Raw genomic sequence first — 55,877 nt, forward strand, 5'->3', positions numbered from 1 at the left:
GCTCTGCTCGTCGCGGCAGGACTGGGCGTGGTGTGCTGGGCGCTTGGCGAGGCGGACGGCCGAAGAGCCGGACGTGCTCGCCGACCAGCCAGTCCTTCAGCGACGCCCACTCCGGGTGGTGGTTGAGCACCAGGAGCCGGTGCATCCACCAGTTCGGGTCGTCGTGGCGCGGGAACGCCGCGAGCCACGCGGCCCGCTCGTCCTCCGGCAGGCCCCACAGGTGCGCGAGCTGGCCCTGGGCGTCGGTGTCGAGCGACGCGGTGATCTTGCCGCCCTCGGTGTGCCATTCGGCGCGCAGTTCGCGCAGCACGGCGAGAGCGCGTTCGTCGCCTTCGTCAGCGGTGACGACGACTGTGTGGAGGCCCTGCGCCGCGGCTTCGGCGAGCAGGGCTCTGGTGGACGTTTCGTCGTGCGGCAGTGCGCTGTGAGCGACCCCGACTTCATGCGGCACGAGCTCCATGACACCGAATCTGATCACATCGACAACTAGTTCGGAGAATTTTATTGCTTCAGTGTTGACTGAAGAGTCACCTTCCCGCGGTTGCCGGGGCCGGTTGCGCGATCGTTGTTGTACGACGGGCCGAGATCGACACCACACAACGTTTTCGCACTACAAATGGCGTCGAGAGGAACGGTGAGGGTGTTGTTCAGCAAAGGGGCCTCGGGTCGACGCCGGGGAAGTAGTGCTCCCAGTGCCGATTGGACAGGTGCGCCGTCGTAGTGGCGCACACGCGGGCCGCGGTCGCCTCGACGTCGATGTCCCAGACGCGGACGGTGCGGTCCGCGCCGGTCGTCACCAGGGTGCGGTTGTCCGGTGCGAAGGCCAGGCCCCACACCCGTTCCGCATGCCCGTGCAGCGATGCTCGCAACTGGGGGTTGCGAGCATCGCGCACGTCCCACACGCGGACCATGTCGTCGGTCGTGCCGGCCGCGATGAGGGTGCCGTCGGGGGAGAAGGCGAGGCGTTGCAGCGGCCCGCCGTCGTTCGGCAGCGAGCCGAGCTTGCGGGGCTGGGCGGGGTCGCTGATGTCGTAGAACGCGCCGCTGCTGCTCATGTTCGCGAACGCCATTACGGTGCCGTGGATGACGACGGTCATGACCTCCTCGCGCCCGGCCTGGCCGCCACGGCGGATGGGGTCGGGGTTGTCGTCGGTGCGCAACGGCGGGTAGGCGCGGGGAGCGGACGGGGTGCTGACGTCCCACAGCTGCAGCTCGCGGGTTCCGTTGGCGATGACGAGCGTGCGGTCGTCCTGCGAGAACTCGACCTGCCAGACCGTGTCGGCCTTGGGCACCGCGAAGCTGCCGGTCTTGACCGGGCCGGCGGGGTCGGTGACGTCCCAGAGGCCCACCACGCCGTCGTCCTGGGCCACGGCGAGCATCTTGCCGTCGTGGCTGAAGCTCGCGGCGACGAGCGGGGTGCCGGTGATCGCCTTGCTGAGCACGCGCGGGTGGGCGGGGTCGCTGACGTCCCAGAGGGCGCTGGTCTTGTAGGTGGAGCCGAACACGATCTTGCCGCCGGGATGGATGTCGACGGTGGCCCCCTCGTCGCCCTGCTCAGCCCTGGGCAGGGCTCCGATCTGCTCGGCGTGCCGGTCCTCCGGGCGCCACAGCTTGATGCTGCCGTCGGAGGAGACGGTCGCGAAGAACCGGCCGTTCTGGTCGTAGTCGAGCTTCCACACGGTCAGCTGGTGGCGCGGGTAGTTGAGGTTGGTCAGGTCGAGCACGCGGATCTCGGCGTCGGTCGTGGCGGTGACCATGTGCCGTGAGTCGGCGCTGAAGGCGACCGACCAGAGCGTGTCGGTGTGGCCCGTCAGCGCGCCGGCCAGCCGGACGTCGCGCGGGTCGGTGACGTCCCAGACGCGGGTGGTCTTGTCGCCGCCGCCGGTGGCCATGAACCTGCCGTCGGGGGAGAAGGCCAGGGAGTGGTCGTGGAAGGTGTGCTCGGCGGCGCGGCCGAGCGGTACCGGGTTGCGAGGGTCCTTGGCGTCCCACAGCCGCGCTTCGTCGGTGTCGGTGTTGGCGGCGAGGACGTCGTTGGGGGAGAAGGCGACGGCGTAGGTGGTGAACTTGGTGGCGGACACGGGGATCGTGGCCAGGTGCTCGCCGGTCGCGAGGTTCCAGAGCTTGACAGTGCCGTCCCAGCCCGCGGACGCGATGGTCGTACCGGTGCGGTTGACCGCGACGGCGTGGACGAGCTCGTCGTGGGCCTGGATGGTGCGCGCGAGGGCCGGGGGACCGGTGACGTCCCAGACGCGGACCGTCTTGTCCTCGCCGCTGCTGACGAGCGTGCGGCCGTCCGGGGTGAACTGCACGGCCTGAACCTGGCCGACGTGGCCGGTGACGCGGGCCTTCTCGAAGGGTTTGCGCGGGTCGGTGACGTCGAACAGGCGGATGAGGCCGTCCCAGCCCGCGGTGGCGATGGTTTTGCTGTCCGGGCTGAACGCCATGCCGTGGGTGGCGTCGTCGCCGGCGTGCACGCGGCTGAGCTCGGTGGGGTGGAAGGGGTCGCCGAAGTCCCAGATGATCAGCTTCTTGTCGTCCGCGGCGGACGCCATGAGCTTGTTGTCGGGGCTGAACAACGCGAACGAGGCGGCTTCGTCGTGGCCGGGGACGACGGTGACCTGGGGTGCGGCGAAGGTGCTGAGCAGGCTGTCGCGGGCGGCGGGCAGTCCGGTGAGGCGGTAGGCGGCGAGGCGGAGCTGGCTCGCGAGGCCGGGGTCGCGGTCCTGCAGCCCGTTGGCCTCGGCGATGGCTTTCTGGGCGAGGGCGTTGGTGCGTTGCTCGGTCGTCTGTTGCTGCGCGCGCACGGCGAACACAGTGGCGGTGGTGGCCACGAGCAGCAGCGCGGCGAGAAGGGCGACGACGCGGCGCAGCGTGGTGGTGCGGCGTTTCTCGGTGGCGAGGTCCTGCTGGGCGGCGGCCTTGCTCGCGTCGAGGAACGCCTGCTCGGCGGCGTTGAGGGCGCTGGGTTCCCTGGCGGCCCAGCCGGTGGCCTGGGCGAGCGGGACGCCCCGGTGCAGCGAGCCGGGGTCGCGGTCGTGCGCTTCCCAGTCGGCGGCCGCCGCGGTGAGCCTGCGGTGCACGCGCATGTCCTCGCGTGCCTCGGCGAGCCAGTCCTTCAGGCGAGGCCAGCTGCGGATGACGGCTTCGTGGCTGATCTCGACGCTGTCGTCGTCGACGGTGAGGATGCGCGCGTTGGCGAGGTGTTCGACGACCTCGTCCGCCGCGAGCTCTTCTCTCTTGACGCGCCGCTTGGTGTCCTCGGTGCCGTCGCCGGGGTTGACCAGGCGCAGGAACACTTGGCGTGCTTGGACTTGCTGCTGTTCGTCGAGTCCGATGTAGGCGTTCTCGGCGGTGTTGGCGATGGCACGGGCGATGCCGCCGCTCTCGTGGTAGCTGGAGAGCGTGAGGGTGTTGCCGCGTTTTCGTTGCCACGTCTCGAGAAGCGCGTGGCTGACGTGGGGCAGCACGCCGGGTTCGCCGGTGGCGTCCGCGATGAGCCTCGCCACGAGGCCGGTTTCGAGCGCGCAGCCGACCTCGACGGCGGGCTGGGTGATGGCGCGGCGCAGCTCGTCGGTGGTCATGGGGCCGACCAGGACCTGGGCGTCCTCGACGGCGCTGACGAGATCGGGGTAGCGGGCGCAGTGGCCGTAGAAGTCGGCGCGCATGCCGATGACGGTCTTGTGCGTGCGGCTGGTGAGTCCGGCGATGAACTCGTCGCGGTGGGGGAGGGCGAAGATCTCCTCGAACTGGTCGACGACGAGCAGTTCCTCGGTCCGGGGGAGTGTGTCGTGGGTGCCCGGAGTGATCAACTCGCCTTGGTGCTGGGCGAGGAGACCGGCCCGCAGCAGCGAGGACTTGCCTGATCCGGACGCGCCGAGGACCAGCACGGTGTCGTGGTGCTCCAGCTTGGTGATGAGCTTGCCCAGGAGGCGTTCCCGGCCGAAGAAGCGGTCGGCGTCCTGCTCGGTGAAGGCCTTGAGCCCGACGTAGGGGGAGTCGGGCTTGGGTTCCTCGCCGTCCTGTTCGCCGATCTCCCGCCAGCGCTGTTCCCAGACGTCCTCGTCGCCTCCGCAGGCGCGGACGAACGCCAGCGTCACGGCGAGGGAGGGGAGTCGCTGGCCGCGGGCGGCGTCGGCGAGGGTGCTGGCGGAGTAGTGGCTGAGCCTGCCGAGCTCGCGGTAGCCGGGGGAGCCGGCCTTCTCGCGGAGCTGGCGGAGGTCGTGGGCGAACTGCTGGACAGGCCCGGCGAACGGGTCGAGAGGTCGTTCCGGGCGAGGCATGACGCGGATTCTTCCATCCGTGTTCGGCTCGTCATGCTCTATTACTTCAGTGTTGACTGAAATGAACCATTACTCTCAGCTCGCCTTCACTTCGCAAAGACAACACCTCAAGCTCCACGACGAGAAGGGCCAGCGCTCGGCCGGCGTCATGCCTGTTCGGGGTGAGGAGGCGCTACGCCGGCTCAGGTGGCTCTGGCGTGTGCGGAACGCGGGCGCGCTGCCGTCGGTGGGCGTGCGGACGCCGGAGCAGTTCGTGGACTGCCTTGGGTGAGGTGGATCTGCCGCCGGAATCGGTCGCGCGCCTTGCGGCGGCGGCCCCGTTCGTGCGGGGCTTTCCGGCGGACTTCAGCGTTCGGGCCGGGCGTTGTCGTCAGGTGATCAGGCCTGGCAACAGCGCGGGCTGGCGCTTGCGGCGCAGCCAGACTTTGCGGGAGCCGTCGCCGTAGAGCAGCGTGCGGGACAGTTCCCAGCCCGCGAACTCGGCGTGGATGGCCAGCTGCGTGGTCGCGGTGCGGCGGGAGATGCCGGGCGGCAGACGCAGCGGCCGGTACTCCCAGTCCCCGTCGATCACCCCTTCGTTCATGGCGAGATCACCTGTATCCCTCCGTTGTCGCCGGACGTGACCGTGACGCGTCCGGATTCCTGGTCGACGCTGACGGTGTTGGGCTGACGCACGGTGGGGAACCGGTACTTCTCGGCCGGTTCGCCGCCGGCGACGTTGAGGCCGACGACCTCGTTGCGCTCGGTGAGGGTGATCCACGCGATGTCGCGCTTGGCGTCGTAGGCGATGCTGTAGGGGCTGCCGGGGACGGGGTAGCGCTGGCGCATGATCAGGGGGTTGATGCTGAACGCGATGAACTCGCCGCCGCGGGTGTCGACGACGAGCAGCCGGCCGTAGCGGTCAGCGACGGCGTTGGTAGCGCCATCGCCCGCCCTCAGGCCTGCTCCTCGCGTTTCGGCGCCCTTGTCGTCCTTGGTCATCTCGAACACCGCGCTGCGCAGCCGGTCGAGCTCGACGTCCGTGCCGTTGACCTGGAACTTCAGCGTGGTGCCGCCGTCTTTGAACTCGCCGCCGGGCGTGATGGTGCCGGGTGGCGTGGCGTTCTGGGCGGGGGAGTGGGCCGGGGTGGCGGCTTCGAGCGTCTCCGCCACTTGCAGCGGATCCTGGGACTTGTCGCTCTGCCCGCACGCGGTCAGCGTTGCGGTGGTCAAGAGCAGTGCGGCGAGCCGGCGCAAGATCGGGTCCTCCTGAGGTACGTCGTGGTCTTCCAGCATCCACGACGTTCGGGCGGAGGTCACGCAAGGGGTGGGGTGAAACCCCGTTTGGCCGTGTCGTGCAGTTATCTCTATTGCTTCAGTGCAGCCTAAAACCAACACCCACCGGTCAAGGCATCGGACGTTCGGGGTACGACAGCTCAATCGCACTGACGTCATCGAGGGCAGCCCGGATCGCGGGAGGCAACGTCAGCTGCTCGGCTTCCAGCGAGGCGATCAGCTGGTTCGTGTCGCGGGCGCCCACGACGGGGGCCACGACGCCGGACCGGTCCCGCACCCAGGCCAGTGCGACGCAGAGCGCCGAGGTCCCGAGCCCGTCGGCGGCGGTGGCGACGGCTTGTACGATCCGCGCGGCTCGCTCGTTGCGGTGCTGCTCGACATAGCCCGCGAAGTGCGCGGATGCGCCGCGTGAGTCCGGCGGGGTGCCGTTGCGGTATTTCCCGGTGAGCACGCCGCGTCCGAGAGGCGCCCACGGGAGCAGTCCGAGCCCGTGGTGCAGCGCCGCCGGTGCGACCTCGCGCTCGATCCCGCGTTCGAGCAGGGAGTACTCGACCTGGGTGGAGATGAGGGGGAACGTCGATGGCGTCATGACTGCGGTCGCGAGCTGCCATCCGCTGTAGTTCGACACGCCGACGTAGCGGACCTTTCCCGAGGTCACGGCGTGGTCCAGTGCGGACAGCGACTCCTCGATGGGGACGCCTGCGTCCCAGGCGTGGAGCTGCCAGAGGTCGATGTGGTCGACGCCGATGCGCCGCAGTGATCCGTCCAGTGCGTTCAGCAACGCTCCGCGGGAGGCTCCTCCGCCGAACGGTCCCTCGGTACGACGTGCGACGGCTTTGGTGGCGATGACCAGCTCATCGCGCGGGACGACCTCGCCCAGCAGGCCGCCGAGGATGCGTTCGGACTCGCCTTCGACGTAGACGTCGGCGGTGTCGACGAGGGTGCCGCCGGCGTCGGCGAAGGCCATGAGCTGGGTGGCTGCCTCGTCCGCGTCGGTGTCGCGGCCCCACGTCATCGTGCCCAGTGCCGTTCTGGACACGCGGAGGCCGCTGCGGCCGAGGTATCGCTGTTCCACGTGCGCGATGCTAAGGGGTGATCATCGGCTGAGCCTGGCAATCGGTGTTACTGACCGGTAGGGTCTCGCCCGTGAAGCTCGGATTGAACCTCGGATACTGGGGCGCCGGCAACGACGCCGCGAACCTGGAGCTGGCCAAAGAGGCCGACCGGCTCGGCTTTTCGGTGGTGTGGGCCGCGGAGGCCTACGGCTCCGACGCGCCTACGGTGCTCTCGTGGGTGGCCGCGCAGACCGAACGCATCGACGTCGGCAGCGCGATCTTCCAGATTCCGGCGCGCACGCCAGCGATGGCGGCGATGACCGCGGCGACGCTGGACACGCTGTCGGGTGGCCGGTTCCGGATGGGTCTCGGCGTGTCGGGTCCGCAGGTGTCGGAGGGCTGGCACGGTGTGCGGTTCGACAAGCCGCTGGCGCGCACGCGTGAGTACGTGGAGATCGTGCGCAAGGCTCTCTCTCGGGAGAAGCTGCGGTACGAGGGTGAGCACTACACGCTCCCGCTGCCGGACGGTCCTGGTAAGGCGCTGCAGCTGACGGTGCACCCGGTGCGCGACCAGATCCCGATCTACCTGGCTTCGGTCGGCCCGAAGAACCTGGAGCTCACGGGTGAGATCGCGGACGGCTGGCTGGCGATCTTCTTCTCGCCCGAGTTCTCCGGCGAGTCCCTGGCCAGCGTGAAGGCGGGCCGGGAGAAGGCCGGCAAGACGATGGACGGCTTCGACGTGGTGCCGACCGTGCCGTTGATCGTCGGTGACGACTGGAAGACGTGCGCGGACCCGGTTCGTGCGTACACCGCGCTGTATGTCGGCGGTATGGGTTCGCGTAAGCAGAACTTCTACAACAACCTGATGGTGCGCATGGGTTTCCCGGCTCAGGCCGAGGAGATCCAGGAGAAGTACCTGGCCCGCGACTACGCCGGTGCGATGGCGGCGATTCCGCTGGAGTTCCTGGACGCGACGTCGTTGCTGGGCCCGAAGGAGCGCATAGCAGACAAGATGAAGGCTCTCGCGGGCGCGGGGGTCACCACGCTGTCCATTTCGCCGATGCTGCAAGATCTGGAGCAGGGGATCGCGGGCCTTCGCACCGCGGCCGAGGCTTTGGATCTGGCGGGAGTGGGTAGTTGAGCTGGTTGCAGGCTCTGGTCCTCGGACTGGTCCAAGGACTGACGGAATTCCTGCCGATTTCCAGCAGTGCGCACCTGCGCATCACGTCGACGCTGTTCTTCGGCAACGACGCGGGCGCTTCGTTCACCGCGGTCATCCAGCTGGGTACCGAGGTGGCGGTGCTGATCTACTTCGCCAAGGACATCGGGCGGTTCATCGGCGCCTGGTTCCGCGGCTTGTTCAGCGCGGCCGCGCGCCAGGAGAAGGACTACCGGCTCGCCTGGTACGTGATCATCGGTTCGGTGCCGATCTCGGTTCTGGGCTATCTGCTGAAGGACGAGATCCGCACGTCGGCGCGGAACCTGTGGATCACCGCGACGATGCTGGTGGTGTTCGGTCTGCTGCTGGGTCTCGCGGACCACTTGGCGAAGCACGAGCGTGACGAGCTGCGGATGAAGGACGCGATCGGGATGGGGCTGGCGCAGGCGCTGGCGCTCATCCCGGGCGTGTCCCGTTCCGGTGGCACGTTGACGGCGGGTCTGTTCCTGGGTCTGACGCGGGAGGCGGCGGCGCGGTACTCGTTCCTGCTGGCGATTCCGGCGGTGTTCGGGGCGGGGTTGTTCTCGATTCCGGACGTGCTGGAGCGCTCGGGTGAGGGTGTGCAGGCGTCGGTGCCGCAGATGATCGTGGCGACGATCATCGCGTTCGTGGTGGGTTACGCGACGATCGCGTGGTTGTTGAAGTACGTGTCGAAGCATTCCTACTCGGCGTTCGTGTGGTACCGGTTGATGCTGGGCCTCGTGCTGATGGGGCTGCTGTCGATGGGGTTGCTGCAGCCGATCTAAGGTGGTTGCCGTGGCCACGGTGATTCTGCTTCGACATGCTCGTTCCACCGCCAACGGTTCCGGTGTGCTCGCCGGGCGATCGCTGGGCGTGGGGTTGGACGAACGCGGGCAGGCGCAGGCCACGGCGCTCGTCGGCCGGTTGAAGGACATTCCGGTCGCGGCGGTCGTGTCGTCTCCTCTGCAGCGCTGCGAGGAGACGCTGGCTCCTCTTTTGGCTGATCGTGCTCTGGAAGCCGTGGCGGAGCCGGACGTGTCCGAAGTGGACTACGGCGCGTGGACCGGCAAGGCGTTGAAGGACCTGTTCAACGAGCCTTTGTGGGCGGTGGTGCAGCAGCATCCGTCCGCCGCTGTTTTTCCCGAGGGCGAGGGGCTCGCGCACGTGCAGGCGCGCGCTGTCGCCGCTGTGCGCGCGCATGATGCCCGGATCACCGCCGAGCACGGGCCTGGTGCGGTGTGGGTGTTGTGCTCGCACGGTGATGTGATCAAGGCGGTGCTGGCGGACGCTCTGGGTGTACATCTGGACGGGTTCCAGCGGATCGTCGTCGACCCGTGTTCCATCTCCGTCGTGCAGTACACGCAGACACGGCCGTTCGTCTTGCGCGTCAACGACAACGGCGGGGACTTGGCCGGCGTGGTGCCTCAGGCACCGCCGCAGGAGGAGCCGTCGTCCGACGCTACCGTGGGCGGCGCGACCGGGAGCTGAGGTAGCGCTGCTCCGGCACGCTCAGCGTCAGCTTCGCGGCTTTCTCGTATTCCTGTTGGGCTTTGTCGTGTTCTCCTTGCAGGTCAAGGAGATGTGCCTTCACGGCGTGCACGCGGTAGTGGTCGAGGTCCAATGTGGACAGTTCGGCGAGTGCTTGTTGCGGTCCGTGGACCATCGCGACGGCCACGATGCGGTTCAGTGACACCATCGGGCCGGGCGCGGTGACCGTGAGCAGCTCGTAGAGGCCGAGAATCTCGTGCCAGTCGGTGTCTTCGGCGGTCTTCGCCTCTGAGTGCACGGCCGCGATCGCCGCCTGCAGCTGGTACGGGCCGATCTGGGCGGTGTTGAGGGCTTTCTGGATGAGTTCTGTGCCCTCGTTCATGGCTTCTCGGTCCCACTTGCTGCGGTCCTGCTCCGCGAGCGGGATCAGCGCGCCCTGGTCGTCGGTCCGGGCGGGGCGTCTGGCGTCGGTGAGCAGCATCAACGCGAGCAATCCGGTGAGCTCGCCGTCGTCGGGGCGCCTGCGGTGGAGTTGGCGGGTCAGCCGGATCGCTTCGGCGGTGAGGTCGACTCTCAGGAGGTCGTCGCCGGAGCTCGCGGTCGACCCTTCGGTGAAGATCAGGTACAGCACGTGCAGCACGGCCGTCAGGTCTTTGGGTGCGCGGAACTTCGCGCCCTTGATCTTCTGCTTCGCGCGGCTGATCCGTTGCGCCACAGTGGATTCCGGTACCAGGAACGCGCGCGCGATCTCCGCCGTGGTGAGGCCGCCGACCGCCCGGAGTGTGAGGGCGATCTGCGACGCCGTGGTCAGGCTTTCGTGGCAGCACAGCGCGAGGATGGTGAGCGTGTCGTCCTGCGCGGGCGCCGGATCCGCCGGGGGAGGGGTGAGCGCGACGACCTTCTCCTCGCGCTGCCGCCGTGCCACCTCGGACCGGTACTGCTCGATCCACCGCCTCCTGGCCGCTGTGATGAGCCAGCCCTTGGGGTTGTCCGGGATCCCCTGCTCCGGCCACTGCTGAGCGGCGCCGAGCAGGGCTTCCTGGACGGCGTCCTCGCAGACGTCGAACTGGCCGTGGCGTCTGACCAGCACGCCGAGGACCTGCGGCGCCAGTTCGCGCAGCAGGCCCTCGATCTCGGCGGTGAGCCTCACATGTCGTCCAGCATCGACATGTCCCAGACGGGCCGGACCTCGATGCCGTCGTTGTGCGCGTCCGGCAGCGTGGCGGCGTGGGCGATGACCTGGTCGATCGTGTCGGCCTCGACCAGGTAGAAGCCGGCGAGGTACTCCTTGGCCTCGGCGAACGGCCCGTCGGTGACCACGACCTCACCGTTCTTGATGCTCACGCCCTTGCCGGTCTCGGGGCCGGGCAGGCCTTCGCTGACGATGAGCTCGCCGGACGCGCGCAGCTTGTCGCTGAGGTCGTAGTGGTCCTGGCCGAACTTCATCTGCTGTTCTTCGGTCAGCTTCTCCCACGCGGCGCGCGACTTCGGGTTGCTGTAGATGAGGATCAGGTACTTCATTTGAGGCCTCCGCTCCGGGCTTGCGAAAAATCTTCTCACCGCCATGTCGAGACCGCGGGCCGTGCTTCGACATCGGTGTGTCAGCCCACTTCGCACGGAGGTTTCCGAGATGACTCACACGCTGGTGCAGGACGAGATCCTCGCTTTGTTCACCTCGCTGGTGGAAGGCATGCGCGACCGCTCGCCCGCTCAGGTCGTGGCCCGGTACGCCGACGACGCGGTGACGTGCACGCTGGCCCCGCCGCTGCGCAACACCGGCCTGGACGCCCGCGACCCGGACGCTCTCGCGGGGTGGATGGCGGGGTTCGACGGCCCGATCACGATCGAGCACCGCGACCTGTCGGTGGACGTGTCCGGTGACCTGGCGTTCGTGCACGGTCTGCAGCTTCTGGCGGCCGTGCCGGTCGGTTACCCGGAGGGGTTCTCGATGTGGACGCGGATCACGGTGGGCCTGCGGCGCCGGGCGGGGCGGTGGCTGATCACGCACGAGCACCAGTCCGTGCCGTTCTACATGGACGGGTCGTTCCTCGCGGCCACCGACCTGGAGCCCTGATCGGGTACCCAGGTGACGGAGTTGACGATGTCGCAGACGAGCTCCACCTCGAACCGGCCCGCCGCGCCGCATCCCGCGCACGGCAGGCCGGTGCCGCGGATGACGACGTGGGGCTCGCCTTTCGAGCCGGTGACCCAGGTGCCGACGTCGAGCCAGTCACCGATCTCGGCGTAGGCGACGCCGTCCCCGCCCCAGCTGATCAGCACGTCGTGGTCGGCGGTGTGGCCGCAGCGCGGGCAGGTCAGGTCGCGGACCATGACGGTGGTGCGGATCCCCATGGCGGGCTATGAAAGCACACGGGGTCTTAGCCGGACGGATTGTTTTTGGCGGCAACGGACCTGGCGCCCTGAGCGGTCGGCTCGCGGCCCGGCGGGTAGTCGTCCAGTACGACGAAGCTGCCGGACCGCGAGAGGTCGAATCGGCCGTTGTTCCAGGTGACGAGAGTGATCACGTCATCTTCGATGTACACCTCGAACCAGTCCGGGCCCATGTTGTCCAGGTGGTACGGGCCACCGCAGCCCGAGCAGGCGTCCCCCACGGCGCTCACGACGACAAGGTGGTGTCCTCGCTCGCCGTAGAGGAGGTGTTCGGTCTCAATGGTGTCGCCGACCTCGAAGCGCTCACACTGGCAGGCGCCGAACTTGAACTGGACGTAGTAGTCGTCGCGGTGACCGCAGACAGGGCATTCGAGGTCGCGGGCGTACACGTCGCTGAAGCTCCCCATGGCGCAGAGCCTAGGTCGCCGTGAGGAACGCTGGGCGCTCCCGCAGAACGATGAAGTCGCTGGTGGGGCTGGGAACGCCATCGCGTTGGTAGTCGTGCAGGCCGTCGTGCCACCTGATGTGGATGATGACGTCGTTCTCGATGTAGACGTCGAACTCGCTGGTGTCGACCTCGGCGGGGTCGTGAGGGCCGTCGCAGCCGCGGCAGGGCCGGTCGTACCCGGATGTCACGACGAGATGATGACCTTGCTCGCCGTAGTCGTAGCTTCCCCACCGCAGGGCGTCGCCGATCTCGAACTCGTCCAGGTCGCAGCCGCCGAACTTGATCTGGACGTCGTAGTCGTCCTTGTGGTGGCAGCGCGGGCATTCGAGGTCGCGCGCCCACACAGTGCTGAACATCCCCATGAGGAGATTGTGCGTTGCCGCGCAAAAGAAATATGCCGGGGCCCGGACCGTGCAGGGGGTGCGGTCCGGGCCCCGGCGTTCGTGGCGGGTCCTTACTTGACGTTCACCGCGGCCCAGGCCCGGTTGACCGCCGCGTACTCGGGCGACGAGGCGCCGTAGAGGTCGGCCGCGGCGGCGAGGGTGCCGGTGCGGGCGGCGGCGTACTTGGTGCTGGAGGTGAACTTGGTGGTCAGCGCGCGGTACCAGATCTTCTCGGCCTTGGCGCGGGTGATGCCGGTGACGGGCTGGCCGTCGCTGGTGGGGGAGTCGTAGGCGACGCCGTTGATGGTCTTCTTGCCGCTGCCTTCGGACAGCAGGTAGAAGAAGTGGTTGGCGATGCCGGACGAGTAGTGCACGTCGACGTTGCCCGCGGTGGAGGACCAGTAGTCGAGGCTGCGGCCGTCCTTGGAGGGCTTGTCCATGTAGCGCAACGGCTTGCCGTCGCCGCGGATGTCGATCTTCTCGCCGATGAGGTAGTCGCCGACGTCGGAGGCGTTGGCGGCGTAGAACTCCGTGGTGGAGCCGAAGATGTCGCTGGTGGCCTCGTTGAGGCCGCCGGACTCACCGGAGTAGACCAGGCCCGCGGTCGCGGACGTGACGCCGTGGGACATCTCGTGTGCCGCGACGTCGAGCGAGGTCAGCGGCTTCTGGTTGTTCGCGCCGTCGCCGTAGGTCATGCAGAAGCACGAGTCGTTCCAGAAGGCGTTGCTGTAGTTGTTGCCGTAGTGGACCTTGCTCAGCGCGCCCACACCGTTGTTCTTGATGCCGTTGCGGCCGTGGACGTTCTTGTAGTAGTCCCAGGTCTTCGCGGCGCCGAACGCGGCGTCGACGCCCGCGGTGGCCTTGTCGGTGTAGGTGCCGTTGCCCCACTTGTTGTCGGCGTCGGTGAACAACGTGCCGTTGCCGGAGGTGTTGTTGAGGTTGTTGACCGCCTGGTTGCCGCGCGCCGGGTCCTTGAGCTGGAAGGTGCTGCCCGACTGGGTCGTGTTCAGCGAGACCGTGCCGCTGAAGGTGGACTGGCCGGTGCCCTCGGCGTTGTGGATGTCGTCGTAGGACAGCAGCGTCTCACCGGTCTTGGCGTCGGTGAACGTGTGCACGGCGCTCGGCGTCTGGTCTTCCTTGACGCTGTGCTTGATCGTCTCCCACGCCAGCACGGGCGCGTGGTCCAGGGCGAACACGACGAGCGTCGAGTCGGCCTGGGCCGTGAGGGGCGCGGTGGTGTCGAGGCCGGCGAGGGAGGCCTCGGTCGCCTTCACGACGCTGGTGAGCTGGCCGGCCTTCTGGGCGACGACGATGTCGCCGCCGATGACCTTGAGGCCGTTGACCTTGCGGTCGAACCGGAAGTGGCTGGTGCCGTCGGCGTCGCGCACGACGTCCTTCGGGACGAGCTGCTCCCCGCCGGACAGGCCGAGTGCGGTGGAGATCGTCCCCGCCTGCTCGGCCGCCGAGAACAGCGGGTTCACGGCCTGTTGTGGCGCCGCGTTGGCTCCCATCGTGCCCGTGGCGGCGAGTGCCGCCGCGGACATCAGGGCGGTGGTGATGCCCAGGGTTTTGCGCTTCATGGAACGCTCCTTGTTCCGGTGCAGGGAGTGATCGCTCCGGCGTTACAGGGGTGCCGGGTCGAACACCGTGGAACAGCCCGGCCGTCGTCGATGACCGGGCGTGGTGATCGTATTGCTCTCAGTGCATGCGACCAGCCACTCCCAGAATGCGAGATTGCTTCACGAATTGAGCAGCTGCGCTGGTCAGGAGATCGGCTTTTGTCCGAATGGTGGAACAAAAGAGCAGCTCAACCGGCGTGGAAACACGACGGAAACTTTCCGTGCCGGACGTTCTTCCGGCCTAGTGCGTTGCTCTTTTTGGTGCAGCCCTACCGGAGGGGATCTTGTTTAGAGTTAAACGCGCAAACTGAGACCTGGGTCACAAATCTAGAGGCCCAGACGGGTAACGGCGTTGTCCTCGAGCGGGTTCGCGGTCCGGATGTAGCGGTGCACCGTCCGCGGATTGGTCCACCGGCCCTGCCGCATGATCTCCCGGTCACTGGCTCCGCCCAGCGCCGCCTGCGTCGCGAACCCCGCGCGCAGCGAATGCCCGCCGAACAGCTCCGGATCCAGCCCCGCCTTGAGGGCGTACCGCTTCACCAGCTCCGCCACCGCGCGCCCGGACATCGCCTTCTGCCCGATGCCGCCGTGCCGGTTGATCACCGGGAACAACGCGCCCTGGTAACGCGTCGGCTGGTAGCCGTGGCAGCGGTGCAGGCCGGTCTCGCTGATCTCCTTGTGCTGCAGCGTGTCCGCCCAGTCCGCGAACGCGCACACCGGACACGTCGGCCGCCGGCTGCCGCGGGGCAGCACCACCGACTGCTGATGCCTGCCCGTCTGATCGGTCTTCGTCGTCCCCAGCCGGATCAGCAGCAACGGCTCGTGCGTGCGCGGATCCACATCGACCGTGACGTCCTCGAACTCGATCCGCGCCAGCTCGCTCCTGCGCAGCGCGCCCGCGAACCCCACGAGCAACAGCAACGCGTCCCGTGCCCTGGCCGGGCCTTCCTGCGGGCGTTCGTGCAGCAGCGCTTCCAGCGTGTCGAGCAGCACCGGGCGTTTGCGCTTCGGCTGCTGCTTGCGCGTCCTGCGGATGCCCCGCAGCGTCAGCCGCACGACATCGCTGCGCGTCGGGCTCGGCAACCCGTTCGCCGCGTGCACCGCCGCGATCGCCGCCGACTTGCGCTCCAGCGTCGACGCCCCGAACGCCGGCGACCCGTCCGGCTTCACCGTGTCCGCCGCGGCCGCCAGGTACACCGCCACGTCGAGCGGATCCGCCGGCAACGCCTGACGCCCCTCCGCCTGGCACCAGCCCGCCCACGCGATCCAGTCCGACCGGTACGCGCGCACCGTGTTCGGCGACTGCGCACTGCGCAGATAGTTGCTGAGCGAGGCCGCCTGCTCGTCGTCGAACCGCTCGCGCACCCTCGCGAGCGCGTCGATGTCGATCAGCACCGAGTGCGACACCCGCACCAGCGCGTGCTGGACGGGTTCGGGCAGGCTCACACCCGCGATGGTAGTCCTCTGATCAACTCCGCCACCTCTCGCGGCGTGAACTCCAGCGCGTTGATTCCCACGCTCACCTCGAAGCTGCACCTGCCCGGATCCGGGTTCGACCGCGCGTACAGGAACAGCCTGATGCCGGTTTCCCGGCTCAGATTCTCCGCGGCCTGCCGCGCTTGTTGCTGGGACATCGGCAGATGCACGTGGAACAGGGGAGTCTGCGGGACGATCGGCGTGGTGTGCGCGAAGCCGTCCTCGTTGATCGCTCTGGCCAGGGCCTGCGCGTGGGCCTTGAACTCCCGCATCCGCGGCAGGTTCTCGTCCAAGCCCGTCAACGCGATCGCCGCCAACGGCCACGCGTCCACGATCGCCCCGCCCAGCCTGCGGCGCCACACCTCCGCGTGCCCGATCGTCTCGTCGTCACCCGCGAGCACCGCGCCCCGCACACCTTCGAGTCCTTTGTAGAGCGACACGTACACCGTGTCGAACAGACTCGCGAGCTCCGGAAGCGTTGCGTCGTAACCGGTCTGCGCCTCCCAGATCCGCGCACCGTCACAGTGCGCGGCCGCTCCTGCGCTTCTCGCCCACCTGGTCTGCTCGGTGAGGTCCTCCAGGCTCGGCAGCCGGCCGCCGATGTCGCGCTGCGGCAGCTCGATCACCACCGCGGCGAGCGGCTCCTTGACCGCTGTGAGGTCTTCGGTCGTGAGCAGTGCGTTGCGATCGCCCACCGGGTGGAACCGCAGCCCGTGCACCGCGCTGTAACCCTGGTTCTCCCACACGTGCAGATGCGACTGCGGATGCCCCGCGAACGCGTACCTGCCGCGACGCTCGGCATGCACCCGCAGCGCCACCTGCTGCGCCATCGTCCCGGACGGGAAGAACAACGCCCTCGGCTTGCCGAGCAGGCCCGCGACCCGCTCCTCCAGCTCCCGAACCGGCCCCTCGGCCGTGGTGTCCGGCGTCACGCGCTCGGCGAGCCTTCGCAGGACCTCGTGCGGCGAGCGGCGCGGACCGGCGTGGTTCGACAGGGAACGACGGATGTCCATGCCGCGAGCCTACTTGTTGCCAGTGATGTGCAATAGTCCCTTGGCGGGCGGACCTGATCGGGATCGCCGGGCTGCGGTGGTGGTCAGGCGGCCGCGCTCAGGCGCGCGTCCAGCTCCGCCTCGTCCGCCACGAACCACAGCTGCCGGCCGCGGTTCGACTCGTACACGAAGTCCCGCAACGCCGTGCTCGCCTCGACGTGGGCCGCGATGTCTCCGACGATCACGACCCGGAACCCGTACTGCTGCAGCTTCTGCACCACCGCGCCCGCGACCCTGGTGCGCAACACGAAGAAGTCCTCCGTCAACCGCGCGACCGGCAGCACCAGCCACTGCACGTCCTGTCCCCACAACGTGGCCATCAGGTCCACAGCGGACTGCTCGTCACCGATCGGAGGGCCGTCCGGCGCGCACATCAGGACCCTCGCGCCGTGGCGCGTCTGCACAACATCAGGCATAGCCCGGAACCTAGTGGCACGCAGCGCCCGCTGTCGCCACTGATTCCACCGAGCGCCGCCCTGCGTTTCATCGTCCGAACTTGACCCATCCGAACTTGCGCAACTTCAGCGCCCGGAATGTTTCGATCGCGGGGCCGATAGGTGACAGTATTAGTCCGTACATCGCTCCTCCGGTGATCGCCTCGGCAATCCCGACCGGGAGGGCAACGTAGCCGATCAAACTCGCGAACCTGGTCGCGGCCTCAAGTCGTTTCACCTGCTTGCCCGCTGACTTGATCTCTTCCTGGATGTCTTTGATGAGGGCAAGGTCGTTGTCCAAGTCGGGATGGAGGGACGACCAACGATCCACTGCCCTGCGCAGTGATCGCAGGTTGCGATCCTCACGCATTCGAAGGACGTCGTCGAAGGTCTTTGGTGCGGGTATCAGGCCTGATTCCTTCAGGTATACACGATAGACCCGCAACTTGTTCTCGGCTGTGAGATCGTTCGCCTGCTTCTTTGTTGCGGCGCGTTCCTTCACCTTCACCGTGCTCGGAATGAACAGCGTATTCCCGGAGGACTGTGCGATGTGGAGCATGTTTGCGAGCTCGAACAAGGAGCGCCAGAACGCATGGATCTCAAGGAATTCGCGATGTGAATCAGGCGCAACGTACGCCGACAGATCGAAATATTCCATGGGACTGACAGGTCTCAGCAGAATACTGTCGACTTCGTCGAATCGCTCAAGATGGTCGGGCAGGTACACGTGCGTGAACTCGTCTCCAGGGTACAGGCTCTCACTGATGCCGATACCCATCTTCGCGAAGAGGTCCATGCCGTCAGAGCTGACGTACTCCTCCTCGGGGCTGAACAGCCGCGGATTATGCCGCTTGTAAATCGATTTGTGCATCTCCACGTGCGCACCCCAGTAGTACTCGAAGATGGCGTCGATTCCATCCATGAGCGGGAACGTGAGATCGCAGAGCTGCTCGTAGTTGTGCTGAAGCTCGCTGCTGGCCTCAACTGCGTCGAGATATAGCGCACTTGGTGGCCTCGGGTTGAAATCCTCCAGTCGTTTCAGGCGGGATGAATACGGGTTGAACTCCAGGTTCCGACTGTTCGCAAAACACGCGCTGTAGAGTCGTGCAATCCGGTTCTTGATCGGATCGACCTCGTCGCGGTCAGTTATTTCCAGTAGGCCTTCCCGAATGAGGAATTCGGCGTCGATGTTCTCCGCGAGATACCACGGCACTGGCACGGTGGCGTGATCGAACAGAATCAGGGAAGCAAGGTGATCTCGGTACGCTTGGCGGGTAGCGGGCTTGCGAAAGTAGCCCTTAAGGCTTTCGGGAGAGAAGTTCTCGCTCTTTCCCTCACGCGTGAGGCCGGCCAGAAGCAGTTGAAGCTGGTGATACGAGAAAATCGTTCCTGGTTCTCTCATGCTGCCCTATTTCATGTCGGCCGCCACCTTCCTCACTTCACAATCGGTTGCGATGCTCCGCTGTTGCACGCCAAGAATGATCGTGATCGTTTCGTTACAACACTGTCGCTCGCTCTCGGAAAATGCCGAGCGGTGTGTGGCGCGGCTGGGTAGCGTCGGCGGCCATGCGTGATCTTGCCGCTTTGCCCAAGGCTCACCTGCACGTGCACTTGGAGAGCACGGTGCGCGCGGACACCGTCGCCGAACTCGCGGACCGCCACAGGGTGGACGTGCCGGCGCATACCGGGGCGTACGGCGGGTTCGGGCAGTTCGCGGCGCACAACGGGGCCGTGCGGGACTGCCTGCGGCGAGCCGAGGACTTCAGCCGGATCGCGTACGAGTTCTGCGCCGAGGAAGCAGCGCAGGGGACCCGGTACGCCGAGGTCACGTTCACCGCGGCTGCGCACGGGGAACGGCTTCGGGATCCGGACATGCCGCTCGAGGCGGTGTTGGCCGGGCTCGCCGCAGGACAGGCCGCCCACGGCATCGAGTGCCGTGTGATCGTGGACCACCCCAGGAAGCGGTCGGTCGCGAGGTTTCAGGAGTCGCTTCGGCTCGCGATCGCGCACCCGGAGGTCGTGGCGATCGGGATGGCGGGCGCGGAGGAGTTTCCGCTCACGCCGTTCGCCGCCGTGTTCCGGGACGCGCGAGAGGCCGGGATCGGGCTCGTGCACCACGCCGGGGAGTGCTGCGGAGCGCCGAGTGTCGCCGAGGCCGTGACCGTGGGGCTCGCTGACCGGATCGGGCACGGGTTCCGGGCGCTCGACGATCCGGACGTCGTCGCGCTGCTCAGAGACCGCGCCGTGCCGCTGGAGGTGTGTCCCTCGTCCAACGTCGTGCTGGGACTGGTCGAATCCGTCTCCTCTCATCCGTTGCCACTGCTCATGCGGGCCGGGCTGATCGTCACGCTCAGCACCGACATCCCGGCCTCGACCGGCACCACGCTGACCGGCGAGTACCGCTTGCTGCGCGACGAGCTCGGCTTCGACGACGACACGATCGCCGCCATCGCGACCAACGCCGTCGACGCCTCCTTCGCGCCGCAGGACACGAAGGCGTTGCTGCGTCAGGACATCGCCACCTGGCGCGCCGGCTCGTAACACACCAGGCCGTGCCGCGACGCGAGCAGCGCCACCAGGTCCAGCACCTGCTGCCGCCCCGGCCACACCACGTGCACGATCACCGCGTCCGAGCCCACCGTCAGCGCCTCGTTCCACGACACCGGAGACGCCGGATCGGGGGAGGTCTGCCGCAACTCGCGCACGAACGCCGCCACCTGCGGGTCGAACGCGCCCAGCGGCGAGGACCGCAGCTCGGCGTAGCGGGCCGCCGCCTCCGCCGACGACGCCGGGCCAGGAGCCCGCCACAGCACCACATCCACCGGCACGTCCATCACGCCACCTTCCCGAACAACGCACCCAACCGCGGCACCCGCGCCGAGATCTCCGCCGGATCCGCGAAGTCCCAGCGCTCACCCTCAGGCTCCGGCGACACCAGCAACTGCAAGCCACGCGAGTCCAGCACGGACTCCAGATCACCCTCGAACGCCTCGGCCGCCACGTAGTCGAGGCCCTCCCACGCCGGCCAGTCGTCATCCGCCCACGCGTGCACGCCACCACGCGACGCCAGGAACCGCACGTGCGGCAGATCGGCCAACGCGTCCGGCGACGCCGCGACCGACTCGAACACCGCCCGGCCCTGACCGACCAGCCACGCCTGGAAGTAGAAGAACCCGTCGTCCGAGCACAGGCCGCCGCAGATCACGTCCGCCGCCTGCCAGTGCCCCCACGTGTCCACCCGCCGCCGCACCTCGTCCAGCCGCAGCGCGAACTCCACAGCTCGCTCCGAAGAAGAGGAGCGCGCTGAGGAGGCAGGTGCCGGGGACAGCCGAGCCGAAGAAGACGGCGCACCCGACACCGCTACCTCCTGCACCGAGGAGGACCCTGAGGAGGCCGCGCTGGAGGCAGGTGTCGCCGGGGACGGCCGAGCCGAACAGGACGGCGCACCCGACACCACGGCCCCTTCCGCCGAGGACGCCGATGACGGGGCCGCTGCCGAGGACAGCGGCGGTCCGGCCTCCTCCGCAGAGGACAGAGCAGCGGCCAGCCACTCCAGCCGCCGGTCCTGGCCGGAGGTCTCGGCAGCCGACCTCTCGACCAGGGCCCAGAACGCGTTCAGGTCCATGCCGAGCACGCTAGCGAGGGGGTCTGACAATTTTCGGACGCCGCCGATCGCGCCTGGTCACGCCGCCTCCTCCAACCCCTGCGACAGCTCCCACAGCCGCGGCAGCCGCACCGCCGCCTCCAACGGCGAGTCCAGATCCCACACCGCACCCGTGAACGGGCCCGCGTCGGTCACCCGGACACACCCCAGCACCTTCAACGCGTTCTCCAACGACCGCCCGGTCGCCTCGAAGAACGCGTCGTGCGACACCCGGCCCAGCCCCTCCCACAACGGCCACGCGCTGTCCGGCCACGAGTCCGCGCCCACCGCCAGCAACGTCCGCACCGCCGGCACCTCGGCCAGCGCGTCCGGGACCGCCGCGACCTCGCGCAGCACCCCCCGGCCCAGCCCCACCACCCACGACTGGAACGCGAAGAATTGCTCCGCGGAACACAACCCGTCGCACAACACATAAGCCGCGTGCCAGTGTGAGAACGTGTTTACCCGGCCACGTGACGCACTTAACAACGTCTCGAAACCGAGAATCTCGGCAGGCGGCAGCACCGCCAGCCGCGACGTCAGCCACAGACGGCGTTCATGCTGGTCAGAAGTAGCGACTGCGGATCGGTCCACCAGGTCCCAGAAGACATCGAGGTCCATAACCGCAACGCTATCGGAGGGGTCTGACAATTCTCGGACGCCGCCGATCGGAGCATCCACTTCGCTATCGGTGAACAGGCGAACAAACACCCGTGGAATCGAGCGCGCACACCAACACCGACGACGAACGCCGACCACCGGCGGCACCCCGACCCCACGCGCGGGCGGGCGCGCGGTGGTTATTGGCGCGAAGGATCCGGGGCGGTCTGACTATCCTTGAGCGCAAATGGACACCCCGCTCGCTGAACTGCACAAACGCCTGCCCGAGCTCATGCCGCGTGATCAACGCCGGCTGGCCAGGCGCCTCGACGGCGTACGCCGGGTCAAGGACCCGCTCGCCCGCAAGAAGATCACCGAGGAGATCGCCGCCCTGATCGACGAGGCGGCGCTCAAGGTCGCGCTGCGCCGGGAGTCCGTCCCCAAGATCACCTACCCGCAAGAGCTGCCGGTCAGCCAGCGCAAGGACGACATCAAAGAGCTGATCGCGGCGAACCAGGTCGTGATCGTCGCGGGCGAGACCGGCTCCGGCAAGACCACCCAGCTGCCCAAGATCTGCCTCGAACTCGGCCGCGGCATCACCGGCCAGATCGGCCACACCCAGCCGCGCAGGATCGCCGCCCGCACCGTCGCCGAACGCGTCGCCGAGGAGCTGAACTCGAAGCTCGGCGACACCGTCGGCTACAAGGTCCGCTTCACCGACCAGTCCGGCGACGACACCCTCGTCAAGCTCATGACCGACGGCATCCTGCTCGCCGAGATCCAGACCGACCGCACCCTGAGCAGGTACGACACGATCATCATCGACGAGGCCCACGAACGCAGCCTCAACGTCGACTTCCTGCTCGGCTACCTCAAGCAGCTCCTGCCGCAGCGCCCCGACCTCAAGATCGTCATCACGTCCGCGACGATCGACCCGCAACGCTTCAGCGCCCACTTCGAGAACGCCCCGATCATCGAGGTCTCCGGCCGCACCTACCCCGTCGAGACCCGCTACCGGCCGCTCGACGAGGAGGACGACCAGACCCAGGGCATCATCAACGCCGTCCACGAGCTGCAGGCCGAAGGCCCCGGCGACGTCCTCGTGTTCCTGTCCGGCGAACGCGAGATCCGCGACACCGCCGACGCCCTCAAAGCCGAAGACCTCCGCAACACCGAGATCCTCCCGCTCTACGCCCGCCTCTCCGTCGGCGAACAGCACCGGGTGTTCCAACGCCACACCGGCAGAAGGATCGTGCTCGCGACCAACGTCGCCGAGACCAGCCTCACCGTCCCGGGCATCAAGTACGTCATCGACCCCGGCAACGCCCGCATCTCCCGCTACAGCCACCGCCTCAAGGTCCAGCGCCTCCCGATCGAACCCATCAGCCAGGCGAGCGCCAACCAGCGCAAGGGCCGCTGCGGCCGCGTCAGCGAAGGCATCTGCATCCGCCTGTACTCCGAAGAGGACTTCGAGGCCCGCCCCGAGTTCACCGACGCGGAGATCCTGCGCACCAACCTCGCCAGCGTCATCCTGCAGATGACCAACATCGGCCTCGGCGACATCGCGCGGTTCCCGTTCATCGACCCGCCCGACAGCCGCAACATCAACGACGGCATCGGCCTGCTCCAAGAGCTCGGCGCCATCAACGCCGCCGAGAAGAAGCTCACCCCGACCGGCCGCAAGCTCGCCGCGCTGCCCGTCGACCCGCGCCTGGGCCGCATGGTGCTCGAAGCCGACACCACCGGCTGCCTCAAAGAAGTCATGATCATCGCCGCGGCGCTGTCCATCCAGGACCCCCGCGAACGCCCCGCCGACCAGCAGGAAGCCGCCACCCAGCAGCACGCGAGGTTCGTCGACAAGGAATCCGACTTCGTCACGTTCCTCAACCTCTGGCAGTACCTCAAGGAGCAGCAGAAGGAACTGTCCGGCAACCAGTTCCGCAAGCGCTGCAAGGCCGAGTTCCTCAACTACCTGCGCGTGCGCGAGTGGCAGGACATCTACCTGCAGCTTCGGCAGGTCGCCAAGCAGATCGGCATGCACCTCAACGAACAGCCCGGCGACCCCCGCAACATCCACATCGCATTGCTTTCGGGCCTGCTCAGCCACATCGGCGTCCAGGACATCGTGAAAAAGCAGGCTCCAGGCGAAAAACGCCGGCCCCTCACGGAGTTCCTCGGCGCCCGCAACGCCAAGTTCGCGATCTTCCCCGGCTCCGCGCTCGCGAAGAAGCCACCGCAGTGGGTGATGGCCGCCGAGCTCGTCGAGACCAGCCGCCTGTGGGGCCGGATCGTCGCCAAGATCGAACCCGAGTGGGCCGAACGCCTCGGCGAGCACGTGATCAAACGCCAGTACTCCGAACCGCACTGGGAGACCAAGCGCGGCTCGGTCGTCGCGCTGGAGAAGGTCACCCTCTACGGCGTGCCGATCGTCGCCGGCCGCAAGGTCAACTACGGGCGCATCGACCCCGAGCTGAGTCGCGAGCTGTTCATCCGCCACGCGCTGGTGCAGGGGGAGTGGACCACCCACCACCGGTTCTTCCACACCAACCGCGCCCTGCTCGAAGAAGTCGAGGAGCTCGAGAACCGCGCCCGCCGCCGCGACATCGTCGTCGACGAGGAGACCCTGTTCGAGTTCTACGACCAGCGCGTCGCCCCCGAGGTCGTCTCCGCCCGGCACTTCGACTCCTGGTGGAAGAAGCAGAAGAACAAGGACCTGCTCACCTTCACCAAGGACATGCTGGTCAACGACCGCGCCGACGTGAGCCCCGACGCCTACCCCGACCAGTGGCAGCAAGGTGAGCTGACGCTGCCGCTGAGCTACCACTTCGAACCCGGTACCAAGAACGACGGCATCACCGTCCAGCTCCCGCTGCCCGCGCTGACCACGCTCGACGACGACGCGTTCTCCTGGCAGATCCCCGGCCTGCGCCACGAGCTCGTGGTCGCGCTGATCCGGTCACTGCCCAAGCAGATCCGCCGCAACTTCGTGCCGGTGCCCGACGTCGCCACCGCCGTGCTCGCCCGCATCAAGCCGGAGGACACGAGTCTCCTTTATGGCATCGAACGTGAGCTCAAAGCGCTGACCGGCGTGACCGTGCACCGCGAGGACTGGCAGTTCGACGCCGTCCCCGACCACCTGAAACTCACCTTCCAGGTCGTGGACGAGCAGAACCGGACGCTGGCCGAGGGCAAGGACATCGCCGCGCTCAAGGAGAAGCTGCGCGACGAGGTCCGCGCGTCGCTCAGCCAGGCCGCCGGGCATCTCGAACGGACCGGGCTCACCACCTGGGACTTCGACACGCTGCCGCGCACGATCGAGCAACGCCAATCCGGCATCACGGTGACGGCGTATCCGTCGCTGGTGGACCAGAGCTCGGCCGTCGCGATCAAGGTGCTCGACACCCCGGGACGTCAGGCCTACGCGCATCGACGAGGCGTGCGCCGGCTTCTGCTGATGGGCATCAACTCGCCCGTGAAGCACCTGCAACGTCACCTCGACAACGCCGCCAAGCTCGCGCTGACCCGCAACCCGCACGGCGGCGTCGCCCAGCTGCTGTCCGACTGCATCATGGCCGCGGTCGACCGGCTCATGGGCGAGCCCGCCTGGGATGCGAAGGCGTACGCAGCTCAGCTGAAGAAGGTCCAGGCGGCGCTCAACGACACCACCTGGGTCGTCGTGCAGGAAGTGCGCAAGGTGCTGGAAGCCGCGCACGAGGCCGAACTGAAGCTGTCGTCGCTCAAGGGCGCGCCGGACTCGGTCGCCGACATCCGCGCGCACCTCAACTCGTTGGTGTACAAGGGGTTCGTCACGCACACCGGGTACGACCGGCTGCCCGACCTCGTCCGCTACCTCAAGGGCATCGCGCGGCGCATCGAGAAGCTGCCGGAGAACCCGCGCCGCGACCTCGACTGGACCGACAAGGTGCACCAGGTCCACGCCGAGTACCGCGAACTGCGCGCGCAGACGCCGGCCGACGAACCCGCGCCGGAACTCGACGAGATCCGGTGGATGATCGAGGAACTGCGGCTGTCGTACTTCGCCCAGACCATCCCAACCCGGTACACGGTCAGCGACAAGCGCATCTACAAGGCTCTGGACGCCGTGCCCTTGTAGCGGCGGCTACCGTGGAGCATGCACTTCCCGGGGGATTCCACATGGGTGATCTCAAGCGGTGACGGCGGCACGTTCCCGTTGTTCGTGCGGGACGCGCTCGGCATCAGCACACCGACCGCCGACTCGATCCCGCGCCTGACGCCGCCGGTCCCACGCGTGACCGGCGTCCTCGTGCCGCCGGAGTTCACCCCGGACTGGGACCGGTGGTGGCGCGACTGCACGCAGAACGGGCACGGCCGCGAACCGATCGGCATCGACGTGCGGCTGCGCGAGGCCTACACGCGCTGGCACAGCCCCACCACACCGGAGGCCACGAGCCACCGCGACCACCTCAGGACCTTCTTCTCGGCCGCGGTGCAGGAAGTGGTCGTCGGCCTGGAGCAGGAGCTGGGCCACCGGCCGATCTTCCAGCTCGACATCCTCCAGATCCCCGTCGAAGGCCAGTTCTGGCGCCGCCTCACCCGCGACAAGGTCCTCGTCTCCGAAGAACTGCTGGGCTCCCGCAACGTCCTCGCACCCCTGGAGTCAGTGATCCGGGACCTCGCCCAGTAGCGCCTCACCCGTGCGGTACAGCTCCACCAGCAACGGCCGCAACAACAACCCGCGCGACGTCACCGCGTAGGAAGTGCGCACCGGGAAACCGGGGGAGCGGGTGCACGACACCAAACCCTGCGCCACCAACGAGTCCAGCCGCTCCGTCAGCACCTTCGCGCTCAACGACGGCAGCGATGCGCGCAACGACGAGAACGACTGCGGGCCGTGCAACAGGTTTCGCAGCACCAGCGTCGCCCAACGGCCGGACACAGCCGCCAACGCGACCTCGACCGGGCAGTCCGCGGTCGGACGGTCCCAAGTCACCGTTTGGTGACCCACTTCAGCGAACGCAACGCTGTCGGCATGCATCCCGTGAGTGTGGCCCACGCGTTCGCCGCAGCGTTCAACGCCAAGGACGCCCACGCCGTCGACGCCGTCTACGAACCACAGGGCCTGTTCGTCCCCGAACCCGGCCGCACCGTCACCGCAGCCGCACGACAAGCCGCCAACCAGCGGTTTCTCGACCTCGGCCTGCCGATCCAGCTCAACCCCAGGCACGTCTACGAGCACGACGGCATCGCGTTGCTCATCGTCGACTGGACCATCGGCGACGTGACCGGCACCGCCACCGACGTCGCACGCAAAGGCGCGGACGGCCGGTGGCGGTACGTGATCGACAACCCCTTCGGCGTCAGCTAGACCCCTGGAGGCTCCATCGCGCCGGTCATGATCGCCACCGCGTCCGACATCGACACCGACTTCGGGTCCACCACGGCCTTGCGACGGCCCAGCCGCTGGATGTGGATGCGATCGGCCACCTCGAACACGTGCGGCATGTTGTGGCTGATCAGGATCACCGGCAGACCCTTCTCCCGCACCTGCAGGATCAGGTCCAGCACCGCCCGCGACTCCCGCACACCCAGCGCGGCAGTCGGCTCGTCCATGATCACCACGCGGCTGCCGAACGCCGCCGCCCGCGCCACCGCCACGGCCTGACGCTGACCACCGGACAACGTCTCCACCGCCTGGCCGGGGTTCTGGATCGTCATGATCCCCAGCGCGTCCAGCTGACGACGGGCCTCATCCCGCATCCCGGCGCGATCCAGCATCCGGAACACCGAACCCAGCACACCAGGACGACGACGTTCACGCCCGAGGAACAGGTTCGCGGCGATGTCCAGCGACGGCGACACCGCCAGCGACTGGTGCACCGTCTCGATGCCCGCCCGCCGCGCGTCCAGCGGCGACGAGAACGACACCTCGGCGCCGTCCACGAAGATCGAGCCCTCGTCCGGGATCACCGCCCCGGACAGGGCCTTGATCAGCGACGACTTCCCCGCACCGTTGTCCCCGATCACCGCCAGGATCTCACCGGGCAGCAACTCCAGGTCCGCACCCGCCAGCGCGGTGACCCTGCCATAGCGCTTCACCAGACCGGTGGCCTGCAGGACGGGCGTCATGCCTTCACCTTCCTGATCCACTGGTCCAGCGACACCGCCACGATGATCAGCACACCGACCGCCATCGTCTGCCACAGCACGTCGACACCCGCGAGCGCCAGGCCGTTGCGGAACACCCCGACGATCAAGGCGCCCAGCAACGATCCCACCACCGCGCCACGGCCACCGAACAGCGACGTCCCGCCGATCACCACAGCCGTGATCGAGTCCAGGTTGTCCGTCTGCCCGGCCTGCGGTGACGCCGACGCGATCCGGCCGATCAACGTCCACGCCGCCACCGCGTAGATCAGGCCCGCCGTCGCGTACACCGACAGCAGCACCCGCGCCGTGCGGATACCCGACAGGCGCGACGCCTCCAGGTCGTCACCCGTGGAGTAGACGTGCCGGCCCCACGCGGTGTTCTTCAGCACGAACGCCATCGCCGCCACCAGCAGCACCAGCATGATCGACCCGTAGGTGATCCGCGTGCCGCCGACGGTGAACGTCTGGCCGGTGAACAGCAGCAACGACGGCATGTCCGTGCCCCGGATCGTCGCGCTGTGCGAGTACCAGAGGTTCAACGCGAAGAACACGTTCAACGTCCCGAGAGTCACGATGAACGGCGGCAGCTTCAACCGCGTCACCAGGAACCCGTTGAGCAGCCCGCACAGCGTGCCCACCAAGAACCCCAGCAGCAGCGCGGGCAACCCCGGCAGGCCGGTCTCGGCCGCGACCTTCGCCATCACGATCGACGTCAGCACCATGATCGCCCCGCACGACAGGTCGATCCCCGCCGTCAGGATCACGATCGTCTGCCCCACGGCCAAGGTGCCGACCACGGCGACCTGCTGCAGGATCAACGAGATGTTGCCGGGCGTGAGAAACCGCTCCGACAACAGCGCGAACACGATCACCGACGCCAGCAGCACCACCGCGGGGCCGATCGTGGCCTGCGCGTGCAACAGGTGCTGCACCCGCGTCAGCAGGGACTGATCCCGCTCCTCCACGACTGCGGTCATCTTCTCAGCCCCAGCAGTTCTGCAGGCCGAACGCCGAGTCCTTCGACTCCACGCCCGCGGCCGGCTGATCGGTGATCAACGTGACCCCGGTGTCGGTGTCCTTCGGCTTCGACCCGTCCTTGGCGAACTTCGACACGGCTTCCACGCCCAGCTGCGCCATCTTCAGCGGGTACTGCTGCGACGTCGCCCCGATCACGCCGGCCTTCACGTTGTTCACGCCGGGACAGCCGCCGTCGACCGACACGATCACGACGTCCTTCTCCTTGCCCGCCGCCTTCAACGCCTCGTACGCACCGGCGGCCGCGGGCTCGTTGATCGTGTAGACCAGGCTGACGCCCGGATCCTTCTGCAGCAGGTTCTCCATCGCCGTGCGCCCACCGGACGGATCACCGTTCGTCACGTCGTGACCCACGATCCGCGGATCCGACTCGTCCCCGATCCGGTTCTTGTCCTTCACGTCCACGCCGAAGCCCTGCAGGAACCCCTGGTCGCGCTGCACGTCCACCGACACCTGGTTCGGGTTCAGGTCCAGCAACGCGATCTTCGCCTGCTTGCCCGACGTCGCGAACTTCGCCTTCGCCCACGCCCCGATCAGCAGCCCCGCCTTGAAGTTGTCCGTCGCGAACGTCGCGTCCGCGGCGGACGCCGGTTCCAGCTGCGTGTCCAGAGCGATCACCAGCAGACCCGCCGCGCGCGCCTTGTCCACCGACGGCACGATCGCCTTCGAGTCCGACGGCGTGATCAGAATGCCCTTCGCACCCGACGCGATCAGGTTCTCGATCGCGTCCACCTGCGTCTGGTTGTCACCGTCCTGCTTGCCCGCGAACGACTGCACCGTCGCACCCGACGACGACGCCGCCTGCTGCGCGCCCTCCTTCATCTTCACGAAGAACGGGTTCGTGTCCGTCTTCGTCACCAGGCCGACCAGAGTGCCGCCGCCCGACGAACCACCGTTCCCGCACGCCGCCGCGACCAGCGCCAGCACCGCCACCGCCGTCAGCCCGAACGCTCTGCGCGACATGACTCCTCCTACGTCAACGTTGACGTAACCTGCCGGGCAAAGACCGGGCGCGGTTACGTGTAAAGAGGGGATTCCATTACGTCATCGTTGACGCTAGCTTTCCCGGAGAAGACGCCACAACAGGCCGTTACGCAAGCGTTACCCGGGGTGGGTGGACATGGATCATGCAGGTGAGAGACGCGAACCCACGATGCGCGACGTCGCGGCGCTCGCGAAGGTCAGCACCAAGACCGTCTCCCGCGTCATCAACGACCTGCCCGGCGCCGGGCCCGAAGTCGTCGAACGCGTGCGCGCCGCCGCCCGCTCGCTGGGCTACCGGCCCAACCTGACCGCCAGCAGCCTGCGCCGCTCCGACCGCCGCAGCGCCACCATCGGCGTGCTGTTCGAGGACCTCTCCAACCCGTTCGACTCCGCCCTGCTGCGCGCCGTCGAGGACCGCGCCCGCCACAACGGCGTCCTCGTCCTCGCCGGCAGCAGCGAGGACGACCGCACCCTGCAGAGCGAACTGCTCGTGTCGCTCTCGGCGCGCCGTGTCGACGGCGTCGTCGTCATGGCCGCCGGTGGCCACCAGGACGCGTTGCAGCAGGAACGAGAGCGCGGCACCCCGATGGTGCTCGTCGACCGGCCCCCCACCTTCGGCGGCACCGACTGCGTCACCACCACCAACCGCGACAGCTCCCGCGACGCCGTCCTGCAGCTCGCCGCACTCGGCCACCGCGACATCGCGTTCCTCGGCGACCGCCGCACGTTGTGGACCAGCCAGGAGCGCTACACCGGCTACCTCGAAGGCCTCGCCCAGGCCGGGCTCACCCTGCGCGACGAGCTCGTCCGCACCGACCTGCACGGCGCGGACCTCGCAGAAGCGGCCACCAAGACACTCCTGGACCTCGACCGGCCACCCACCGCGCTGTTCACCGCCCAGAACCTCGTCACCGTCGGCGCCATGAGAGTCCTGCGCGCCCGCGACCTGCACCGAAGCACCGCGCTCATCGGGTTCGACGACTTCCCGCTCGCCGACATGCTCGAACCCGGCATCACCGTCGTGCGCCAGGACGTCCCCGGCATCGGCCGCAAAGCCGCCGAGCTCGTCTTCGCCCGCATTGACGGCGACACCTCACCACCCGTGCACGCCGTCGTCCCCGCCGCCCTCGTCCGCCGCGGCTCCGGCGAGATCAGGCCGTCAGCGCACTGACAGCACCGCGTCGATCACCTGCGGACCCGAGCACAACACCTCGTCGTTGTGGTCGGCGCCCTCGATCTCGATCAACCGCGCACGAGCCGCCGCGGCGACCTCGCGGCTCTGCGCTGCGGGCACGACCGAGTCCGCGGTCCCGAGGATCACCGTGACCGGAACGTCCACAGCGGACACGCGGTCGAGCACGGGGTACTTGTCCCGCAACAACATCTTCACCGGCAGCCACGGATAGTGGTGCGACCCCACCGCCGCGAGCGACGCGAACGGCGACCGCAGCACCAGCCCGAGCGGCGCGTGATAGGTCGCCAGCTCGACCGCGACGGCCGCGCCCAGCGACTCGCCGAGGTAGATCACGGGCCCGTCGACCAGGTCCAGCGCGGCCCGCGCGTCATAGGTCAGGCCCTCCTCGGACGGCTCGCCGGGGTTGCCGCCATAACCGCGGTAGTCGAACAGCAGCACCGACAACCCGCGATCGGTCAACGACCGCGCGAGCGGAATCCGCCCCTCCCGGTTGCCGCCGTTGCCCGGGAACACGATCACCGTCGCCGGCGCGTCCCGCACTTCGAAGTGCCAGCCGTCGAGCATCAGACCGTCGGCCGTCACCAGCCGCACGTCGCGCCCACCAGGGAGAACCTCCTCCGCGGACGGCAGCGGACCGGGGGAGGGGAAGTAGACCAGCTTGCGCTGAAAGGCGAAGACCACGGCGACGATGGTGACAACCACCGCCACCGCGGCCAACACCGGCCTGCCCATCACACCATTTCAGCAGCGCTTGTCCGTCGTGGCGAACGCGGCGTACTCCGGGTTGTCGTACAGGTGCCCCTGCGCCTGAGTGCACACACCCAACGTCGGCGTGCCGTCCGACCACACCTCCCGCTGCCGGTTGCCGCCCTTCTTGTAGCCCTTGGTGCCACCGGACGTCAGGATCGCGGCCGAGACGCGGTAGTCGTTGCCCTGGTTGTGGTAGACGTCCCAGACGTACACGTACGCCCAGTTCTTGCCACAGCCCTTGAACTGCTTGACCGACGCCAGCTGCACACCGGCGTCCGCGCCGATGTAGGCGGTCCGGCCGATCTGCGTCACCGGACCACACCCCGGCGCCGACTCCGCGTGCGCCATCCCCGGCGACATCACCGCCACGAACAACGCCCCTGCCAGCACGAGCGAACGCTTCACGATCAGCACCTCCAGTCGGTCTCGGCGGTCAGCCAGGTGTCGCTGATGACGAAGTTCTTCAGCGCACCGACCGCGCGCGTGCACTGGGTCAGCGAGTTCTGGCCCACCGACCAGCCCTCCTGCACGTTGCGCGGATAGGTCTTCTGACCCTTGATCTGCTCGGCCACGTCCATCGCCACCGTGATCTGGAAGTCGCCGACCTGACTGGCGAACGAGTCCCACACGTAGATGTAGCCGTAGTTCTTGCCACAGCCCTTGAACTGCTTCACCGACGCCTTCGCGTCCCGGGAGTCACCGCCGATGTAGGCGGTCTTCCCGATCTGCACCACCGAGGCACACCCCGGCGCCGACTCGGCGTGCGCGACACCGGACGAGAACCCGGTCAGCGCGAGTGCGGCCACCGCCGCGACAGAAACGAATCTCACGCCCCGACCGTGCCCCGCCCCAGTTAGTCAGCGGTAAATCGGCGCGGCAGCAGCAGCGACACCGCCGTGGCGACAACGAGCATCACCACCGCCACCACCAACGCGACCCGCAAGCCGCCCACCGCGCCGAACACCGCCACCGCGAGCGCACCGCCCGTCTGCCGCACCGAGTTCAGCACCCCGGCCGTCATCCCCGCCCGGTCCGCCGCGACCTCACCCATCACCACCGCGGTCAGCGACGGCACCACCAGCCCCAGCCCGAACCCGACCGGCGCCAGCAGCACCGCGATCACCGGCCCGGACTCCGCCCACAGCAACGACACCATCGCCAGCCCGCAGACCACCTGCCCGAGCACGATCGGCACCCGCGGCCCGTACCGCGCCGCCAGCCGCGCCGACACCAGGTTCGCCACCGCGATCACCGCCGTCATCGGCAGGAACAACAACCCCGCCGCCATCGGCGAGAGCCCCAGCCGGTCGTGGAAGAACAGGCTCAGCACGAACACCAGCCCGTAGAACGCCGCGTTCACCACGAACCCGATCACCATCGACACGCTCACCGCACGCGACCGGAACAGGCTCAACGGCACCATCGGCGCCGCCACCCGCGACTCGACCACCACGAACGCGACCGCCGCCACCGCCGCGAGACCCAAGGCCGCGGGTTCGCCCTCGATCACGCCGAACGTCAACGCCACCAGCGCCACCATCGCGGTGACCTGCCCGAGAAGATCTAGCGGCCGGGCCACCCGCGGCGACGACGGCGTGCGCGCCAGCACCACCAGCGTCACGATCCCGACCGGCACGTTCACGAAGAAGATCGCCCGCCACCCCAGCGTGCCGGCCAGCACCCCGCCGGCCACCGGACCCGCCGCGATCGCCAACGCGCCACCGACCGTCCACAACGCGATGGCCCGAGCCCGTTGCGCCGCGTCCGGGAAAGCCTGCCGCACCAACGCCAGCGACGACGGCAGCATGATCGCCGCCGCCCCGCCCTGCAGCAGCCGCGCCCCGATCAGCTCGCCCAGCCCCGGTGCGAGCCCGCACACCGCCGACGCGAACGTGAAGACGGCGGCACCGGCACCGAACGCCCGGCTCGCCCCGAACCGATCCGACAAGGCACCCGCCGACAACAGCAACGCGGCCAGCATCAACGTGTAGGCGTCCACGATCCACTGCAGCGCCGACGTACTGCCACCGAACTCACGGCCCACCGCGGGCAGCGCGACGTTCATCGCCATCGAGTCGAGGTTGAGCAGGAAGATGCCCAGGAAGGCCGTGGCCAGCACCAGCTTCGAGCTCGCCGGAGCGGGCCTGGCGGTCAGGAGAGTCGTCACGCCACCAACACTCGCGACGATCACGCGCGTTAGTCAGACCGCGTTCTTCCGGGGTGTGCGAGAGGGGGTGTGACACGGCCAGGGAACTCCGTCGGACCGCTGGCAGACTGAATCGCATGACCGAGTTCGGGAAGTTCCTGCGAGCACGCCGCGGCGGCATCAGCCCGGCCGACGTCGGGCTGCCCGCCAGAACCGGTCCCCGCCGCACCCCCGGCCTGCGCCGCGAGGAAGTCGCCGCACTCGCCGGAGTGAGCATCGACTACTACGTGCGCCTCGAACGCGGCAAGGAGACCCGGCCCAGCCCGTCCGTCGTCGAGGCACTGGGCGACGCGCTGCGCCTCAACTGCGAGGAGCGGACCTACCTGCGTGAACTCGCCGCGGTCGCCGCCCGGCAGGCACCCGAGACCTCGCCGGTGCCGTCCCGCCGCGTCCGTCCCACGATGAAACTGCTGCTGGAAACGTTGCGGCCCAACCCCGCCTACGTCGTCAGCCGTACCAACGACCTGCTCGCCGCGAACCCCGGCGGACTGCGGCTGCTGCACGGCATCGAGGACTGGCCCGAGAAGCAGCGCAACACGATCCGGTACACCTTCCTGCACCCCAACGCCCGCGAACTGTGGAACGACTGGGACGTGAAGGCCAAGGCGTGCGTCGCCCAGCTGCGCGCCATCGCCGGCGCCGACCCCGACGCTCCGGACCTGGCCTCGCTCGTCGGCGAGCTGATCGTGAAGAGCCCCGACTTCAACCGGCACTGGGAACGCTACGAGGTGCGCACCATCGGCGACGGCGAGAAGACCATGCACCACCCCGAGGTCGGCACGATGACGCTCTCGCACGAGGCGCTGACCCTGAACCGGGCCCAGGGCCAGCGCCTCATCGTCTACCTCGCCACGCCGGGCACGCCCGACCACGACGCGATGACGTTGCTGGACCTGCTCGCTACCCCGCGGCCACCGCGTACAGGAACCACGTCGAGTGCGGGATCCACTGCTCAAGCCACCGCCAGTCCGTGTTCGGACCCGACGACGCCACACCCGGATCCCACTCGATCCCACGACCGTCCGCCGCACGCCCGGTGATCCCGTTGACGATCCCGCCCGCCGCCCGGATCCACCGCCACGAACCGACCGCCGAACCGTCCGGGTACTCCAGGTAGATCGGCGACGTCCGCCCGCTGCCCTCCAGCATGCTCACGTCGAACGGGTTGCAGCCCACGATCCAGTTCAGCTGGTCCGCCGCGTACGCCCGCAGTTTCGCGGCGAACGCCACGTCGAACCTCGGCGCCGCCAACCGGGCGGCCGCGGCCAGTGAGGCCAGGCGCGCGTTCTCGCCCTGCCACCACGTGCCCGCCGCGTCGTGCGGGAAGAAGAACCCGTCGAACCGCTCGCCCGCCGCAGTCTGCACCACCTGCCGCGCATAGCCGAACGGGTTCGCGACCGCGCCCGTGATCGACAGCTCGAACTCCAGCGACTTGCGTATCGCGGGTAGTACGTCCGTGCCGCCGATCGACTGGTACGCAAGCAAAGCGACCACCGGCATGCCCGCGTCCGACGGATGGAAGTACGGCCGATCCTTGTCGTCCGCCCGGAAATGCCCGCGCGGCAGAATCCGCGCGACGAGAGCTGCCGCCCGCTTGTCCGCCTCAGCTTTGTACTCGGGCTTCTGCGTGGCCTTGAACAACTCCACGGCCGCGAGCAGGACGTTGTAGTCGTCCTGGATGTTCTCCTTGCCGTCGTTGGTCAACCGCACGTTGTTGACCTGCAGGAACGAGAACGCCGCCTCGGCCGCGGACAGGTACTTCGACCGGGGGAAGTCACCGTCCACCGTGCCCCGCGCCGCCCGTGCCAGCGCCGCGATCGCGACACCACACCCCTCGCGGTAGTTCAGCGGACCCTTGCGCAGGAACCGCTTCGACGGGTCGATGCCGATGTCGTCCTCCTGCGGCTGCCGCACCGACCCGTAGAACGAGCCTCCCGGCATCTGCACCCGCACCAGGTAGTCCGCCCCGTACACGGCCTCGTCGTGCAACAGCTCCCGCAGATGCCGGAAGTCCGGGTTGTTGCGCCGCGTCAGCTCGTCGTACGACGTCCACAGCACGTACGCGGTCAACGGCAGCTGCAGCGTGTTGCAGAACGAGTACTTCGACAACTGCGTGAAGTGCTTCGACCAGTCCGCCGCCGCGTCGTACCAGCCGCCGTGCGCGTCGACACGGATCGACGGATCCGGCTCGTAGGGGAGCGACCGGTCCACCCTGTCGTACTCGCCGAACGACCGCGAGTCCTTGAAGAACCGCACCACGTGCGGCAACGTCCGCCGCTCCAGCACCAGCGGCTCGATCACGAACGGCCGCGACACCCCACCCTCGGTCGACAACACGAATTCACCGGAACGAGTGAAGTTCGAGAAGTCGACGACCGAGTAGAACGACGGCACCGCCGGGAACTGGTTCGCCTTCCAGTCCGCCACCGGGCCGACCGTGCGCGCCGACCCGCGATGCACCACCTTGCCCGTGCCGTGCTCGACCAGCTCGAACCGGTGCGGGCCGGGGGTCGTGCAGGCGATCACCGCCCGCTTCGGCCCCTCGGCCTCGTACCCGACGTTGTTCGTCAGCACCCACGTCAGCCCGCCTGGTGCGGCTGATGCTGTGCCTGCGGCGGCTAGTGCTCCGGCTGTTCCGAGTAGGAAAGAACGCCTGGCAGTGCCCATCCCGTACGCCTCCAAAGCATTACGGAGGGCGGCGGCGTGATCACCCTACGGCGTGAGCGTCCGTGAGAACAGAGCCAACAGCTCGGTCCAGTGGCGTTCGGCGGCCTCGGCGCTGTACATGGCGGTGTCGGCCTGCGTGTAGCCGTGGTGCGCGCCCTCGTAGACCTCGCACCGGTGCGTCACGCCGGCCTCGGAGAGAGCCTTCTCCAAGCGCTCGATCTGCTCGGCGGGCATCGAGGTGTCCTGGTCCGCGTGCGCGAAGTACAGCTCCGCCGTGATCCGAGGAGCCAGCAGGTGCGGGCTGTCGTCCGCCTCCGAGGCCAGCTGAGCACCGTGGAAACCGGCCGCCGCGGCGACCCGGTCCGGGTACGTGCCGGCCGTGCGCAGCGCGAGTCCGGCACCCATGCAGTAGCCCGTGATGCCGACCGGCCCGTCGGCGGCGAGGGGTGAGTCGGCCAGGAACCGCAGGTACGCCTCGGCGTCGCGCATCAGGGCATCCGGTGTCAACGACCGCATCATCGGCATGATCTGCTCGAACAGGCCAGGACGTGCCGCCGGGTCGATGTAGTCGGGCAGGTCGATCACCGGCGCCCGCCCGATGCGGTAGAAGACGTTGGGCACCAGCACCACGTACCCGGCCTCGGCCAGCCGGTCGGCCATCTTCTCCAGGTGCGGGCGCAGGCCGAACGCGTCCATGTAGAACAGGACGGCGGGGAAGGGCCCGTCGCCGTCGGGGTGAACCAGGTAGGCGTCCGCGGTGCCGTCTTCGGTGACCACGTCCACGGAAGTTCCGTGCACAGCACTCAACTGCTTGTCCTTCCAGAAGGAAGTGCGTGAAGGCGTTCGCAGTTGATGATACCGAGTCTTATCACTGGGCCGGGGCGAACGGCACCAGCACCACGGTGATGTTGTCGTGGCCGCCGGCCTCCAAAGCCACCTTCACGTACTCGTCCGGCCCCGACCCCAGCAGCGGCTGCAGATCTTCCGGCTGCGGCCGGTAGTTGTGCAGCCCGTCCGAGCACAGCACGAACACGCCAGGCCCAGTCGGCTTCAGCGTGACCACCTGCGGCTCCACCCGCCCGGCATCCGCGCCGATCCACCGCGACAGCACGTGCGCCCGGCGGTCCGTGCGCGCCTGCTCCTCGGTCAGCACGCCCTCCGCGACGAGCTGCGCGGCCCACGTGTCGTCCGTGGTGAGCTGCTTGGAGCCCTCCTCGGCCAGCCAGTACGCGCGCGAGTCGCCGACCCAGCCGATCGTCACCGACGTCTCCGTGACCAGCGCGGAGACGAACGTGCAGGACGGCGCGACACCCCGGCCACCGGCTTCGAGCGGCTCGTTCTCGACCAGCTGCTCGACCGCGAAGCACGACGCCGCGACGGCGTCGATCATCGCCTGCTCCGGGTCAGCCGTGTCGATCAGCGCGTTCAGCAGCACGTCCACCGCGGCGTCGGCGGCGGCCTGCGAGGCCTGCTCCGCGCGTTCCGACGAGGCCACGCCATCACAGACGACCGCGGCGACACCCTTGCCCGCGACGTGCCCGAACGCCATCGAGTCCTCGTTGCGCGCCCGTCGCTTGCCCCGGTCCGAGACACCCGAGACCGCGCCGAGCGTGTACTCCACCCGATCGCGCGCCGACGGCTGATGACGGCCGCACTGGGTGCAGTAGTCCTCGTCATCGATGTCGGGCGACCCGCACAGGATGCACGAGGCCTGCGCGGGACCGGTCGGCCCGCCCAGCGGCGTGCGGCGGACCAGCAGGTTGCGCCCGCAGGCCTCGCAGAACCGGTCCTCCTGCGCGACGGGCGCGAGGCACTCCGGGCACTTCAGGGTGTCCATCAAACCAACGTCCTAGGCCTTACCGCGTTCGCGCGGTCCACCAATGCGATCCGTTCCTCCGGCGTGGCCGCGAACCGGGCAAGCGTGCGGTAGCGCGCCTCTAGACCCAGCCGAAGCTCGTGTTCGGAGAGTGCACAGTCCAGCACCTTGCCCTCGGCGGCCTGATTGCGGGTCACGTAGTCGTACGCCGCCTCCAGCACCTCCGCCGACAGCTGGGTGTGCGAATGGACGTCGATGTCCAAGGCGTGCAACCGTTCCCCGGCCGCGACGAGGTCCTCCGCGGCGCAGTCGCCGAGCTGCGCGCGCACCGCCGCGATCTGCGCCGCCAGGTGTTGTGAAGAAGTGTCCGGAACGGACAGCAGTACGTCGACCGCTCGCTGGCGATCCCCGCAGGCGAGCAGCACGCGCGCCAGTCCGAACGCCGCCGACACGTACGCGTGGTCCGTGCGCCACACCAGCTCGTACCAGCCCGCCGCCGCCTTCAGATCGCCCGCGGCCTCGTAACACGCGCCGAGCGCCAGCTTCGGCGCCGCCTCACCCGGCACCGCCGAGCACACCGCGTCGAAGAACCCCCGCGCGTCCTGCGCGCGTTCGTCGGTCAGCGCGGCCAGGCCCCGGTACCAGTCCGGCCGCCAGTCCTCGGGGTCCAGTTCGGACTCGTCGAACATCGACGGCGTCGTGAGCGCCTCCAGCTCGCGCAGAGCGGCCTCGGTGTCGCGGGACTCGATCAGCACCCGCACGATCCGCAGCCGCACCTCCACGGTGTAGTCCGGTGCCTTCCGCAGCCCGGCCGGATCGGACGTCGTCGCCGTCGCCAGCCACGACGCGGCCGCGTCCGAGGTGCTCACGCTCGGTGCGGGCAACGCCAGCGCGACCTCCGCCAGATCGAGTGAACCTTCGACGCCGAACCGGCGGCGTTCCGGCGTGAACTGCCGCGACGGGCCCGGCCGCTGCACGCCGTCCTCGATCGCCAGCACCTCGCGCAGCACGCCCGTGAGCTGGTCCGCCATGTCCTCGGCAGAGGAGAACCGCAGCTCAGGGTTTGGATTGGTGGCGCGCAGCAGCAGTCGGTGGAACGACTCGAAGCGCCCCAGCAGCGGTTCCTCGTCGACCGTCGGCAGCCGGTCCTTGCAGCGGCCGCGGAAGTCGAACGGGAAGCTCATCACCGCCAAAGCTCGCCCGATCGTGTAGATGTCGGAGAAGACCGACGGCCCGATCGTGCCGATCTCCGGCGCCTGGTACCCGACCGTGCCGTAGATGGGGGAGTGGTGGTCGTCGATCCGCCGCACCGCGCCCAGGTCGATCAGCTTGAGCTGCTCCTCGGTGTGGATCATGTTGTCCGGCTTGAAGTCGCAGTACAACAGCCCGACACCGTGCAGATAGCCGACCGCGGGCAGGATCTCCAGCACGTACGCGATGGCCTGCGCGAGCGGCAGCGCCTCGTCACCGCGGCCCTCCTTGCGCCGGCGCGTGATCATGTCCTTGATCGACTCGCCGCCGACGTACTCCATCACGATGTACTCGACGAGCTTCCCGGTCTCCCGGTCCTCGTGCCGGATGAAGTTGTGGATCTTCACGATGTTCGGGTGCTCGACCTCGGCCAGGAACCGCCGCTCGGCCAGCGCCGCCGCCATCGCGTCCGCGTCACCCGAGTCGAGCAGGCCTTTCAGCACCACCCACCGGTCGCTCACCGCGTGGTCCAGCGCCAGGTACAGCCACCCCAGGCCGCCGTGTGCGAGACACCCCAGCACCTCGTACTGGTCGTGCAGCACCTCACCCGGCGCGAGCTTCGGCGTGAACGAGTACGCGTGCCCGCACTGCGGGCAGAACCCCTCCACCCGGCCCGGCTTGCCGTCCTTGCGCCGCCCGACCTTCTTGCCGCACTTCGAGCAGAACCGCTTCGCCTCCGGAACCTCGGGGTTCTCCAGCACCGCGGTCTTCGGATCCCGGTACGGCACCCGCGGCACCTCGACCAGACCCGCGCCCAACCGGCCACGGCTCATCGACCGCGCGCTGCCCCGCCGGGTCCGGCCCGAGTTCGAGCGCGAGGCCTCCTGCGACACCGACCAGGGCGCGGTCCCCGGTGACGTCGCGGGCCCCGTGACAGGAAGATCCAGATCCTCGGTCATCTCGTCACCCCCTAATCCCGATAACGAGCGACGGGCGGCGCTGGTGCCGGACCCAGCGTGTTCAACCAACGCCAGTAGATCCCGCTCCACACGCCGTTGACCCGCATCTGCTCCAGCACACCGTTGACGAACCGGACGAGGTCCTCCTGGCCCTTGGGGATTCCGACCCCGTACGGCTCCTCGGTGAACCGCGACCCGACCACCTCGGTGTACGGGTCCTGCGCCGCGAGCCCCGCCAGGATCGTGTCGTCGGTCGAGATCGCGTCCGTCTGCCCCTGCTGCAGCATCACCATGCAGTCGGTCCAGTTCGGCACGCTCACCGTCGTCTTCACCCGGCTCACGACGTTGTTCAGCGACGTCGACCCGGACGCCACGCACACCCTCTTGTCCTTGAGGCTGTCCACCCCGGTGATGCCGGAGTTGCGGCGCACCAGCACCCGCTGCCCGGCCTGGTAGTAGACCTGCGAGAAGTCCACGTCCTTGAGCCGGTCACACGTGATCGTCATCGTCCGCACCACGACGTCCACGTCGCCTTTTTGCAGCACGCCGATGCGTTCCGCCGCCGTGACGACCTTGAACTGGACCTTCTTCTCGTCGCCGAAGATCGCCTTCGCGAGCTGCCGCGCGACGTCGACGTCGAAGCCCTCCAGCTCGCCGGTGAACGAGTTGCGGAACCCCATCAGGTACGAGTTCTGGTCCACGCCCGCGATCAACCGGCCGCGCTTGAGGATGCGTTCCATGTTCGAGCCCACCGGCATCTGACCCGCGGGCGGCACCGGTCCCGGCCGCAGACTCGCGGTCGCGTCGCACGAAGGAGCTGGACCCGCAGTGCTGCTCGGGGCAGCCGTGACCGTGCTGGCGTTGGCCGGTTGGGGCGCGGGTGCACTGCGGGGGATGACCTCGCTCGGCGCCGGACCCGCCGAACAAGCGCTGAGCAGCATCACCGCTGCGAGAGTGAGGCGCCTCATCGGTACTCCTTGAGCCGCTGCCACAGTCCCATCGTCGATCCGACCGCGCTGATCACCGCCAGCACCAGCACCCCGACGACCGTGCCCGCGAGCGACGCCCGCGCCACCGCCACCTCGTCGCTGAAGTCCTGCCGCGCCTCGCCGATCGCCCGCACCAGGTCGGTGTCCAGCGAGTCGAAGTACGGGTTGTCGATCAGCGCCACCGCGTCGTTGTACTGCCCGGCGTCGTCGGCCTCGCGGATGCGCTGGTGCACCTGCTGCCACTGCCGGAAGTGCCGCATCGCCTGGTCGACGGCGTCGGTGTTGTCGAGCTGTTTCGCCTGGTCCAGCAGCTTCTCCAGATTCTGGGACACTTCGACGTAGTTCTTCTCGTACGTCTGGCCCGCACCCCGCGCGACCAGCGTCAGCGTCTCCTCGCCCCGCGCGGTCAGGGTCGCGATCCGCGCCTGCGCGAGCACGTCGACCTTCTCCGACGCCGTCCGCGAGTCCGCCACGTCGTTGATCACCAGCACCGACACCGTCGTCGCCCACAACAGCGACAGGCCCGCCGCCCCGGTCGCGATGAGCAGTCCGACGTTGAGCAGCCGGTTCGTCTTGCGGGTCAGGTAACGCTGCGTGAGGACCAGGGCGATCACGAACGCCAGCGCGACGCACAGCGAACCCCACGGGAAGTTCGCCTCGCGCTGGGCCGCGGCGACCCGGTCCGTCTCCGCCCGGTACAGCTCCTGCGCCGCCGGCAGCAGCTGCGTGCGCATCAACCCGGACGCCTCGCGCAGGTACGCCGCACCCACCGGGAAGCCCTGCCGGTTGTTCGTCCGCGCGGTCTCGATCAGACCCGTGTAGACGGGCAGCTGGGCGGCCAGCGTCGCGGTGAGGTCGGGCGAGGAGGCGGTGGCCACCGAGAGCGCGGCCTGGGCCTGGGCGATGTCCGCCTCGTAGCGATCCCGCAGCTGAGGAGGCTCCAGGCCACCGGACAGGAACGCGCTCGCGGCCGTCGCGTCGGCGTCCTGCAACGCCCGGTAGACCTCCTGCGCGGCGTGCGCGAGGGGTTCGGAGCGGGTGGCCAGGTCGTCGAGTGCCCGTTCCTGCCGGCTCACGCTCCACGTCGTCAGCGCGCCGCTGGCCAGGCTCGCGATCGCGAGCACCAGGATGATCAGGCTCAACCGGCCCGGTGTCGACCGCGCGAGACCGGTGACCCGGCGCACCAGCGCCTGTCGCGGCTGCGAGTCGATCACCACGAGCGGGCCTCCCTGTGGCGGTTCCGGTCACGCACAATGGTGATCGTCACCACGGCGCGTGGCGTAACTGTAGGCACCCGTGCGGCACCGCGTGGGAATTAGCGGCTCATCCCGTGAGGTGTCATCAGCCCGTAACCGCGTAGATCAGCTTCGGCGCCCGTCAGGGTGGTCCCGACGGGGGCCGAGCAGACCTGTCAGGGGTGGTTGACCGGGACGTTCTTCGTGCAGCAGGTGACGCGGTCGCCGCAGTCGCCGGACGAACTCTCGGGACACGGCCTAGCCCACCGTAGATCGGGTGATCAGATCAAGACGGGTGCTGAACGAGTCCCAGGAACTGCTGGGAGAGCGACCCCGCCCGCGTGATGTGCTCCTCGAACTCGTCCAGAACGCGCGCCGTGTGCGGATCGAGGTCCGGACCGGTACGAACGCGGCGGGCGACGTCGATCCCGGCGAACGCGAGCATCGTCATCACCCCGCTGAGCATCTCGGCCTCCTCGCGGCTGGCCGGTCCTTCCGCTGACGTGGCGTCGTGGAGGTACGTCAGCGCCTCCCAGACCCTGCGCCGTCCGTCCTTCGTGATCGGCTCGTTCGTCACTGCGGCTCCCCGTGTCGTGCGGCGACCAGCTGGTCCACCCCGTCCAGGATCATCTCCAGGCCGAACTCGAACGAGTGCTCCGGGCTGAACGCGCTCTGGTGCGCCTCGCCGACCGCGCCGCCGACCCGTGCCGCGACGGGGTAGCGCGCCGGGTCGAACACGGTCATCAGGAACGGCGCCGCCGCGTCCCACCACTGCTGGTCGGTCAGCCCCGTCTCCTGCTCGGTCAGCGCCGCCGCGGTCAGGCCCCTCGCCGAGGTCTGCACGTGACCGAGGACGAGGTTGAGCACCGAGTCCATCTCGACGTCGGTCAGGCCGATGCCCTCCAGGCCGCGCAGCTCGAAGTCGTACTTCGCCGCCACCTGCGGGCCCAGCACCGTGCGGGACGGCGCGACCTGCAGCAACCACGGGTGCTCGCGGTAGAGCGCCAGGTTCTCCCGCGCCACGTAGGTGAGGTGATCGCGCCAGGTCCCGGCCGGCTCGCGCCCGGTCACGGCCTGGACGGTGTCGACCATGACGTCGATCAGCTCGCCCTTGCCCGGCACGTAGGTGTACAGCGACATCGTGCCCACGCCCAGCGCCTCGGCCACGCGCCGCATCGACAGCGCCTTGAGCCCGTCGGCGTCGGCGAGCCGGATGCCCGCCTGCACGATGCGGTCCACGCTCAGGTCGGGCTTGCCCTTCCTGGACACCCGCTCCTGCGTGCGCCACAGCAACGCCAGCGTTCGCGCCGGGTCACCACTGCCCGTGTGTTCGATCACGAGCGCGACCCTACCGTACCGTATCGTGTACGGTACAAGGTATGTTCGGGGAGTTGCGTGGAAAAGCCCTGTTCGAAGCCTTACCCGACGCGCTGAACGACACCGGTTACTGGGGAGTGGCCACGGCAACGGCGCTCAACCTCGTCGCGCGCGGCCGGATCGTGCCGAGCGTGACCGACGACGGCCGCGACACCTGGCGGATCGGACCGCTCGACCACACCGACGAGCTGCACCTGCGGCAGCTGGCGGCGCACGGCGACTACGACGAGCTGCGGCGGTTCCTGGACGCCGTCGCGGACGTGTTGCCACGTGGTGGGGCGGAGGGAGCGTTCGCGAGCGCTGAACCCCGGCTGGTGCCGGAGCTGAAGGCCTGGGCGGACGAGCAGGTGAAGCTGTCGTTGCGCATCGAGACGACCGATGACCTGCGGCTCCGGGCGATCGTCCAGGTGCGGGCCATCACCGACCCCTATCCGCGCGACGTGCGCGGCTCCGGGCGCGAGCTCGACGCGATCCGGGCGATCGGCCGCTCCACCTGGCCGCCGTTGCAGCGGCTGCTCGACCAGGCCGACCTCACCGACGACGAGGTCGCCGAGCTGCTGGAAACCGACATCGAGGTGCACTGGCCGAAGAACCTGACCACGACGTTGTCCGCACGGGCCGTCATCGGTGAGCCGAGCGGCCGGTTCCAGGCCCGCGACCTGCTGACGTTCGACTGGCAGCTGGCGCTGGGTGGTTCCGCGCTGACCGACGCCGAGATGGACGTCATCGCCGAAGCCAGCCGGCCGGTCGTGCGGCTGCGTGACCAGTGGGTGCTCGTCGATCCCGCGGTGAAGAAGAAAGCCCACCGGCAGCTCGACCCGATCACCGCTGTTCAGGCCGTGACCGCGGCGCTCGCCGGCGTGGCGGTCGTCGACGGCGAACAGGTCGAGGTCGCCCCGCACAGCCTCACGACGGCGATCGGCGCGATCCCCGAGATCCCGGCACCCGCCGACCTGCGGGCAAAGCTGCGCGACTACCAGCTGCACGGTCTGCGGTGGCTCGCCCACATGACGTCGCTCGGGCTCGGTGCGTGCCTCGCCGACGACATGGGTCTCGGCAAGACCATCACGCTGATCGCCCTGCACCTGCACCGGCAGCACGAGAACTCGACGCTCGTCGTCTGCCCGGCCTCGCTGCTCGGCAACTGGGAGCGCGAGATCCACCGGTTCGCGCCCGGCACGCCCGTCACCCGCTACCACGGTCCACAACGGACGCTCGCCACCGACGGCATCGTGCTGACGACCTACGGCACCATGCGCCTGGACGCGGAGACGTTGCGCGGCCACGAGTGGGGCATGGTCGTCGCGGACGAGGCCCAGCACGTCAAGAACCCGCACTCCGGCACCGCCAAAGCACTTCGCTCGATCCCGCCGGTGCACGCGTCGCGCTCTCGGGCACTCCGGTGGAGAACTCGCTGTCGGAGCTGTGGTCCATTCTGGACTGGACGACACCGGGCCTGCTCGGCACGCACCGCGCGTTCCGCACCCGCTGGCCCGAACCCGACGACACGCTCGCCAAGGTCGTCCGGCCGTTCCTGCTGCGCCGCCGCAAGTCCGACCCCGGCGTCGCACCCGAACTGCCGCCCAAGACCGAGACCGACCTGCCCGTCTCGCTCACCACCGAGCAGGTGGCGCTGTACGAGGCGCTGACCAGGGAGACGCTGGAGCAGATCGCCACGAGCGACGGCATGGCGCGCCGAGGCCTGGTGCTGAAGCTGCTCACCGGACTCAAGCAGATCTGCAACCACCCGTCGCACTACCTCGGCCACTCTTCTCTGCAGGGCACGTCCGGCAAGCTGGAGCTGCTCGACGAACTGCTGGACACGATCGTCGCCGAGGACGGCTCGGTGCTGATCTTCACCCAGTACGTCGGCATGGCCCGGCTGCTCGAACAGCACATCAAGCAGCCCACCCGGTTCCTGCACGGCGGCACCCCCGTTCCGCGCCGCGAGCAGATGGTCGACGACTTCCAGCAGGGCCGCGCGCCGGTGTTCCTGTTGTCGTTGAAGGCCGCCGGCACCGGGCTCAACCTCACCCGCGCCGACCACGTGATCCACTTCGACCGCTGGTGGAACCCGGCCGTCGAGGACCAGGCCACCGACCGCGCGTACCGCATCGGCCAGACCCGCCCGGTCCAGGTGCACAAGCTCGTCACCGAGGGCACCGTCGAGGAACGAATCGCCGCACTGCTGCAGGAGAAGCGCTCGCTCGCCGACGCCGTCCTGCACGGGGGAGAGGCCGCCTTCACCGAACTCACCGACGCCGAACTCGCCGAACTCGTCCAGCTCAGGAGCCAGTGATGACCGCACGCGGCTTCTCCGCGTTCCCCAAGGTGAAACGCCGCGTCGCCACGACGTGGTGGGGCAAGGCCTGGGTTCAGGCCCTCGAAGACACCGCCCTCGACAACGCGATGCTCCGCCTCGGCCGCCGCTACGCCCACGCCGGCGTCGTCGGCCCGATCACCGTCAGCCCCGGCCTGCTGCACGCGTCGGTCCACGACTCCGGAGCCGTCCACAGCACCACCGTGCGGGTGCCGGTGCTCACCGAAGTCCAATGGGGACGGTTCCTCGACCGCGTCGCCGAACAGCCCGGTCACATCGCCGCCTTGCTGGGCAACGACATGCCGCGCGATCTCGTGGACGCCGCCGCGGCGTCCGATGTGGACCTGCTGCCGGGCATCGGCGACCTGGAACCTTCCTGCGACTGCGAGGGCTGGGAGCTCCCGTGCCGGCACGCGGCCGCGCTCGCGTTCCAGGTCGGCTGGCTGCTCGACGCCGACCCGTTCGTCCTGCTGCTGCTCAAGGGAAAACCGGAACAAGAACTGCTCGACGCGCTGCGGCACCGCGTCGCCGGACCCGTCGGGACCAGAACACCTGTGGTGGTTTCGCTCGAACCCGCAGGTCAGCTGCCCGCTCGTCCCGGACTTCCGGCCACCACACCTGTGGTGCTCGCGGTCGAGCCGCCACCCGGATTCGACGCCGCGGCACTGACCGCGCTGATGGAGACCGCCGCGAACAGGGCACGGGCGGTGCTGCGTTCGGGCATCCTCGAAGAGTGATCACCGAGAAGCAGAAGATGATGACCGGCGAGCTGTACCAGGACTCCGACCCCGAGCTGGTCGCCGAACGCCGGCGCGCGCAGCAGCTCGTCGACGAGTTCAACGCCACCCGCTCGCACGCGGTCATCGAGAAGCTCTTCGGTTCGATCGGCGCCGGCTCGTGGGTCATGCCGCGGTTCCAGTGCGACTACGGCTACCAGATCCACCTGGGCTCCAACAGCTTCCTCAACTACGACGCGATCCTCATGGACTGCGCCACGATCACCATCGGCGACGACGTCTCCATCGGCCCGCGCGCCCAGCTGCTGACCGCCCTGCACCCGATGGAGGACCACGAGGCCCGTCGCCGCCGCTTCGAGACCGCCGCGCCCATCACGATCGGGAACAACGTGTGGCTCGGCGGCGGCGTCATCGTCTGCGCGGGCGTCACGATCGGCGACAACGCGGTGATCGGAGCCGGTAGCGTCGTCACCCGCGACATTCCCCCGCGCGTCCTGGCCGTCGGCAACCCGTGCAAGGTGATCCGTGAGCTATGAGCGTTCCCCGGCCGAACCGCTGATCCTGCTCGGCCTGACCGCGATCGCCCTGGTCGCGTCCGGCATCAACCCCTACAGCCGCGGCACCTGGTACCTCGAAGTGGCCCCGGTCCTCATCGGCGGGGCCGTGCTGATCGCGACCTACCGGCGTTTCCGGCTGACGCCGCTGCTCTACCGGCTGATCTTCCTGCACGCGCTGGTGCTGATCCTGGGCGGCCACTACACCTACGCCCGCGTGCCGCCGGGCTTCTGGGCGCAGGACCTGTTCGACCTCGCGCGCAACCACTACGACCGGTTCGGCCACTTCGTGCAGGGCTTCGTGCCCGCCCTGCTGACCCGCGAACTGCTGCTGCGCCGCACCCCGCTGCGGCCGGGCGGCTGGCTGTTCGTCCTGGTCGTGGCCGTGTCCCTGGCGTTCAGCGCTTCGTACGAGCTCCTCGAATGGGCGTCGGCGGTCATCGGGGGCTCAGCGGCGGACGACTTCCTCGGCACCCAGGGCGACGTCTGGGACACCCAGTGGGACATGTTCATGGCCCTGCTGGGAGCGCTTGCCGGGCAGCTGACGTTGTCGCGGGTGCACGATCGGCAGCTCGCCCGTGAGCTTTGAGCAGGCGATCGCGCACGTCGCCGCGCGCTCGGCGGGTGGTCCGATGCCGCGTGACCTGCGGGTCACGGTGAACTTCCACCCCGGCCGCGGCGTGCTCGCGAAGCTGGCGGAGGAAGGCGTGTACCGGTCGCAGTTCGAGACCGGTACCAGCAACGGCGGCCTCACCGCGCACCCCGGCGGTGCCCGCTGGGAGTGGGAGAGCCGGCTCTTCGGCGGCGCCTACGACCACGCTCACCCCGCCGAGCGGCCGAAGTACGGCGCGCTCAACCACCGGAAGCTCGCGCAGGGTGGTGCACCGAGGTTCGGCTCAGCGCACCTGCGGCTGAAAGAAGACGTCCTCGACCGGACGACGTTCTGCTACCCGGACAGCGTCTTCGACCCGGTCGACTTCGGCACCGCCGAACGGTTCGCGCTGATCGAGCTCGCCGACGCCGACGACCGCGATCCGCTCGACAACTACGTCGAAGCCCACGTCCACGGGCCGGTCACGCTGGACGACGTCGAAGCCGTCGTGCTGGATCCGAGCTTCGAGAGCATCGAGCTGCCGTGCGAAGTCGAGTGCCACGCGGGCTTCCGGCTGTCCACTGAGGAACTGCTGGTCAACGCTGACTACCGCACACCGGAGTCCGTCGCGCTGGGGCTGGAGATCGCGGAAGACGGCGTGATCACCCCGCACCTGCTCGACCACGCCGACGCGCCACCGCAGGTCGTGAAGCACCTGTGGCACCACCTGGCGCGATTCGGCTACAGGTAGGTCGCGGCCAGCCGCCGCACCACGTCCGTGACGTGCGCGCGCAGCTCAGGAGGCGAGAGCACCTCGACCTCGCCGCCCATCCGCAGCAGCATCCCGGCCGCGTGCCCGATCGACTCGATGGGGATCGTCACCCGCACCCACTCGCCCTCGTCCACCGCCGACTCCGAGGCCGCCCGTGCGACCACCGGCAGGACGTTCGACGCGAACGACTCGAAGCCATGGGCGGTCAACCGGATCACCGCCTCGCCGGTGTACTGCCGGGCCTGGAAGTCCTCCAGCGACGCGGTCCAGTGCGCCGCAAGATCAAACCCGGCGGGCCGCTCGAACGTCGTGTCCAGCACCGTGACGGCCTGCATCTGCGACACCCGGTAGGTGGAGATCCGCGACGAGCCCTGGGCCACGAGGTACCAGCGGCCCGCCTTCAGCACGAGCCCCAACGGCTTCAGCGTCCGCGTCACGTCCTCCGGCGACTGCCACCGCCGGTACGAGACCTCCAGCAGCCGTGAACGCCACACCGCGTCCGCCACGAGCTCCAGGAACGGCGAGCGCTCCGGGTCGTAGTACCAGGCGGGCGCGTCCAGGTGGAACCGCGACGCCATCCGCGAGGCCCGGTCGCGCATCGACGACGGCAGGGCGGCCATCAGCTTGAGCTGCGCCGCCGACACCGCGTCCCCGAGCCCCAGTTCGGCCGCCGGACCCGGCAAACCGGCCAGGAACAGCGACTCCGCCTCCTGCTCGGTCAGCCCGGTCAGGCGTGTGCGGTAGCCGTCGAGCAACTGGTACCCGCCGGCCGGTCCCGCGTCGCCGTACAAAGGCACACCGGCGGCGTGGAGGGACTCGACGTCGCGGTAGATCGTGCGGACCGACACCTCCAGCTCGTCGGCCAGCGCATGCGCGGTCATCCGCCCCTTCGCCTGCAGCAACAGCAGCAACGACACCAACCGGCTCGCACGCATGGCGGAGACACTGCCACAGGTTGTCAGGGTTAGCTCATACGTTCGACGCATGGCTTTCTACGAAAAGCACCTGGCGGTGAAGGAACCGCTGGTCATCGCGGGTCGGCACGTCAAGCGCTACGAGGTCGTCACGCCCGGCCTCGTGATCACCGACGACATCCGCGCGGCCGCCTACGCGTTCCTGCCCACGATCTACCCCGACTTCGCCGACCCGACGCCGCCCGCCACGGTCACGGTGTTGCACCGCAGCTCCGCGGGCATGTACCTCAACGCCTACAACTGGGTCTGGGACAACGTCCTGCACTGCCGCACCGCCGTGTCCGGCGACCAGCCGTTCCTCGGCTCGACCGACCCCGACCTCACGCACTTCAGCGTCATCCCCAAGGACCTCATCGGCTGCGTGTGGGAGCTGCCGCCGCTGTCGTACGAGCGCGACGCGTGGGTGCGGCACGTGCTGGAGCCCGACGAGCCCGACTTCGACTCCTACCTGAAGGACACGATGGCTGAAGGCTTGGTGGGCAGATGAGGGAGTGGCCCGGAAGAGACTGGCAGGGCGCGCCGTCACGCTGAAATCGGGTGGACGGGGTGGTTACGGTCGCAGTCATGACCACCCCGGAGTCCGTTGTGCGCGTGCTGGCCGAACCGTCGAGGCTGAAGGCGTTCGCCGCCGTCGTCCTCGGCGCGGGAACGCTCGCCGACATCGCCGCCACGTCCGGGCTCAAGGTCAAGGACGCCGGCATCGCACTGCTCAAGCTCCGCGAAGCGGGGCTCGTCGAGGGCGACCCGGCCCGGCCCGCCGACCTCAAGCCGCTCGCCGCCACGCTCACGGAGGCGATGCCCGCAGACGGGCTCGCACCGTTCGTGCGCGGTGACAAGCTCATCTCGCTGCCGGTCTCGCACGAACGCCGCCGCAAGATCCTGGAGCACGTCGCGTCGAACGCCTTCACCCCGCAGACCTACTACGAGGAGAAGGAGATCAACGAGCGGCTCCAGGCGTGGTGCGACGGGGGAGAGGTCGACCACGTGACCATCCGCCGCTACCTCGTCGATCTCGGGCTGCTGGAACGCGGCGGCGGCCTCTACCAGGCTCAGCCCCTGCCGATCGCCTAGCCCCTGCCGATGTAGGGCATCGTCGTGGCCATCACGGTCATGAACTGCACGTTGGCGTCGAGCGGCAACTGAGCCTGGTACAGCACCGCGTCAGCCACGTGCCGCACGTCGAACGTCGGCTCCGGCCTGGTCTCGAAGTTCGCCTGCAGCACGCCCTGGCCCATGCGCGCGGTCATCTCCGTCGCCGCGTTGCCGATGTCGATCTGCCCGCACGCGATGCCGAACGCCCGGCCCTCCAGCGACAACGTCTTGGTCAGCCCGGTCATGGCGTGCTTGGTCGCGTTGTACGCCACCGCGTGCGGGCGCGGCACCGACGCCGAGATCGACCCGTTGTTGATGATCCGCCCGCCACCGCGGGCTTTCATCACCCTGAACGCCTCACGCGCGCACAGGAACGCACCCGTCAGGTTCACCCCGACGACCTTCTCCCACGCGCTGAGGCTGAACTCCTCGATCGGCGTGGCCCGGACGTTCGTGCCGGCGTTGTTGAACAACACGTCCACACGGCCCCACTTCTCGACCACAGCGGCGAACAACGCCACGACCGAGTCCTCATGCGACACATCGGTTGGTACAACGAAGCTGTCCTCGAACCCGGCGGCCGTCTCGTGCAACGCGTCCTCGCGCCGCCCGGCCAGCGCCACCTGGAATCCCGCCGCCAGCAGGGTTCGCGCCGCCGCACGACCCACGCCGGAACCCGCTCCTGTCACGACCGCGACCGCCATCGGTGATCTCCCCTCGATTCAGCGATTGCCCACAGTGTCCCGTGTGGAGTAATTACCTTGCGTGGAGTGCGAAGAGGACCCCTGCCTGCTCTGCGCGGGCTCGGGCACGATGTCGTGGCAGCAACCCGTTCCCAGTCCGGAAGGCCTTGTGCTGCACGAGATGTCGCACCCCTGCCCCCGTGGTTGCTCGGGCTGGTGGAGGCTCCCGCACGGCGACCGCGGAGGCATCGTCCCAGGTGTCGTCGCAGGCAATGCGGCCCGTGCCAACGAGATTCCGGCCGGACCGTCCACCCCGGTCTGATCACCGAGCGTGAACGATGGGGGTCACCCATTATTGCCGTGACGGTCCCTGCTTGGCGGCTTGGGCCACTCGGAGTAGAGGCGGACACTGATCCTCTGTGAAGGAGTGCAGCCGTTGCCATGGTTCTGGGCTCAACGAGGACCGGACCGCCTGCCGTGTGTGCGGTGGGATCGGCCAGGTCCCCGACCGGTAGCCCTGGTTACCTCTTGGTCATGAGAGTCGGGCCGAGGATGCGCCGCGCGATCCTCTTGGCCAGCGACTTCGACTGACTTGTCGATGTCGGCTTCCCCGCCGCAGGCACCGGGGCGGGCGTGGCCGGCGCTGCCGGTGCTGTGGACGGCAAGGTCGGTTCCTCGATCGTGATCTTCGCGAACACCTGGGTCGCCGGCTCTGCACTGCCGGACTGCTGCTGCTCGATCGGCACGCCACGATCTTGCCATCGCGCTCTCCTATGCCTACGAGTAGGGCCTACCGACCGGTATGTGAGTGACGGGCGTCACGCAGCACACTGGCCGGTGACGGCCCCAGGCGGAGTGTGATGACTGAGACGACCGAGCGCGCGGACGTGGGTCCGCCGCCGGACGCGCACCTCTGGGACCAGATCGCGAAGGGCGACCACGCCGCGTTCGCCGAGCTCTTCGAACGCCACGCCGAGGCGGTGTGGAACTACGCCTACCGCCTGACCGCCTCCTGGTCGCAGGCGGAGGACCTGCTGTCGGCGACGTTCCTGACGGCGTGGCGCAAGCGCGGCGAGGCCCGGCTGGTGCGCGACTGCGCCCTGCCCTGGCTCTACACGGTGACGGCGAACAGCGCCCGCACCGAGTGGCGCGCGTCCCGCAGAGCGTTGCGGCTGATCGGCAAACTCGCCCCGCAGGACGAACGCGACCACGCCGACGAGGTCGCCGCCCGCACCGACGCCCAGCGCCACCTCGCCGCCGTGGTGGCCGCGATCGCGAAGCTGCCGCGCTCCGAACGTGAGATCGCGCAGCTCTGCCTGCTCGGCGACGTGTCCACCGCCGACGCCGCCACGCTCCTCGGCATCACCGAGTCGAGCGTCCGCGCCCGCGTCTCCCGCACCCGCGCCCACCTGCGCCATCTGAGCCCCGAGGACACCCAGTGATCGACCACCTGCCCGAGAACCGCACCCTGCCCGACGACGTCCGCATGCGCGCCCGGCATCGCCTGTCCGAAGGCATGGACCCCAGTGCGAAGAGCAACCGCACGCCTGCCCTGATCGCCGCCGGTGTGAGCCTCCTGGCCGCCGGAGCCGTCTTCGCGAGCCAGGCCCTCACCGGCGGCGGTGCCGACGTCGCCGCCCCTCCGATGCAGCACAACGGAGAGTTCGTCGGCAAGGACCGCAACGTCGTCAACCACGTCGAGCAGGGCAAGGTCGGCCCGGACACGCTGGCCCGCTGCGTCGCCGCCGCGAAGGCGCACCCACCGGCCGAGCAGTGGCAGCCGATCGCGACCAGCGCCAAGAACGGCACCGTCCTCACCGCCTTCCGCGGCCCGACCGGGCTGTTCTTCTGCGCGAACACCGTCACCACCACGACGCTCTCCGACCCGAGCCCCGTCAAGATCGAGGACGGCCGCCGCAAGGTGAAGATCCTGTTCACCACGCCGTCCGGCACGATGGCGGGGCTGGTCTCGCCGGACGTGCGATTTCTCAGCCTGTCCCGGATCGCGGAGCCCGGCCAGAACACCACGATGCCCGCGCTGGTGGACGGGCTGTTCCTCGCGCCCAGCGGCTACCTCAAAGCAGAGACCGGCACGAAAGCGCTGGTCAACGGCGAGGACTTCGCCGTGCGCGGCGTGCCCAGGCCCACGCCGTCCGTCGTGGACCGCCCGCTGCCGCCCGCCGTCCGCGACACCCCGGAGACCGCCCGGTTCGCCGCGTGCCTGCAGGGCCGGGCGATCCCGGACGCCGACCAGTTCTGGCTCGGGCTGACGTCGAAGGTCAGCGCCACCGACACGATGATCGTCGGCCGGTTCGGCGACGTCCTGGTCTACTGCCGGGAGGCGGACCACGACCCGACGCCCGCCACGGTGTACGACCTCGACGACATGACCGAGGTGCGCGGCCGGACCATCGCGGCGTTGATCGCGTTCTACGACTTCAAGCCCTACAAGTACCGCGAGAACGGCGAGGTGGAGTCCGGTGGCAGCACCACGAACGCGGCGGTCGGCCTGGTCACCGACCCGCACGTCGCCTCGATCACCTACACCCGGCCCGGCATGGCCGACGTACCCGCGCAGCTGGGCCACGGCACGTTCGTGCTCGCGGCGCCGTTGATCGACCGTCATCCCGATGCCCGTGTGATCGTGCGGGACGCCGAGGGCACGATTCTGGAGACGATCACACCCGCCGGGTAGACAGGTGAGCGCTCTCGGTGGCCGAGATGCTCGATGTGCCCGGTGTGCCCGGTGTGCGCGGTCCGGCTGGTCCATGAAGGCTGGACAAGTTGATTAGCATGGCGAAGTGACTGTGCAGGCGGCTCCGGCCGGGTACAAGTGGATCGCGTTGTCGAACACGACGCTGGGCATGCTGATCGCGACGATCAACTCCTCGATCGTGCTGATCGCGCTGCCCGACATCTTCAAGGGCATCGCGATCAACCCGCTCGACCCGGCCAACACCGGCTACCTGCTGTGGATGATCATGGGCTTCCTGGTCGTCACCGCGGTGCTGGTGGTGAGCTTCGGGCGGCTGGGCGACATGTACGGCCGGGCCCGCATGTACAACCTGGGCTTCGCGATCTTCACGGCCAGCTCGATCATGCTGGCCGTGACCTGGTTCGACGGCGACGCCGCGGCGCTGTGGCTGATCGGGTGGCGCGTCGTGCAGGGCGTCGGCGGGGCGTTCCTGATGGCGAACTCCTCGGCGATCCTCGCGGACGCGTTCCCGGTGACCCAGCGCGGCATGGCACTGGGCATCAACGGCGTGGCCGCCATCGCCGGGTCGTTCCTCGGACTGGTGATCGGCGGCCTGCTCGCGCCGGTCAACTGGAACCTGGTCTTCATCGTCTCCGTGCCGTTCGGCCTGTTCGGCACGGTCTGGGCGTACCTGAAGCTGCGCGACACCGGCGAGCGCCGGCACGCCGAGATGGACTGGTGGGGCAACATCACCTTCGCCGTCGGCCTGGTCGCGGTGCTGGTCGGCATCACCTACGGCATCCAGCCGCACGGCACCTCGCAGACCGGCTGGACCAGCCCGCTCGTGCTCACCTGCCTGATCGGCGGCCTGCTGGTGCTGGCCGCGTTCGTGGTGATCGAGCAACGCGTGCCGAACCCGCTGTTCGACCTGCGCCTGTTCCAGCTCAGGTCGTTCACCTGGGGCAACATCGCCAACTTCACCTCGGCACTGGGCCGCGGCGGGCTGCAGTTCATCCTGATCATCTGGCTGCAGGGCATCTGGCTGCCGCTGCACGGCTACTCCTACGAGGAGACGCCGCTGTGGGCCGGCATCTACATGCTGCCGATGACGGTCGGGTTCCTGCTCGCCGCGCCGGCCGCCGGGATCCTGTCCGACCGGGTCGGCAGCCGCATGCTCGCGTTCACCGGCAACCTGATCGCGGCGGCCACGTTCGCGCTGCTGATCGCGTTGCCCGTCGACTTCCCGTACTGGGCGTTCGCGCTGATCCTGGTGTGCACCGGCATCGGGATGGGGATGTTCTCCTCGCCCAACCGCGCCGAGGTGATGAACTCGCTGCCCGCCGGCTCCCGCGGCTCGGGCAGCGGCATGATGACCACCTTCCAGAACACCGCGATGGTGCTGTCGATCGGGTTCTTCTTCAGCCTGATCATCGTCGGCTTCTCGCAGTCGCTGCCCGGCGCGATGCGGACCGGGCTCGTCGAGCACGGCGTGTCGCCCGCTGCCGCCGCGCAGGTGGCGTCGCTGCCCGCGGTGGCCGTGCTGTTCGCGGCGTTCCTCGGCTACAACCCGATCCAGCAGCTGCTCGGCGACCAGCTCG

At 68.8% G+C, this 55,877-nt stretch carries 56 protein-coding genes and 3 pseudogenes (1 of these 59 running past the window's edge); 22 read left to right on the forward strand and 37 right to left on the reverse strand.

Annotation, left to right across the window (positions count from 1 at the left end):
• A partial coding sequence (locus tag ABZX92_RS05195) for a hypothetical protein (protein WP_355554266.1) occupies window positions 1–460 on the reverse strand: 460 nt, incomplete at its 3' end.
• A 187-nt stretch (window positions 461–647) separates the two neighbouring features.
• Window positions 648–4,283 (reverse strand): helix-turn-helix domain-containing protein, encoded by a 3,636-nt coding sequence (locus ABZX92_RS05200; RefSeq protein ID WP_355554268.1) that lies wholly within the window; start codon window positions 4,281–4,283, stop codon window positions 648–650.
• A gap of 61 nt (window positions 4,284–4,344) precedes the next feature.
• Between ABZX92_RS05200 and ABZX92_RS05205 the strand changes: the two genes are divergently transcribed.
• A complete protein-coding gene (locus ABZX92_RS05205; protein ID WP_355554270.1) occupies window positions 4,345–4,554 on the forward strand; it encodes a hypothetical protein in 210 nt (69 codons plus the stop codon).
• Window positions 4,555–4,653: 99 nt separating this feature from the next.
• Here the strand turns inward: ABZX92_RS05205 and ABZX92_RS05210 are convergent, their stop codons facing one another.
• The 3 genes and pseudogenes from ABZX92_RS05210 to ABZX92_RS05220 all read right to left on the reverse strand — a co-directional run bounded on the left by ABZX92_RS05210 (window position 4,654) and on the right by ABZX92_RS05220 (window position 6,633).
• On the reverse strand, window positions 4,654–4,866 hold the full coding sequence (locus ABZX92_RS05210; protein WP_030465938.1) for a DUF5703 family protein: 213 nt from the start codon (window positions 4,864–4,866) through the stop codon (window positions 4,654–4,656).
• Window positions 4,863–5,300 (reverse strand): annotated as a pseudogene (locus ABZX92_RS05215) (hypothetical protein); the annotation flags it as partial. The gene ABZX92_RS05210 and the pseudogene ABZX92_RS05215, both read right to left, overlap by 4 nt.
• 367 nt (window positions 5,301–5,667) lie before the next feature.
• The gene (locus ABZX92_RS05220) at window positions 5,668–6,633 is read right to left on the reverse strand and encodes an aldo/keto reductase (RefSeq protein ID WP_355554272.1); all 966 of its coding nucleotides are present in this window, start codon (window positions 6,631–6,633) and stop codon (window positions 5,668–5,670) included.
• Window positions 6,634–6,704: 71 nt separating this feature from the next.
• On the opposite strand from ABZX92_RS05220, the gene ABZX92_RS05225 reads away from it, so the two are divergent.
• The 3 genes from ABZX92_RS05225 to ABZX92_RS05235 are packed head-to-tail and all read left to right on the forward strand — an operon-like array spanning window position 6,705 to window position 9,281.
• Window positions 6,705–7,754: an LLM class F420-dependent oxidoreductase gene (locus tag ABZX92_RS05225; protein WP_355554274.1), complete on the forward strand. Its 1,050-nt coding sequence runs from the start codon at window positions 6,705–6,707 to the stop codon at window positions 7,752–7,754.
• Complete coding sequence (locus ABZX92_RS05230; RefSeq protein WP_355554276.1) at window positions 7,751–8,578, forward strand: undecaprenyl-diphosphate phosphatase; 828 nt, start codon at window positions 7,751–7,753, stop codon at window positions 8,576–8,578. Before ABZX92_RS05225 ends, ABZX92_RS05230 begins: the two co-directional genes overlap by 4 nt.
• Before the next feature lie 10 nt (window positions 8,579–8,588).
• Entirely contained in the window at window positions 8,589–9,281 is a 693-nt protein-coding gene (locus ABZX92_RS05235) for a histidine phosphatase family protein (RefSeq protein ID WP_045317081.1), read from the forward strand.
• On the opposite strand, the gene ABZX92_RS05240 is transcribed toward ABZX92_RS05235, so the two are convergent.
• Window positions 9,253–10,431, reverse strand: a complete 1,179-nt coding sequence (locus ABZX92_RS05240) for a sigma-70 family RNA polymerase sigma factor (protein ID WP_355554278.1) — start codon at window positions 10,429–10,431, stop codon at window positions 9,253–9,255. The two genes, ABZX92_RS05235 and ABZX92_RS05240, sit on opposite strands and share 29 nt — an antisense overlap.
• Window positions 10,428–10,802 carry a YciI family protein gene (locus ABZX92_RS05245; protein ID WP_355554280.1) on the reverse strand — a complete coding sequence of 125 codons (375 nt, stop codon included), beginning with the start codon at window positions 10,800–10,802 and terminating at the stop codon, window positions 10,428–10,430. Before ABZX92_RS05245 ends, ABZX92_RS05240 begins: the two co-directional genes overlap by 4 nt.
• A gap of 109 nt (window positions 10,803–10,911) precedes the next feature.
• Between ABZX92_RS05245 and ABZX92_RS05250 the strand changes: the two genes are divergently transcribed.
• Window positions 10,912–11,355: a nuclear transport factor 2 family protein gene (locus ABZX92_RS05250; protein ID WP_355554282.1), complete on the forward strand. Its 444-nt coding sequence runs from the start codon at window positions 10,912–10,914 to the stop codon at window positions 11,353–11,355.
• Here the strand turns inward: ABZX92_RS05250 and ABZX92_RS05255 are convergent.
• From ABZX92_RS05255 to ABZX92_RS05290, 8 genes are all read right to left on the reverse strand, one after another.
• On the reverse strand, window positions 11,310–11,633 hold the full coding sequence (locus ABZX92_RS05255) for a hypothetical protein (protein WP_355554284.1): 324 nt from the start codon (window positions 11,631–11,633) through the stop codon (window positions 11,310–11,312). The two genes, ABZX92_RS05250 and ABZX92_RS05255, sit on opposite strands and share 46 nt — an antisense overlap.
• 26 nt (window positions 11,634–11,659) lie before the next feature.
• On the reverse strand, window positions 11,660–12,079 hold the full coding sequence (locus ABZX92_RS05260) for a hypothetical protein (RefSeq protein ID WP_355554285.1): 420 nt from the start codon (window positions 12,077–12,079) through the stop codon (window positions 11,660–11,662).
• Window positions 12,080–12,089: 10 nt separating this feature from the next.
• Window positions 12,090–12,482, reverse strand: coding sequence for a hypothetical protein (locus ABZX92_RS05265; protein ID WP_355554287.1), 393 nt, complete (start codon window positions 12,480–12,482; stop codon window positions 12,090–12,092).
• 92 nt (window positions 12,483–12,574) lie between these two features.
• Window positions 12,575–14,083 (reverse strand): M4 family metallopeptidase, encoded by a 1,509-nt coding sequence (locus tag ABZX92_RS05270; protein ID WP_355554289.1) that lies wholly within the window; start codon window positions 14,081–14,083, stop codon window positions 12,575–12,577.
• 366 nt (window positions 14,084–14,449) lie between these two features.
• Window positions 14,450–15,568: a site-specific integrase gene (locus ABZX92_RS05275; protein WP_355554291.1), complete on the reverse strand. Its 1,119-nt coding sequence runs from the start codon at window positions 15,566–15,568 to the stop codon at window positions 14,450–14,452.
• On the reverse strand, window positions 15,565–16,611 hold the full coding sequence (locus ABZX92_RS05280; RefSeq protein ID WP_355554293.1) for a beta-eliminating lyase-related protein: 1,047 nt from the start codon (window positions 16,609–16,611) through the stop codon (window positions 15,565–15,567). The genes ABZX92_RS05275 and ABZX92_RS05280 overlap by 4 nt, the downstream gene beginning before the upstream one ends.
• A gap of 83 nt (window positions 16,612–16,694) precedes the next feature.
• Window positions 16,695–17,066, reverse strand: coding sequence for a DUF4180 domain-containing protein (locus ABZX92_RS05285; RefSeq protein ID WP_355554295.1), 372 nt, complete (start codon window positions 17,064–17,066; stop codon window positions 16,695–16,697).
• 67 nt (window positions 17,067–17,133) lie between these two features.
• A complete protein-coding gene (locus ABZX92_RS05290) occupies window positions 17,134–18,486 on the reverse strand; it encodes a hypothetical protein (RefSeq protein WP_355554297.1) in 1,353 nt (450 codons plus the stop codon).
• A gap of 164 nt (window positions 18,487–18,650) precedes the next feature.
• Here ABZX92_RS05290 and add point away from each other — a divergent pair, with 164 nt between their 5' ends.
• Window positions 18,651–19,625 carry an adenosine deaminase gene (gene add, locus ABZX92_RS05295; protein ID WP_355554299.1) on the forward strand — a complete coding sequence of 325 codons (975 nt, stop codon included), beginning with the start codon at window positions 18,651–18,653 and terminating at the stop codon, window positions 19,623–19,625.
• Here the strand turns inward: add and ABZX92_RS05300 are convergent.
• From ABZX92_RS05300 to ABZX92_RS05310, 3 genes are read right to left on the reverse strand one after another with little or no spacing between them, the layout of a single operon-like run.
• A complete protein-coding gene (locus tag ABZX92_RS05300; RefSeq protein WP_355554301.1) occupies window positions 19,592–19,918 on the reverse strand; it encodes a hypothetical protein in 327 nt (108 codons plus the stop codon). The genes add and ABZX92_RS05300 overlap by 34 nt on opposite strands.
• Window positions 19,918–20,709: a DUF4240 domain-containing protein gene (locus tag ABZX92_RS05305; RefSeq protein ID WP_355554303.1), complete on the reverse strand. Its 792-nt coding sequence runs from the start codon at window positions 20,707–20,709 to the stop codon at window positions 19,918–19,920. The genes ABZX92_RS05300 and ABZX92_RS05305 overlap by 1 nt, the downstream gene beginning before the upstream one ends.
• 57 nt (window positions 20,710–20,766) lie before the next feature.
• The gene (locus ABZX92_RS05310; RefSeq protein WP_355554305.1) at window positions 20,767–21,348 is read right to left on the reverse strand and encodes a DUF4240 domain-containing protein; all 582 of its coding nucleotides are present in this window, start codon (window positions 21,346–21,348) and stop codon (window positions 20,767–20,769) included.
• 226 nt (window positions 21,349–21,574) lie between these two features.
• On the opposite strand from ABZX92_RS05310, the gene hrpA reads away from it, so the two are divergent.
• Together hrpA and ABZX92_RS05320 are read left to right on the forward strand one after the other, a co-directional pair.
• A complete protein-coding gene (gene hrpA / locus ABZX92_RS05315) occupies window positions 21,575–25,441 on the forward strand; it encodes an ATP-dependent RNA helicase HrpA (protein WP_355554307.1) in 3,867 nt (1,288 codons plus the stop codon).
• A gap of 45 nt (window positions 25,442–25,486) precedes the next feature.
• Window positions 25,487–25,993 (forward strand): hypothetical protein, encoded by a 507-nt coding sequence (locus tag ABZX92_RS05320; RefSeq protein WP_355554309.1) that lies wholly within the window; start codon window positions 25,487–25,489, stop codon window positions 25,991–25,993.
• Here ABZX92_RS05320 and ABZX92_RS05325 read toward each other — a convergent pair.
• A complete protein-coding gene (locus tag ABZX92_RS05325; protein WP_355554311.1) occupies window positions 25,967–26,299 on the reverse strand; it encodes a helix-turn-helix domain-containing protein in 333 nt (110 codons plus the stop codon). The genes ABZX92_RS05320 and ABZX92_RS05325 overlap by 27 nt on opposite strands.
• A 39-nt stretch (window positions 26,300–26,338) precedes the next feature.
• Here ABZX92_RS05325 and ABZX92_RS05330 point away from each other — a divergent pair, with 39 nt between their 5' ends.
• Window positions 26,339–26,674: a DUF4440 domain-containing protein gene (locus ABZX92_RS05330; protein ID WP_355554313.1), complete on the forward strand. Its 336-nt coding sequence runs from the start codon at window positions 26,339–26,341 to the stop codon at window positions 26,672–26,674.
• Here ABZX92_RS05330 and ABZX92_RS05335 read toward each other — a convergent pair.
• Genes ABZX92_RS05335 through ABZX92_RS05345 form a run of 3 tightly spaced genes read right to left on the reverse strand, consistent with a single transcriptional unit; the run spans window position 26,671 to window position 29,454 of the window.
• The gene (locus ABZX92_RS05335) at window positions 26,671–27,435 is read right to left on the reverse strand and encodes an ATP-binding cassette domain-containing protein (protein WP_355554315.1); all 765 of its coding nucleotides are present in this window, start codon (window positions 27,433–27,435) and stop codon (window positions 26,671–26,673) included. The two genes, ABZX92_RS05330 and ABZX92_RS05335, sit on opposite strands and share 4 nt — an antisense overlap.
• A complete protein-coding gene (locus tag ABZX92_RS05340) occupies window positions 27,432–28,433 on the reverse strand; it encodes an ABC transporter permease (protein WP_045315389.1) in 1,002 nt (333 codons plus the stop codon). Before ABZX92_RS05340 ends, ABZX92_RS05335 begins: the two co-directional genes overlap by 4 nt.
• Before the next feature lie 4 nt (window positions 28,434–28,437).
• On the reverse strand, window positions 28,438–29,454 hold the full coding sequence (locus tag ABZX92_RS05345; RefSeq protein ID WP_355554317.1) for a sugar ABC transporter substrate-binding protein: 1,017 nt from the start codon (window positions 29,452–29,454) through the stop codon (window positions 28,438–28,440).
• 157 nt (window positions 29,455–29,611) lie between these two features.
• Here ABZX92_RS05345 and ABZX92_RS05350 point away from each other — a divergent pair, with 157 nt between their 5' ends.
• Complete coding sequence (locus tag ABZX92_RS05350) at window positions 29,612–30,646, forward strand: LacI family DNA-binding transcriptional regulator (RefSeq protein WP_355554319.1); 1,035 nt, start codon at window positions 29,612–29,614, stop codon at window positions 30,644–30,646.
• Here ABZX92_RS05350 and ABZX92_RS05355 read toward each other — a convergent pair.
• Genes ABZX92_RS05355 through ABZX92_RS05370 form a run of 4 tightly spaced genes read right to left on the reverse strand, consistent with a single transcriptional unit; the run spans window position 30,635 to window position 33,587 of the window.
• A complete protein-coding gene (locus ABZX92_RS05355) occupies window positions 30,635–31,402 on the reverse strand; it encodes an alpha/beta fold hydrolase (protein ID WP_355554321.1) in 768 nt (255 codons plus the stop codon). The genes ABZX92_RS05350 and ABZX92_RS05355 overlap by 12 nt on opposite strands.
• 9 nt (window positions 31,403–31,411) lie before the next feature.
• On the reverse strand, window positions 31,412–31,825 hold the full coding sequence (locus ABZX92_RS05360) for a hypothetical protein (RefSeq protein ID WP_355554323.1): 414 nt from the start codon (window positions 31,823–31,825) through the stop codon (window positions 31,412–31,414).
• 2 nt (window positions 31,826–31,827) lie between these two features.
• Entirely contained in the window at window positions 31,828–32,250 is a 423-nt protein-coding gene (locus tag ABZX92_RS05365) for a hypothetical protein (RefSeq protein WP_355554325.1), read from the reverse strand.
• A gap of 23 nt (window positions 32,251–32,273) precedes the next feature.
• On the reverse strand, window positions 32,274–33,587 hold the full coding sequence (locus tag ABZX92_RS05370) for an MFS transporter (RefSeq protein WP_355554327.1): 1,314 nt from the start codon (window positions 33,585–33,587) through the stop codon (window positions 32,274–32,276).
• Between the two features lie 116 nt (window positions 33,588–33,703).
• Here ABZX92_RS05370 and ABZX92_RS05375 point away from each other — a divergent pair, with 116 nt between their 5' ends.
• Window positions 33,704–34,666 (forward strand): helix-turn-helix transcriptional regulator, encoded by a 963-nt coding sequence (locus ABZX92_RS05375; RefSeq protein WP_355554329.1) that lies wholly within the window; start codon window positions 33,704–33,706, stop codon window positions 34,664–34,666.
• Window positions 34,667–34,754: 88 nt separating this feature from the next.
• Here ABZX92_RS05375 and ABZX92_RS05380 read toward each other — a convergent pair.
• From ABZX92_RS05380 to ABZX92_RS05415, 8 genes and pseudogenes are all read right to left on the reverse strand, one after another.
• Window positions 34,755–36,293, reverse strand: a pseudogene (locus ABZX92_RS05380) (glycoside hydrolase family 9 protein); the annotation flags it as partial.
• Between the two features lie 45 nt (window positions 36,294–36,338).
• Window positions 36,339–37,091, reverse strand: coding sequence for a dienelactone hydrolase family protein (locus ABZX92_RS05385; RefSeq protein WP_355554464.1), 753 nt, complete (start codon window positions 37,089–37,091; stop codon window positions 36,339–36,341).
• 70 nt (window positions 37,092–37,161) lie between these two features.
• Window positions 37,162–38,130 carry a protein phosphatase 2C domain-containing protein gene (locus ABZX92_RS05390; protein ID WP_355554331.1) on the reverse strand — a complete coding sequence of 323 codons (969 nt, stop codon included), beginning with the start codon at window positions 38,128–38,130 and terminating at the stop codon, window positions 37,162–37,164.
• Complete coding sequence (locus tag ABZX92_RS05395) at window positions 38,130–40,259, reverse strand: tetratricopeptide repeat protein (protein ID WP_355554333.1); 2,130 nt, start codon at window positions 40,257–40,259, stop codon at window positions 38,130–38,132. Before ABZX92_RS05395 ends, ABZX92_RS05390 begins: the two co-directional genes overlap by 1 nt.
• A gap of 11 nt (window positions 40,260–40,270) precedes the next feature.
• Window positions 40,271–41,227, reverse strand: a complete 957-nt coding sequence (locus ABZX92_RS05400; RefSeq protein ID WP_355554335.1) for a transporter substrate-binding domain-containing protein — start codon at window positions 41,225–41,227, stop codon at window positions 40,271–40,273.
• Complete coding sequence (locus tag ABZX92_RS05405; protein WP_355554337.1) at window positions 41,224–42,465, reverse strand: hypothetical protein; 1,242 nt, start codon at window positions 42,463–42,465, stop codon at window positions 41,224–41,226. The genes ABZX92_RS05400 and ABZX92_RS05405 overlap by 4 nt, the downstream gene beginning before the upstream one ends.
• Before the next feature lie 304 nt (window positions 42,466–42,769).
• Window positions 42,770–43,060: a hypothetical protein gene (locus tag ABZX92_RS05410; protein WP_355554339.1), complete on the reverse strand. Its 291-nt coding sequence runs from the start codon at window positions 43,058–43,060 to the stop codon at window positions 42,770–42,772.
• Window positions 43,057–43,821 (reverse strand): TetR/AcrR family transcriptional regulator, encoded by a 765-nt coding sequence (locus tag ABZX92_RS05415; protein WP_355554341.1) that lies wholly within the window; start codon window positions 43,819–43,821, stop codon window positions 43,057–43,059. The genes ABZX92_RS05410 and ABZX92_RS05415 overlap by 4 nt, the downstream gene beginning before the upstream one ends.
• A gap of 41 nt (window positions 43,822–43,862) precedes the next feature.
• Between ABZX92_RS05415 and ABZX92_RS05420 the strand changes: the two are divergent.
• The 6 genes and pseudogenes from ABZX92_RS05420 to ABZX92_RS05445 all read left to right on the forward strand — a co-directional run.
• Window positions 43,863–45,167 (forward strand): annotated as a pseudogene (locus ABZX92_RS05420) (DEAD/DEAH box helicase); the annotation flags it as partial.
• A 95-nt stretch (window positions 45,168–45,262) separates the two neighbouring features.
• Window positions 45,263–46,159 carry a DEAD/DEAH box helicase gene (locus tag ABZX92_RS05425; RefSeq protein ID WP_355554343.1) on the forward strand — a complete coding sequence of 299 codons (897 nt, stop codon included), beginning with the start codon at window positions 45,263–45,265 and terminating at the stop codon, window positions 46,157–46,159.
• Window positions 46,159–46,917 carry an SWIM zinc finger family protein gene (locus ABZX92_RS05430; protein ID WP_355554345.1) on the forward strand — a complete coding sequence of 253 codons (759 nt, stop codon included), beginning with the start codon at window positions 46,159–46,161 and terminating at the stop codon, window positions 46,915–46,917. Before ABZX92_RS05425 ends, ABZX92_RS05430 begins: the two co-directional genes overlap by 1 nt.
• On the forward strand, window positions 46,914–47,453 hold the full coding sequence (locus ABZX92_RS05435; RefSeq protein ID WP_355554347.1) for a sugar O-acetyltransferase: 540 nt from the start codon (window positions 46,914–46,916) through the stop codon (window positions 47,451–47,453). Before ABZX92_RS05430 ends, ABZX92_RS05435 begins: the two co-directional genes overlap by 4 nt.
• Complete coding sequence (locus ABZX92_RS05440) at window positions 47,443–48,060, forward strand: DUF2238 domain-containing protein (protein WP_355554349.1); 618 nt, start codon at window positions 47,443–47,445, stop codon at window positions 48,058–48,060. The genes ABZX92_RS05435 and ABZX92_RS05440 overlap by 11 nt, the downstream gene beginning before the upstream one ends.
• 43 nt (window positions 48,061–48,103) lie before the next feature.
• Window positions 48,104–48,814: a DUF3626 domain-containing protein gene (locus tag ABZX92_RS05445; RefSeq protein ID WP_355554466.1), complete on the forward strand. Its 711-nt coding sequence runs from the start codon at window positions 48,104–48,106 to the stop codon at window positions 48,812–48,814.
• Here ABZX92_RS05445 and ABZX92_RS05450 read toward each other — a convergent pair.
• On the reverse strand, window positions 48,805–49,770 hold the full coding sequence (locus ABZX92_RS05450) for a YafY family protein (protein WP_355554351.1): 966 nt from the start codon (window positions 49,768–49,770) through the stop codon (window positions 48,805–48,807). The two genes, ABZX92_RS05445 and ABZX92_RS05450, sit on opposite strands and share 10 nt — an antisense overlap.
• 49 nt (window positions 49,771–49,819) lie before the next feature.
• Between ABZX92_RS05450 and ABZX92_RS05455 the strand changes: the two genes are divergently transcribed.
• Entirely contained in the window at window positions 49,820–50,296 is a 477-nt protein-coding gene (locus tag ABZX92_RS05455) for a hypothetical protein (protein WP_355554353.1), read from the forward strand.
• Between the two features lie 77 nt (window positions 50,297–50,373).
• Complete coding sequence (locus tag ABZX92_RS05460; RefSeq protein WP_355554355.1) at window positions 50,374–50,880, forward strand: DUF2087 domain-containing protein; 507 nt, start codon at window positions 50,374–50,376, stop codon at window positions 50,878–50,880.
• Here ABZX92_RS05460 and ABZX92_RS05465 read toward each other — a convergent pair.
• Both ABZX92_RS05465 and ABZX92_RS05470 read right to left on the reverse strand, forming a co-directional pair.
• Window positions 50,877–51,605 carry an SDR family oxidoreductase gene (locus ABZX92_RS05465; protein ID WP_355554357.1) on the reverse strand — a complete coding sequence of 243 codons (729 nt, stop codon included), beginning with the start codon at window positions 51,603–51,605 and terminating at the stop codon, window positions 50,877–50,879. The two genes, ABZX92_RS05460 and ABZX92_RS05465, sit on opposite strands and share 4 nt — an antisense overlap.
• A gap of 500 nt (window positions 51,606–52,105) precedes the next feature.
• Window positions 52,106–52,330, reverse strand: coding sequence for a hypothetical protein (locus tag ABZX92_RS05470; protein WP_355554359.1), 225 nt, complete (start codon window positions 52,328–52,330; stop codon window positions 52,106–52,108).
• A 114-nt stretch (window positions 52,331–52,444) separates the two neighbouring features.
• Between ABZX92_RS05470 and ABZX92_RS05475 the strand changes: the two genes are divergently transcribed.
• The 3 genes from ABZX92_RS05475 to ABZX92_RS05485 all read left to right on the forward strand — a co-directional run.
• A complete protein-coding gene (locus tag ABZX92_RS05475) occupies window positions 52,445–53,026 on the forward strand; it encodes a sigma-70 family RNA polymerase sigma factor (protein WP_355554361.1) in 582 nt (193 codons plus the stop codon).
• Complete coding sequence (locus tag ABZX92_RS05480) at window positions 53,023–54,279, forward strand: hypothetical protein (protein ID WP_355554363.1); 1,257 nt, start codon at window positions 53,023–53,025, stop codon at window positions 54,277–54,279. Before ABZX92_RS05475 ends, ABZX92_RS05480 begins: the two co-directional genes overlap by 4 nt.
• 169 nt (window positions 54,280–54,448) lie before the next feature.
• Window positions 54,449–55,877 carry the 5' portion of an MFS transporter gene (locus ABZX92_RS05485; RefSeq protein ID WP_355554468.1) on the forward strand. 203 nt of this gene lie beyond the right edge of the window, so 1,429 of the gene's 1,632 nt are visible here — the first part of the coding sequence; its start codon is at window positions 54,449–54,451; its stop codon lies off the right edge, out of view.

Origin of the sequence: Lentzea sp. NPDC006480 (genome assembly GCF_040611995.1) — a bacterium.
In the GTDB taxonomy this organism is placed as follows: Bacteria; Actinomycetota; Actinomycetes; order Mycobacteriales; family Pseudonocardiaceae; genus Lentzea.

Bases quoted from the DNA above. Each gene is read 5' to 3' on its own strand.
- ABZX92_RS05200 (WP_355554268.1), bottom strand. From the start codon at position 4,283: ATGCCTCGCCCGGAACGACCTCTCGACCCGTTCGCCGGGCCTGTCCAG.
- ABZX92_RS05205 (WP_355554270.1), top strand. From the start codon at position 4,345: ATGAACCATTACTCTCAGCTCGCCTTCACTTCGCAAAGACAACACCTC.
- ABZX92_RS05210 (WP_030465938.1), bottom strand. From the start codon at position 4,866: ATGAACGAAGGGGTGATCGACGGGGACTGGGAGTACCGGCCGCTGCGT.
- ABZX92_RS05245 (WP_355554280.1), bottom strand. From the start codon at position 10,802: ATGAAGTACCTGATCCTCATCTACAGCAACCCGAAGTCGCGCGCCGCG.
- ABZX92_RS05250 (WP_355554282.1), top strand. From the start codon at position 10,912: ATGACTCACACGCTGGTGCAGGACGAGATCCTCGCTTTGTTCACCTCG.
- ABZX92_RS05255 (WP_355554284.1), bottom strand. From the start codon at position 11,633: ATGGGGATCCGCACCACCGTCATGGTCCGCGACCTGACCTGCCCGCGC.
- ABZX92_RS05260 (WP_355554285.1), bottom strand. From the start codon at position 12,079: ATGGGGAGCTTCAGCGACGTGTACGCCCGCGACCTCGAATGCCCTGTC.
- ABZX92_RS05265 (WP_355554287.1), bottom strand. From the start codon at position 12,482: ATGGGGATGTTCAGCACTGTGTGGGCGCGCGACCTCGAATGCCCGCGC.
- ABZX92_RS05270 (WP_355554289.1), bottom strand. From the start codon at position 14,083: ATGAAGCGCAAAACCCTGGGCATCACCACCGCCCTGATGTCCGCGGCG.
- ABZX92_RS05280 (WP_355554293.1), bottom strand. From the start codon at position 16,611: ATGGACATCCGTCGTTCCCTGTCGAACCACGCCGGTCCGCGCCGCTCG.
- ABZX92_RS05285 (WP_355554295.1), bottom strand. From the start codon at position 17,066: ATGCCTGATGTTGTGCAGACGCGCCACGGCGCGAGGGTCCTGATGTGC.
- ABZX92_RS05290 (WP_355554297.1), bottom strand. From the start codon at position 18,486: ATGAGAGAACCAGGAACGATTTTCTCGTATCACCAGCTTCAACTGCTT.
- add (WP_355554299.1), top strand. From the start codon at position 18,651: ATGCGTGATCTTGCCGCTTTGCCCAAGGCTCACCTGCACGTGCACTTG.
- ABZX92_RS05300 (WP_355554301.1), bottom strand. From the start codon at position 19,918: ATGGACGTGCCGGTGGATGTGGTGCTGTGGCGGGCTCCTGGCCCGGCG.
- ABZX92_RS05305 (WP_355554303.1), bottom strand. From the start codon at position 20,709: ATGGACCTGAACGCGTTCTGGGCCCTGGTCGAGAGGTCGGCTGCCGAG.
- ABZX92_RS05310 (WP_355554305.1), bottom strand. From the start codon at position 21,348: ATGGACCTCGATGTCTTCTGGGACCTGGTGGACCGATCCGCAGTCGCT.
- hrpA (WP_355554307.1), top strand. From the start codon at position 21,575: ATGGACACCCCGCTCGCTGAACTGCACAAACGCCTGCCCGAGCTCATG.
- ABZX92_RS05330 (WP_355554313.1), top strand. From the start codon at position 26,339: ATGCATCCCGTGAGTGTGGCCCACGCGTTCGCCGCAGCGTTCAACGCC.
- ABZX92_RS05335 (WP_355554315.1), bottom strand. From the start codon at position 27,435: ATGACGCCCGTCCTGCAGGCCACCGGTCTGGTGAAGCGCTATGGCAGG.
- ABZX92_RS05340 (WP_045315389.1), bottom strand. From the start codon at position 28,433: ATGACCGCAGTCGTGGAGGAGCGGGATCAGTCCCTGCTGACGCGGGTG.
- ABZX92_RS05345 (WP_355554317.1), bottom strand. From the start codon at position 29,454: ATGTCGCGCAGAGCGTTCGGGCTGACGGCGGTGGCGGTGCTGGCGCTG.
- ABZX92_RS05350 (WP_355554319.1), top strand. From the start codon at position 29,612: ATGGATCATGCAGGTGAGAGACGCGAACCCACGATGCGCGACGTCGCG.
- ABZX92_RS05355 (WP_355554321.1), bottom strand. From the start codon at position 31,402: ATGGGCAGGCCGGTGTTGGCCGCGGTGGCGGTGGTTGTCACCATCGTC.
- ABZX92_RS05375 (WP_355554329.1), top strand. From the start codon at position 33,704: ATGACCGAGTTCGGGAAGTTCCTGCGAGCACGCCGCGGCGGCATCAGC.
- ABZX92_RS05390 (WP_355554331.1), bottom strand. From the start codon at position 38,130: ATGGACACCCTGAAGTGCCCGGAGTGCCTCGCGCCCGTCGCGCAGGAG.
- ABZX92_RS05395 (WP_355554333.1), bottom strand. From the start codon at position 40,259: ATGACCGAGGATCTGGATCTTCCTGTCACGGGGCCCGCGACGTCACCG.
- ABZX92_RS05400 (WP_355554335.1), bottom strand. From the start codon at position 41,227: ATGAGGCGCCTCACTCTCGCAGCGGTGATGCTGCTCAGCGCTTGTTCG.
- ABZX92_RS05430 (WP_355554345.1), top strand. From the start codon at position 46,159: ATGACCGCACGCGGCTTCTCCGCGTTCCCCAAGGTGAAACGCCGCGTC.
- ABZX92_RS05445 (WP_355554466.1), top strand. From the start codon at position 48,104: ATGCCGCGTGACCTGCGGGTCACGGTGAACTTCCACCCCGGCCGCGGC.
- ABZX92_RS05450 (WP_355554351.1), bottom strand. From the start codon at position 49,770: ATGCGTGCGAGCCGGTTGGTGTCGTTGCTGCTGTTGCTGCAGGCGAAG.
- ABZX92_RS05455 (WP_355554353.1), top strand. From the start codon at position 49,820: ATGGCTTTCTACGAAAAGCACCTGGCGGTGAAGGAACCGCTGGTCATC.
- ABZX92_RS05460 (WP_355554355.1), top strand. From the start codon at position 50,374: ATGACCACCCCGGAGTCCGTTGTGCGCGTGCTGGCCGAACCGTCGAGG.
- ABZX92_RS05465 (WP_355554357.1), bottom strand. From the start codon at position 51,605: ATGGCGGTCGCGGTCGTGACAGGAGCGGGTTCCGGCGTGGGTCGTGCG.
- ABZX92_RS05475 (WP_355554361.1), top strand. From the start codon at position 52,445: ATGACTGAGACGACCGAGCGCGCGGACGTGGGTCCGCCGCCGGACGCG.